Origin of the sequence: Nocardia huaxiensis (assembly GCF_013744875.1) — a bacterium.
GTDB classification, from domain to species: domain Bacteria; phylum Actinomycetota; class Actinomycetes; order Mycobacteriales; family Mycobacteriaceae; genus Nocardia; species Nocardia huaxiensis.
In genome coordinates, this window is sequence record NZ_CP059399.1 from 5,622,499 (window position 1) to 5,678,994 (window position 56,496).

A 56,496-nucleotide genomic window follows, 5' to 3' on the forward strand; every position below is an offset into this window, starting at 1 on the left:
CTCGTCACCGGGGTGGTAGAGGAACTCGACGGTCGCCGCGCCGCGGTAGCCGACCGCGACGGCCAGGCGCTCGGCCGAGGCCTTCAATTCGGCGGCCTGCTCGGGGCGCAGCACCGGCGAGGCTGACTCCTCGATGATCTTCTGATTGCGGCGCTGCACCGAGCAGTCGCGCACGCCCAGCGCCCACGCGGTGCCCTGACCGTCGGCGATCACCTGCACCTCGACGTGGCGGGCGCCGGTGACCAGACGCTCCAGGAACACCACGCCGCTGCCGAAGGCACGCGCGGCTTCCTGCCGGGTGCGCTCGTAGGCGTCGACCAGGTCGGCGTCATTGGTGACGACGCGAATACCGCGACCGCCACCACCCGCGGTGGCCTTCAGCATGAGCGGGTAACCGATCTTGGCGGCCATCTCCTTGGCCGCCTCCACGGTCTCCACCGGACCGCGGCTCCACGGCGCGACGGGAACGCCGACCTCCTCGGCGATCAGCTTGGCGCCGATCTTGTCACCGAGCTTGCGCATGGCGTCGGGGCTCGGGCCGATGAAGGTGACGCCGATCTGGTCGCAGAGTTCCGCGAAGGCCGGATCCTCGGCGACGAATCCCCAACCCACCCAGGCGGAGTCGGCGCCGGTGGCCACGAGCGCCCGCTCGAGCACCTTCAGATCCAGGTACGGGCGCGCCGCGGCGGGCCCGAGGTCGTACGCGATATCGGCCTCACGCACGAACGTGGCATTCCGGTCGACGTCGGTGTGCAACGCGACGGTTTCGATCGCCGACCCGGTCTCGGCGGCCAGATCTCGGACAGCATGGATGAGCCGCATGGCGGCCTCTCCCCGGTTCACGATGGCAATGCGGCGGAACACTACTCGCCAGCTCCTTCCATTTCACAGCACTGGCCCGGTCGGGCGAGGGTGTGCGACTACCGGTCCCGGGTAGTCTGCACCTCCTTAAGGAATAGGTTCACATCGCGGGAGGGTTACCGGCACGTATCCTTCGCGGCGGTTCGACTCGGAGGCCGGTCGCAAGGCAGAATTCGGCCGCCGGAAATCTATGTGGAACCGGGCAGACCCACCATGCTCCGCCGCAGTGCAGGAGGTGAATCCGAGTGACCGACATTCTCGACGAGCTGCATGCGCGCTGCGCCGAAGCCGCGGGCGAGGCGATCCTGTCCGGGGAACAGCATCCGCGTCTCACCCTCACCACGCGCGAGGTCGCAGACCTGCTCAACCACATCGATGAGCTGCGGCGGCGGTGTGAGGAGAACGATCTCGAGTATCGCGAACTCGAATTCCGCCACGGTGCGCTGCGGCAGGCCGTGGAGGATGCCGGGGCGGCATTCGGGCGAATTCGGGTCGCGCTCGAGCAGCGGACCGCGCATCCGGAGGCGAATGTCCGCCAGGCGCGCACGATTGCACGCGTTGCCGCGCAGCAGCTGGCGCTCGCGGGCGCGGAGACCGAGGATGCGGCCGGCTGACAATTGCGAATTGTCCGAATTCCCTTCGGTGTCCGATTTGTTCAAGACCGGGGGTCAGGTGTCCGCCTACGGTTCGGGCATGACTGTTGAACTGGATGTTGTCGGGATCGTGGTGTCCGATATGGCGGCGGCCGTCGCGTTCTATCGACGGCTCGGGCTCTCCTTCGACGAGGGAGCCGAGGGCCAGCCGCATGTGGAGGCCCGGCTCGGCGGCGGGATGCGGCTGGCGCTCGATACCGAAGCGACGATTCGGTCGTTCCATCCCGAATGGCAGGCCGTCGCCGGAGGCGGGCGAATCGGATTGGCCTGCCGGTGCGCCGGACCCGCCGCGGTCGACGCGCTGTTCGAGGAGCTCGTGGCCGCCGGATACCACGGGGAGTTGAAGCCGTTCGACGCGTTCTGGGGACAGCGGTACGCGACCGTGCACGATCCGGACGGGAACGGCGTCGACCTCTACGCGCCGCTGAGCTGAGGTCAGGTACCCAGGAGTTGCGTCAGGGACATGCCGGCGAGATCCCGGACATCCCTGGAGAGGTGGGCCTGGTCGGCGTAACCGGCACGGAACGCGGTGTCGGCGAACGGAACACCGGCGCGGGCCAGGGCCAGCGCACGTTGCATGCGCAGAATGCGGGCCAGGGTCTTCGGGCCGTAGCCGAACGCCGTCAGCGAAAGCCGGTGCAGGCGGCGCGGACCCAGCCCGAACTTCTCGGCGATGACGGAGACCGGGGTGCCGGAACGCAATTCGGAGACGATGGGCAGCAGCAGCGCGTCGGCCGGATCGGTGACGCCGGCACGCCACAGGGCGACCGCCTCCAATCCGGCGGCAGGACTCGGTGCGCGGGCGACGATCTCCGCGGCACGGCGGGCCTGCGCGGACGTCCACACAGCGGTCAGGTCGGCTCGGCTGTCACGCAATTCGTGCGCGGGGATACCGAGCAGGGCCGGTGCGGTGCCGGGATGGAAACGGATGCCCGCGATGCGGGCGGCGGGGCCGGCGGCCGGCCGATAGGCGCGCGTATCGGGGCCCGCCACCGCGAGCCGACCGTCGATCCACAGCAGATCCATGCAGCCGTCGGGCAGGACCGGGGCGTCGGTATCGGCCACGCCGTCGCGGGCCCACACGACCGCACCGGGCAGTTGCGCCGGACGTTCCCGATAGCCGTGCGGCGGATGGATTTCGGGCATATCCACTGGTGCAAGCTGCTGAAAAGCGTTGAAAGACGCCCCGTTCGGCACATCGTGCGCGAACGCAGCGTCTGCAACATTGCACGCGCTGCAATCTCGCACACCATGCCACGCGCTGGTCACGCTCATCAGTCCTTGCGAACCGTGTACTCCGGTGCGCCGGGCTTCCAGATGGTCACCTCCATGTACTTGCCGTCGATGATCTCCACAGCGGACGCACCGGTGATGTCCGCGCCGTAGAACGGGCGGAACTCCCGGCCGCGTAGATCGAACCCGGTTTCTTCGAAGAGCGCTTCGGCGAAACGCTGATGCAGGGCCACGTCCTGCACGTCGCGCACCTCGCCGAAGAGCTTGGCGTCACCCTCGCCCACCTGTGTGTCGACGGTGGCGGTGTGCAGGCAGAAGCGCGGATCACGGGCGAGATCCCGGAATTTGGTGGTGCCGGGCATACCGGCCAGCCACAGACCGCCCTCGAAGAAACGCGGTTCCATCGGGCTGATCCGCGGCGAGCCATCCGCGCGCAGCGTGGCCAGCATGCACAGATTGCCGGTGGCGGCGTGACGGCGGGCGAAGATCTTGGAGATGCGGGGAGCGGCTGCGGCGAACTCGTTCCAAGACGTCATGACCCGACGGTACGCCCGGCCTCCGACAGGAATGTCAGATCTTCGACGCCGACTGGTCGAAGGTGAAGACACCGTTCGGGTCGTAGCGGCGGGCCGCCTCGAGCAGGCGGGCGGCATTGCGGCCGTAATAGGCGTTCGCCCAGTCGGGTAGGTCGGCGTCGATGTAGTTGACGTAGGCGGTGTTTCCGACGAGCGCGCCGAGACCATCACGGATCGCGGTGACGGTCGCACGGGCTTCGGCGTTGCTGGAGCCCGCGTAGATCTGCGCGGTCGCCAGCGCCCCGCGATGCGGAAAAGCCGTGTCCGTCGCGCCGATTCGCGCCACCGCCCCGCACAGACTGTCGAGCAGGATGTCGACGCCGGATCGGCCGGTCAGTAGTTCGGTGAGCCGGGCCGGTTCGCCGAGGGGACCGCCCAGTACGCGGGAGGCGGCGGTGAACGAGTCCCGGCCGAGGATGCCACCGCCGTCGGTCCAGCTCGGACGGCATTGCTCCACGGCGACATTCGCGCAGCCGCCGAAATACAGCATGGCTTGCAAGTAGTCCATCGATGCCGTGTAGCGCACGGTCGGCTGGACCCCGGTCGCCGCTATCAGCCTGTCCAGCGCGGTATTCAGATCCGCCTCGCTGCCGACATAGCAGCCGTTGACGCGGCAGGTGGGCGGGCTACCGGCGGAAATGCCGAGGGCGGACCAGAACTCGTCGGGGGCCGTCGGGAGGTAGGACTGCCAGCCGCCGAGGACGTCGGTGAGGGTGCCGCCGGGAAAGAGCAGTTTGCACACGGCCAGTCGCGGCGCGGCCACGGTGCTGAAGGTGAACGAGGTGACCACACCGAAATTGCCGCCCCCTCCCCCGCGTAGCGCCCAGAACAGGTCGGGTTCGGAGTCCGCGCTCGCGACACGCGCCACGCCGTCGGCGGTGACTATCTGTACCGAAACCAGGTTGTCGCAGGTCAATCCGAACTTGCCGGTGAGGACGCCGTGCCCGCCGCCGAGCGTGAGCCCCGCGATGCCCACCGTCGGGCACGACCCGGCCGGTAGACATCGTCCGGCCTTCGCCAGTCCGGCATAGACGTCGATCAGGCGAGCGCCCGCGCCGATCACGGCTGTGCCATCCGGCTGCACCGCCACGGTGTTCATCGCCCCCACATCGACGATCACACCATTGTCCGGCGTCGAATATCCGGCGTAACTGTGACCACCGCTGCGGGCCGCCACCGAAATCTTCGCCGCGCCAGCCACTTCGATGCAGGCTTGCACATCGGGCACGTCTGCACACTGCGCAATCGCGACCGGCTGCCGCGCATCGAACAGCGGGTTGAACGCCAGTTTCGCTGTGCCGTACCCGGAATCGGAACCGAGGAACAACCGGCCCGCGAGCCGTCGGCGCAGCACCTCCCAATCCGGCTGCGGCCCCGCTGCTTCCGGCCCGCCGCGCGCCGGGCCGTCCGCGAGCATCGCGCACGCCACCCCCAACCCGGTCGCCGCCAGCATCTTTCGCCGACTCATCGCCATTGCCGCGTCCTCCCCCGAGGATGTGCCCGGCGCGATCACGCCCGGCACACACGTCACCTTCTATCGTGACTATCGCGGCCCGTGACTGTCACGTTGACGAAACGACTGCCCGGCAGAGAGTTTCGCGGCGCGGCTACAGCAGGCCGTCGGCCAGGCGCGTCCAGTCCGCGAGGACCTGCTTGCGGCGCAGCCGATCCCGGCCCACCATCTCGTCCAGGGTGGCCCCGCGCACCAGATTGATGGTCATCCAGAACGCATTCTCGAGGCGTTCACGCGGCACCTCGATCCGCGCACCGCAGGCATCGAGCAGCTCGACCGTCAATTCATGCTGCACCCGCAGCATCTCCCGGCGCAGCTCGCGATCATTGGCGATGCCGACATACAGCTCCACCGCCGCCTTGCCCAGCTTGCCGGAGAACGGCGCGGTCACGAACTCCACCAGCACCTCTCCCGGCGAGGCCGTGTCCGCGAGGCTGCGAGCCCGGCGCTGCAGCGCCTCCCGCTGCCGCTGCGTCAGATGCTCGATGGTCTGCGCGAACAACTCCTGCCGCGTGTGGAAGTGATGCAACTGCGCACCGCGTGTCACACCCGCCCGCGCGGTGATGTCGGCGATGGAGGCACTCGCGTACCCCACCTCGGCGAGGCTGTCGATCGCGGCATCCAGCAGCAGCGCCCGCGTGCGCAGACTCTTCTCCTGATGCTTGTTCGGGGGCAGGGCGGAAACCACGACGTCAGTGTAGCCGGATACCGAAATTGCGTGCTGTCTTGCACGCAATTGGATGCAGGTCGTAATGTGCTCGACAGCGGCCCCACCTGTCGGCCGCCCCGCACCCGCCATCCGCCGGAGAATGGAAGCCATGCCCGTCGATCGCCTGCTCCCCACCCCCGAGGCCCACGACCTGATCGAGCTCTCCCGCGAGATCGCCGACAAGGTCCTCGAACCGATCGCCGCCGATTACGAGAAGCAGGAACGGTATCCGGACGAGGCCTTCCGGGCGCTGGGCGCGGCCGGGCTGCTGAGCCTGCCGTACCCGGAGGAATTCGGCGGCGGCGCCCAGCCGTACGAGGTCTACCTGCAGGTGCTCGAGGAACTTGGGGCCCGCTGGGCGGCGGTGGCCGTGGCCGTGAGCGTGCACAGCCTGTCCTGCCATCCCCTGTTCGCCTACGGCACCGAGGAGCAGAAGCAGCGCTGGCTCCCGGACATGCTGTCCGGCAACCTCATCGGCGCCTACAGCCTGTCCGAGGCACACGCCGGCTCCGACGCCGCCGCCCTGCGCTGCCGCGCCGTCGCCTCCGCCGACGGCTACCGCCTCACCGGCACCAAAGCCTGGATCACCAACGGCGGCAAGGCCGACTACTACACGCTGTTCGCCCGCACCGGCGAGGGCTCCCGCGGCATCTCCTGCTTCCTCGTGCCCGCCGACCTGGAAGGTTTGTCCTTCGGCAAGCCCGAAGAAAAGATGGGCCTGCGCGCCGTCCCCACCACCACCGCCGCCTACGACAACGCCCTCCTCCCCGCCGACCGCCTCATCGGCGCCGAAGGCCAGGGCCTCCCCATCGCCTTCAGCGCCTTGGATTCCGGCCGCCTCGGCATCGCCGCCGTGGCCACCGGCATAGCCCAGCGCGCCCTCGACGACGCCGTCGCCTACGCCAAGGACCGAGAAGCCTTCGGCCGCCCCATCATCGACCACCAGGGCCTCGGCTTCGTCCTCGCCGACATGGCCGCCGCCGTCGACTCCGCCCGCGCCACCTACCTCGACGCCGCCCGCCGCCGCGACGCCGGCCTCCCCTACTCCCGCCAAGCCAGCGTCGCCAAACTCACCGCCACCGACGCCGCCATGAAGGTCACCACCGACGCCGTCCAGGTCCTCGGCGGCTACGGCTACACCCAGGACTTCCCCGTCGAGCGCTACATGCGCGAAGCCAAAATCACCCAGATCTTCGAGGGCACCAACCAGATCCAGCGCCTGGTGATCGCCCGCAGCGTGGCCAACGGCTGATCTCATAGACTGTCCAGGCGTTGTCCGAAAGGGAGGAACCGGACACGCCTGGACTGGAGGGTGGGCTGACCATTGACCGAGCACACGACTACGCCGGGGTTGCCGGTGCGGCGTGACGAATCCGTGGGGGCAGAGCGGGCGCGTGTTTCCGTTCGGATCATGTGGATCCTCGGCGCCCTCGCCTGGTTTTTCGCGGGGATTGCGGCGCTGGTCGCGGGTATGTTGTCGGCTCGCTTTCGCTGGTTGGGTGTGGTGCCCGTCTGGGGCTGGGCGGCCTGCTGGACTGTGGCGGTGGTGTTCCTTGCCCTCGGGCCGGCGGTGTGCCGGCAGCGCAAGCGGGTGTGGATCACGCTTGCCGCGCTCCTCGGGGTGGTGACGGCGCCGCTGTGGGCGCTGACCTTATTCGCGGTGATGTGGGATGACAACAGCAAGGTCGTTGCCACGACAGTGAGTCCCGATGGGCGGCTCGAAGCCGTCACCGAGGAGTTCTACAACGTCATCGATCCGTCCTGCCGAGTTCGGATTCGGGAGCGTGCCGGCCTGCTGAGTCGGCAGTTCATCGTCTGGAAGCGGATCGAAGCCAGTTGTCCCACGGACGTGTCCTTCCTGGACAACTCCACGATCAGCATCACCCCGGCGGGCAGCCGGAATCCGGTGACGATCGCCATCGACACGGCCCGGATGCAGGGTGCCGACTGATCTCGTCCCTACGACACCTGGGTGTCGGTCGGTTTGGGTAGCGTCTGGGCTGTGGAAACTGGGGCACGTATTCAAGAGCTGGCCGATCGGATCGTGGCGCTGCGGGAGGCCTACTACCAGGGCGAACCGCTCGTCGCCGATGCGGACTACGACGCGGTCGAGGATGAACTACGCGGGTTGATCGACGCGCATCCCGAGCTGGCGCCGGATCCCAATCCGTTGGAATCGGTTGGGGCGCCAGGGGTTCTGCACGCACCGGTGCGGCATTCGCGGCCCATGCTGTCGCTGGAGAAGTCGACGACGCCCGAGCAGGTGGCGGCGTTCTTCGACCGGTTTCCAGGGCAGTCGGTGGTGGTCATGCCCAAGCTGGACGGATTGTCGCTGGCGCTGGTTTTCGAAGACGGGCGGCTGGCTCGGGCGGTGACCCGCGGCGACGGCACCACCGGTGATGACGTGACCATGCTGGTGCGTGCACTGGTCGACGGGGTGCCGGCGCGGATCGACCTGCCGGGGCGGGTGGAGGTGCGGGGTGAGGCCGTCATGCTGCGGTCCACGTTCGCGGCCTACAACACCGCGCATCCGGACAAGCCGTTGATCAATCCGCGCAATGCGGCGGCGGGGACACTGCGGGCCAAGGATCCGGCGACGGTGGCCGAGCGGCGGTTGCAGTTCTTCGGATTCGACCTGGATGCGCCCGAGGGGGCGGCGGTCGACCTGGAAGAGGGGCTCGCGGCGCTGGGGATCGCGGGCGCGCAGATGCGGCACTGCGAGGACGCCACGCAGGCGCAGGCGGCGATCAGCGCAATCGAGCAGGGGCGCAACGCACTTGATTACGATCTCGACGGGGCGGTGCTGCGGCTCGCCGATCGCGGGGCGTACGCGGCGGCGGGGACTCGCTCGAATTCGCCGCGCGGGGCGCTGGCGTTCAAGTTCGCGGCCGAGGAGAAGACCACGCTGCTGCGCGAAGTCGTGTGGGATGTGGGCAAGACCGGCAAGATCGTGCCGGTGGCGTGGCTGGAGCCGGTGTTCGTGGGTGGCACCACGGTCACCAAGGCCACGCTGGCCAATCAAGAGGTGATCCGGGCTCGCGACATCAAGGTCGGCGACACCGTGCTGGTGCGGCGGGCGGGCGATGTGATCCCGTTCGTGGCGGGCGTGCTGGATGCGTCCAAACGCACGGGCGAAGAGCTGGAGATCGTCCCACCCACCGTGTGCCCGTCATGTGAGCAGCCGGTCACCGAGCAGGGCAATAGCCGGGAGTTGTTCTGCACCAATGTTTCCTGTCCGGCGCAGACGGTGCGCAGGCTGATCCACTGGGCCTCGCGGGCCGCAGCGGATATCGATGCGATCGGTCAGGTGTGGATCGAAAAGCTCGCTGAGGCGGGCGATTTGGAGAATCCGTCGGACTTCTACACGCTGACCAAGGAACGTCTGCTCGAATTCGACCGCGTCGGTGAGGTTTCGGCCACCCGCATGATCGAGTCGATCGATGCCAGCCGCCAGGTCGGGCTGCGCCGGGCGCTGATCGGGCTGGCGATTCCGATGGCCTCCGACGGCACCGCCGCCCGATTGGCTCGTGCCGGATTCGCGTCACTGGAAGAGGTCGCCGATGCGGGTGAGGAACGGCTGGTCGAGGTGGACGATATCGGGCCGAAAGTTGCCGCGTCCCTGGCCGCGCACCTCACCCGCCTGCGCCCGGAACTGGAACGGCTACGCGCGGCAGGGGTGTCCCTGGACGTCCGCGAAGAGGACCTGCCTCCGGTCGTGGCGGCGGGAGCACCCCTCGAAGGCAAGACAGTCGTGATCACCGGAGCCATCAGCGACCCGCGATCCGGCGAGAAGGTGGCCCGCCCGACCTTCCAGCGCCTGTGCGAAAAGGCCGGGGCCACAGCAGCTTCCTCGGTGTCGGCGAACACCGACATGCTCATCACCGGCGCGGGAGTCGGCGACAGCAAGCTGACCAAGGCCGAGAAGCTCGGCGTCGAGGTCGTCGACCAGGGTGAGATCTGGAAACTACTGATCGACGCCAACGTCGTCTGATCGACGCTGATCGGGCAGCGGTGTGGAACGCCGCTGCCCGCTGGTGTTCGCGAGATCACTGCTGCCCATACAGGTTTCAGCGCCGACTATGCGCCGATCCGGTCATGCCGCGGGCGGTAGCCCGGCAATCGCACGCTTGAGATCGGCCAGCGAAATCATCCGATCGGCGTCGTTCTCCGCGAGCCCCTCGTCGATCCAGCCACGAATGAGCGCGGACCGATCCATCCCCCGCTCGTCACAGATGGCCTGAATCGCTTCGCGCTGCCGACGGGTGAGCCGAATCGTGGTCACCACCAGGATGTCCTCCGGATCCTCCGGAACCGGCGGCAACTCCGGCACGGCCAGACTGTCGTCGATGACCAGTTCCCCGGCCTCGAAAGCATCCGCCAGGCCCAGGGTCTCGGCCAGGACCTTGGCGTCGTCGTATTCACTACGTCCCGTCATCACCGGCTCTCCCATTCCTCGAAATCAGCGATGTCCTGCGATTCGGTCATCGGTTTGGCCCCGATGATCTGCCAGTCCAAGGCGCCCAGCTCGCGCAACGCGACGATGATCGGCTTCCCGTCCCGCGTGCGTGCCCACACCTGCAAAACCCGCAACCCGGTCTTGCTGGTGCTCATGCGCGGCCACCGATACCGGCTCTCCAACGCCTCCACGACCTCATCGGCGGTCAAACCGACCTCGGCCAAGCGTGCCGAGAGCCACGGCAACCATTCATACGGCACACACTCGAGAATACAGCGGTAATACGCGAAGGTCGACGGCTAATGCCTGACGACGGCGATTTCCGCCCCGTTGTTGCTTGTGTCCTTGGAACGCTTGCGCGCGTCGATTCCGGCCATCGCGCGCCGCCCGAGTTCATGGCACGGCTTCTCGATCACGCGGTAGGTGACGGTCGCGACCACCAGCGCACAGATCACCCAGGTGCCCAAGGTGAGCCAGGCTGCGGGAATACCGGCGACGGACGTACTCCACCGGGGCATCGCTTCGAGTATCAGCCAGTGCACGAGGTAGAGGGAGAAGCTGATCCGGCCCAAGAACAGCAGGGGACGTGGGAAGGAACGGCCGCGCAACAGCAGAAAGGCGGCGACGAAGAGGTAGGCGGGAATGATGGTGGTGGGCTGCTTGACCCACGTCACCCAGACACCGCTGTCCGGGTCGAAGAACGGTGGGAGGAAGACGCTGGTCGCGAAGATGGCGCAGAGGGCGAGTCCGAACACCGCCCATCCCTGCCTCGGGGTGATCTCGCCCGATGTCATTCGAAAAAGGACGGTGCCGACGAACATCGTGGCGAAATACACGAAGGTCAGTACCGATGGTCCCGGCTGGTTGAGAACCAATGGGGCAGTGACGAATACGAGCAGCATCGCGGCGATACCCAGGCGCCGGTCACCTGCCAGACGCGCGAACACCACCGCGACCAGGACAGTCACGACCAGGACGCCGCCACGCGTGAGGAGGTTCGCCCCCGCCCCGGTGACCAGCGAGGGCGGCAGGGACATCCCCGGGCCGATCAGTGCGATCGCGAGAACAGCCAGTGGCACCGATCGACGATTGAGCCGGCCGATCAGCAGCAGCGACAGGAACAGGTAGAACCCCAACTCATAGGACAGCGACCATGCGGGCAGGACTATCTGGATGTCCGGGTGCCCGATGAAGAGCTGCGCCATGGTGAGGTTCGTCAGGAAATTGGGCACCGGGGCGGCCAGGAAAATCGGCTTCAGGTCGTACCGGCCAACCCAGTGCAGGATCATCGCCGCGATCAGGCAGACCCAGTACAGCGGGTACAGCCGGAAGAACCGGCCCACCCAGAACGCACCGAGGGACCGCCCACGCTCCAGCGACGCCGGAATGATGAACCCACTGACGAGGAAGAAGACGACGACACCGAACTGCCCCACCCCGAAATGTGCTTGCGAGAACCGAAAGTATTCCGGCCAGAGCCGCTCCGACGCGTGCTGAAACACAACCGCCAACGCGGCCAGTCCACGAAGCGCATCCAAGAACTCGTACCGGTCGCCCCCACCGCGCGGCGCTCGTTCAACTGGTGTGGCAACGGGTCTGTCGACGGTCATCGGCCGACACCCTCGAAGCGCTCGGAAAGAAATATCGGCCAGCAATTCGGGTGAAACACCCGAGATTAGTAGCACGCTGTGTACCACCCCGCAAACGGCCGGTGCCCGAACTCCTCCCGGGTCTGCTGCGAAATCAGTGTGCGCCGGGACCGGACCTCGCATCCGTTGCAGCCCATGCGTTTTCAGGTACAGAGCAACAGTAGCGGCCCTGTCCTCACGGACCGGGCCGCTACCAAGTGGACCTGACGGACCAGCATACGAACCGCGCGGTCCCGGTCGGCGGACCGGACATCATGATCCGCGCGGTGGATACCTGACGGTGATGGCCGCTGTCCTAAGCCGCCTACTTGGCGGTTTTGGCGGCCGTGGGACGTGGCGGGAGCTTACGACCGAGAATTTTCTCGGCTTCGCGACGACGCTCGGCAATCTGCTCGGGAGTGAGCTTCACCCGAGTGACGCGGCTGGACCCCTGCGTCAACGCACTCATCGCTCGCCTCCTCGCACGATTGCTTTGATACGCCACATGTTACGCGTGCCGTCCCACCCGACACCAACAACGAACAGGACCCGCGCGTCGATCACCAGGACTTCTTTCTCCGCGGGCTCCTCGGCGAGGTCGACAGAAAGCCGTGGTGGATGATGTCCTCATCGATCAGCGCATATGCCGAGTCCGCATCGTAGATGTCGTACTCCGAAGCCTCGACTTCCCTCGTGACCCGAACCGCGCTTTCGAGCGGATACTTCGCCAGTCCCGATCTGATCAGGCGAATGCGTCGCTCGATTGCCGGTGTCATCGCGATCTCGCCCCATAACGCCTTGTTGATGGCATCATGCGAGTTGTAGGTGTACGAGCGAATGACATCCGCTTCACTGTCGGTGAGCCGGTCGGCCCGCTGCCCCGCCAGGGCCGTCTCCGCCAGCGGAATCGCGTCGAAGCCGTACTCGTCACCCTCATCCACCACGCCCTGGATCCTGGTCCACATCCCAGCTGGACACGCGGAGATCGCTGACAAGCTCCACCTGACACTCGCTGCCGCAACGTATTCGCGAACGATCGGGCCCGCCGCCACGCGATGCCTCTGAAATCGGAGAAAGCTCTTTCAGTACAACTGAAATACAGGCTCAGCGTTTCCGCTGAGCCTATTTCTGAGTGGGGCGTAGGGGACTCGAATCGGCGCTACCAGCGTTGCAGGACGGTTTTGGCCTGCTGGGTCAGGTAGGTCTGGAGGAAGGGGCCGAAGCTGATTCGGGCTACGCCGGCTTCGGCCAACTGGGCGCGGTCACTGATTTCGGGGATGCCGATGGCGTTGATGGGGAGGGGGAGTTCGGAGGTGAGGCGGCGGAGGGTGGCGTCGTCGTGGCGGCCTACGGGGTAGAGGACGTCGGCGCCGGCTTGGGCGGATAGGTGGAGGCGGGTGATGGCGCGGTCGGTGCGGTCGGCGGGGTTGCCGTCCTCGCGGAGGAAGAGGTCGGTGCGGGCGTTGATCACTACGTGGATGCCGGAAGTGTCCGCGGCGCGGCGGACTTCGGCGATGAAGTCGGCGTGCTCCTGGGGGTCGCGGAGGCGGCCGCCTTCACTGTGGACGGTGTCCTCGAGGTTGAGGCCGATTGCGCCCGCTTCGAGGAGGGCGTCGATGAGGTCGGCGGGTTTGGCGGCGTAGCCGGATTCCAGATCGACGGAGACCGGGATGTCCACGGCCGCGGTGATTTCGCGGACTCGGGAGAGGGATTCGAGGAGGGTCATGCCCTCTTTGTCGGGCTTGCCGAGGGAGGTGGCCAGGGGGTGGCTGCCTACGGTGATGGCGGCGAAACCTGCCTCCCGCACCACGTTTGCCGACCAGGCGTCCCACACGGTCGGCAGGACCACCGGGTCGCCGGGACGGTGCAGAGCCAGGAACGCGGTGGCCTTGTCGGTGAGGGAAGTCATTGCGGGCCTTTCGGATCGAGGGATCTCGGCAACAGGAGGAAAGGTCTACGAGCACGAATGCTCACGCGGTGAAACCCGTACGCCAGCTCGGATATTTCGGCTGCCAACCCAGGCCACGAGCCAGTGTGTTGGCGGCACCGCGCTCCCACGCCGCACGACCGGGAACCGGCGCGGGCGCCGGAGCGCCGACCGCGGCGGCGAGGACCGGCACCCATTCCCGGCCGGGCGCGGGCTCGTCATCGACGATATTGACTGTGCCGCTGGGCCATTCGAGGGCGGCCACGGTCGAACCGGCCACATCCTCGGCGTCGAAGATGTTCAGCCGCACCGCATCCGCGCCCGATGCCCGCAGGCTCGCCACGCCCTCGGCGGTGCGTGAGGTCCCGGTTACCTGATGACCCGCGCGCACCAGCTGATCCACCAGCGGCCGCCCGATTGCACCGGTGGCTCCTGCCACGAACACTCGCATCCCGACCTCCCGACACTCTCCCACTCTCAGGCAACGCACTCCCGAGCTCCGGCTGTCCCGACGGTAGTGCACGAATTGCCCGATGGAACGGTCCAATTCGGCACCGACCCGGTGGACCACTCCATTAGAAGTTCGTTGGTGTGTGCGCAGCCGGACCGCTGACCATAGGCCGCATGAGCAAGAAGTACCTCGCCGCGGCATTGCTGGCGGCAGCGGCGGCCGTGACCGTGCTGCCCGCGACCGCGCAGGCCAGCCCGTCCATCGCGTGTGCCTACGACCGCCCCTGCATCAAAGACCTGTACATGACGGATGCGGGACTGTATGTCGGGTGGGATGGGCAGGACAGCTACGACCACTACAACTTCCGGTGGAGCCGGCCGGGGCGGGCGGAGTCGCAGCATGAGATCCGGGGCGGCAGCGCCGGTGGAACGACCATCAAGAATGCTTGGTCGGGGACCACGTACACGGTGAAGGTGCAGGGGTGCGATACCGACTTCTTCGGGTCCTCGACCTGCACGACGTGGGAGGAGCGCTGGATCACCACGCCGTGACACACCGATCGGGGAGTCGAGGGCACCGGGTGTGAACAGGTGATACTGCTTCGGTGACGGGGTCCGGCAATGACATCGGCGACGATCAGGTTCCGGCGTGGGCGCGGCGCACGGCCGGGGAATCCCGGTGGGCGGCAACGGCTGCCGTCGTGGGGATCATGGTGCTGCAGTACTACCTGCCCGAGCGATTCACGTTCGGCCCGCGCTGGCTGGTGCCGGGTATCGGGTTCGTGCTGCTGGTGGTGTTGATCGCGGTCAGCCCGGTTCGCCTCGACCGGGAAGAGGTGTGGCTGCGGCGGTTCAGTCTGTGCCTGGACGCGCTGCTCGGGTTCGCCATGGTGTGGTCGGTGTGGCATCTGGTGGTGGGGCTGGTCGACGGGTCGGTGGCCAATGAACCGGCCGCGCTGCTCACCACCGGGGCCGGCGTGTGGCTGACCAATGTGCTGGTGTTCGGGCTCTGGTATTGGGGATTGGATCGGGGCGGGCCGGCCGCGCGGGCGCACAATCGGCAGGAGTACCCCGATTTCCTGTTCGTGCAGATGCAGAACCAGGCGCTGACCGATCCGGAGTGGGAGCCGCAGTTCCCGGATTACCTGTATCTGTCGTTCACCAATGCGACGGCGTTCAGCCCGACCGATGTGATGCCCATGTCGCGGTGGGCCAAGGCGCTGATGATGGCGCAGTCCGCCATCGCCTTGGTCACCATGAGCCTCGTCATCGCCCGGGCCATCAACGTCCTGAAGTGAAAACCCTTGCTTCGCTCAGCGATTCATGAAGGAGTCGAAGACCACCAGCACTACCGCCACCGCCAGGGCGCCGACCGCGAACTCGGTCGAGGACGCGATGGTGGCAAGGATGACGGCAGCGAGTAGCAACGCCGCCACCGGAATCCACACGAACCAGTCGGGGCGGCCGAAATACCCTCTGCGCGGCGGGGTCCCGCCACCGCGTCCGGCCTCGCGATACGGACCTTGCTCCCGTCGAACGGGACGACTACCTGCTCTGTCCACCGGCGCAGATTACAGCTCGCCCGCAGTCCGTGTGCGACCAGGGAGCGAAATCCCAGCTCACCCTGGGCAACTCAACCGAACGTCCGATAGGTCGGGCCGGTTACTTCAGATTGAGAGCCTTCATTTCACTGACCAGCCAGCGCCCGTCCGGCTGTTCCTCCAGGGTCATGACCGTGGGCACGGTGCTCTTGTTCGGCACGGGCGTCGAACTGTTGGTCAGCTGCTGCGTCATCACCACCACGACGTGGGCGGTGCGACCGTCCAGAGACTCCAGACCACAACGCTTTTCGACGAGACTGCTGCGGTTCTGCACGCTCACCATGACCTCCTTCAGCGAGGTCGCGGTGCCGGAGAAGTCCTTGTGGAACGTGCCCGTGGACGCGGCGAGCACATCGCTGATGTACTTGTCCATCGTGGTGACGTCGTAAGTCGCCATCAGAGTGGCGAAGTCGCAGGCGGCGAGCACCGCCGCATCCCGACGCCCAATGGCCGCGGCCGCATCCGACTGCTGGTCGCGCAGACCGGTGATCGTGGCTTGCCGATCCGTGCTGACAGAACGCTCCTGCGTGTAGAGAACACCGAAGGTGACCGCCAGCACCAACCCCACCACCCCGAGCGCCGCGCCGGCACCGGCGAGCGTGCGAATCAGCCTCCAGCGTTTCCTCGGCAGCTGCATCAGCTCCGGCGTGGGCTGCTGATTCCACGAAGCGCCGGGCGGCATCGCGCCCTGCGGCGGCAGCGCCTGCCACGCACCGGATGGCTGCTGAAGACCGGGCGGCGGCACACCTACCGATGGCGGCACACCCACTGATGGTTGCCCGGCCTGCGGTGGCTGCGGGATGTACTCGGCTCCCGAATTCTGCTGCGGCTGCGGATCATTGCCGGGCGCGGACATGGCTGTTCCCCCTCTGGTCGGTTGCGCCCGAATCTACTGGACGCGTCAACCGACCTTCGAGCCGCCGGGTCCCCGAGAATTACGCGGGACGGCGAGCAGGCATGGCGCAGCAGCCGGGGACGCAGGTGTCGCCGTTGAGCGTGCAGCCGAGTGCGGGCATGGCGCTCAACTTGGCCGGTGCGGCGGCCGACAGGTACTCCTCGACCAAGTCGGCGACCATGCGGGCGAAGCGCGGGTCGGGGCCGGGCGTGGCGGCCCGGGCGAAGGCCATGTTCAGTTCCGCCGCACGCTCTTTCGCCTCATTGTCCAGATCCCAGATGACCTCGAGGTGATCGGAGACGAAGCCGACGGGGCAGACCACGACCGCGTCGACGCCGCGCGCCGAGAGCGCGTCGAGGTGATCGACGATGTCGGGTTCCAGCCACGGGATGTGCGGCGGGCCGGAGCGGGACTGCCACACCACGTCATAGTCGTCGAAACCTGTTGCGGCGGCACACAATCGAGCGGCCTCACGGACCTGGCGGCTGTAGAGTTCACGCTCTTGCGGTGGGCCGGAGGCGAGGTCGGCCGAAGTCGGGATGGAGTGCGCGGTGAAAACCAGGCGCGCTCCACCGCGACGATCCTCGGGGAGTTCGGCCACGGCAGCGCGAATGGCATCGGCGAACGCGTCGATGAACAGCGGATGATCGTAGTACTGACGGATTTTCACCAGATCCGGAGCATCGGCGACCGCCGCGCGCGCCCGGGTGATGTCCTCGTCGTACTGCTTGCACCCGGAGTAGCCGCCCCACGCGGAGGTGGGAAACACCAGGGCGGAACGGATTCCGGCCGCACGCATCCCCGCGACGGTCTCCTCGACCATCGGATGCCAGTTCCGATTTCCGAAATACACCGGCAGATCGATTCCGCGCGAAGCGAATTCGGCCTCGATCGCCTTGATGATGTCGAGGTTCAGCGCATTGATGGGTGAGACCCCGCCGAAGTGCAGATAATGCTGCGCGACTTCGGCGAGGCGCTCGGGGGGCACGCCCCGGCCGCGAGTGACGTTCTCCAGGAACGGCATCACGTCCTCGGGGCGTTCGGGTCCACCGAAGGACAGTAGGAGCAGCGCGTCGGCGCTGCGGGCCTGATCGGTGCCCCGATCCACGGTGCGTGCCTCCTCGTGTCGAACGATCAGTTGCTGCCGAAGCTGCTGTCCGGGAACCACGTGTTGTGGCTGGCGCCGCCGTCCACGTAGATGATCGACCCGGTGGTGCCGGGCAGCCAATCCGACAGCAGGGTCACGATGGACTTGGCGACCACCGTCGGGTCGTCCACATCCCAGCCGATCGGCGAAGCGCCGTCCCAGTACTCGTTGAGCATGTTCAGCTGCTTGGCGTCATCGGTGGCGGTGCCCGCGATGGCCTTGGCGGCGAGGGTCTTGATCGGGCCGGCCGCGATCAGATTCGAGCGAATCTTCTTGGCGGTGCCCATTTCCCGCGCCACATAGCGGTTCACCGACTCGAGTGCGGCCTTGGCCACACCCATCCAGTTGTAGTACGGCATGGCGGTGCGCGGATCGAAGTCCATGCCCACGATGGAGCCGCCCTCGTTCATGACCGGCAGCACGGCGCGGGCCAGCGAGGCATACGACCAGGCCGAGATCTCGAACGCCTTGGCGGCGTCCGGGCCGGGCGCGTCCAGGAAGTTCACCGCGTCCGGGCCCATGAGGGTCTTGGGCGCGAAGGCGATCGAGTGCAGCACGCCGTCCACACCCTCGGGCGCGAGCTCCCGGACCTTCTCGGCCAGTTCGGCGAGGTTCTCCTCGCTGGTGATGTCCAGGCCGATGGCCGGCGGGACCTCCTGCGGCAGGCGCTTGGCGATCCGGTCGATCAGCCGCAGCCGCTCCGGAATACCGGTGATGATCACCTTCGCGCCCTGCTCCTGCGCGACCGCGGCCGCGTGGAAGGCAATGGAGGAATCGGTGATGATGCCGGTGATGAGGACAGTCTTGCCTGCGAGCAATCCACCCATGGGTTGGTCGGTTCTCCTGTTCGAAGGGGGGAAGCCAACTCTCGGGACTCTCAGGGGCTGCGCCCCCGAACCGCCGAGTCGGCCCGGATAGTTCGGGAAGCCTAGTGGCCCATGCCCATTCCGCCGTCGACCGGAATGATCGCGCCGGAGACGTAGCGGGAGTCCTCGGAAGCCAGGAAGCTGATCACCGCGGCGACATCCTCGGGCTCGCCCATGCGGCCGGCCGGGATGAACTTGAGCGCCTGCTCCCGCATTTCGGGGGTCATCTCGTCGCGGGTCATATCGGTGTCGATGAGACCGGGGGCGACGACATTGGCGGTGATATTGCGCGAACCGATCTCACGCGTGATGGAGCGCGCCATGCCGACCAGGCCGGCCTTGGCGGAACAGTAGTTGACCTGTCCCGGCGCACCGATGGAGGCCACGACCGAACCCAGGAAGACGATGCGGCCCCACTTCGCCCGCAGCATGGCCCGATTCGCGCGCTTGGCGACGCGGAAGGCGCCGGTCAGGTTGGCGTCGACGACCTTGGTGAACGATTCCTCGCTCATGCGCATGAGCAGCGTGTTGTCCACGATGCCGGCATTGGCGATCAGCACCTCGACCGGACCCTGGTGCGCCTCGACCTCACTGAACGCGCGATCCACCGACTCCGTATCGGTCACATCGCATTTCACGCCGAAGAGACCTTCCGGCACGCCCGAGCCGCGGTGGGTCACGGCAACCTTGTGCCCGTCGGCGGCCAACCGCTGGGCAACCGCGAGGCCGATACCGCGATTGCCGCCCGTGACCAGCACCGAGCGGGATGTGAAGTTCGACATGCGGATCAACCTACCTGGTCGTCCGAGCTCGCCACTACTCGACTACCCACGTTCGGGCCAATGATTTTCGGTATCACAAACGCAGACGGCGCTCCGAAATCGGAACGCCGTCTGCGATCATGCTCGGCCCTGCCACAGGGCAATTCGCCGCTAGGGCAGACGCTGGCGATACAGCAGGCCGCTGACCACACCTCCGGTGCTGACCAGCAGGCCGAGCAGCAGCCACGGACGGCTGGCGTCACCCATGGTGGTCTCGAAACCGATCTGCTGTTCGAGAGTGTCGTACACCGAGGACAATTCGGTCAGGCTGGAGGCGCTGTAGAACTGTCCGCCCGACAGCCGCGCGACCTCGCGCAGGGCATCGTCGTCCACGCCCACCTCGACGCGGCGACTGCCCTTGCCGTCCTCGCCGGGAATCTCGACCGTGCCGTGCGGGGTGCCGAAGGAGATCGTGGAGATCGGCACCCCCTTCTCCTTGGCCATCCGCGCGGCGACGTATTCGTGCCGGGGATTGTCGAAATCCTCGAAGACCGGAACGGTCTGCTTACCGTCGGACATCAGGATGATGCGTGCCGGCGGCGGCGTCTCGGCACCACCGAGCACCGAGGCGATGGTGTCTATCGCGCTGAGACCGGCGAAGATCCCCTCGCCCGTCGCGGTGCGCTGCGCCAGTTTCATATTGTCGATGGCCGCCTTGACCGCTTCGCGATTCGTGGTCGGCTGCACCTGAATCGCGGCCGTGCCGGCGAAGGTCACCAGGCCCAGATTGATGCCCGGGGTCAGACCGTCGGCGAATTCCTTGGCCGCCTTCTGCGCGACCTCGAGCCGGCTCGGCTCGACATCGGTGGCCTCCATGGACAGCGACACGTCGATGACCATCATGACGGTGGCCCGGTTGCGCGGCACCTTCTTGGCCGCGGTCGGACCGGCCGCCGCGATGGTCAGGAAGACCATGCCGACCAGCAGCAGGGCGATGGGCACATGCCGCCACGGCCGCGGCTGATTCGGGGCGACCTTCTCCAGCAGCTCCATATTGCTGAAGCGCAGCAGATGCTTCTGCCGCCGCCGCTGCATCAGCACGTAGCCCAGCGCGGCCAGCGCGAGCACGGCGAGGAAGCCCAGCCACAGCACGGACGTGAAGTGCGAAATGCTGAAGGGAACGTTCGAAATGCTCACTGTCGCGGCACCTGTCCGGCATTCGGGGCGCCGAAGGTGTGGCGCCTGGTGGACACGAATCGGACGACATCGGCGATCCAGTCGCGGTCGGTGCGCAGCGTCATCACCGGCGCGCCGCAACTGCGCAGGCCCTGCTCGACCCGCTGCCGGTGCCGCTGCGCCGCGAGCGCGAAATCCGCACGCAGCGTGGGGGTTACGCTGAATTCGCGGGTGCGGCCGGTTTCCGGATCGTGCAGCACCACATCGCCGACATCGGGCAGTTCCAGATCGCGCGGGTCCAGCACCTCCACACCGAGCAGATCGTGGCGGCCGGAAATGGCGCGTAGCGAACGCTGCCAGTCGACCTCGCCCAGGAAGTCGGAAATCACCACGGCCAGACCGCGTTTGCGCTGCGGACGGCGCAGTGCCTCGATCGCGCCGCGCAGATCACCGCGCACCCCGTCACGCGCGTGCGGAGTGGTGGCGATCTTGCGCAGCATGGACTGCGCGTGCACGCGGCCGGCGCGGGCCGGAATGCGAATCAGCTGTTCACCATTGGCGACCACCGCACCGATCCGGTTGCCGCCGCCGCTGGTCAAATGGGTGACCGCGGCCGCGGCGGCGATCGCCAGATCGCGCTTCTCGCACAGGGCGGTGCCGAAATCGAGACTGGCCGACAGGTCGATCACCAGCCAGGTCTCCAGCTCGCGGTCGGCGATCATCTGCCGCACATGCGGATGGGTGGTGCGGGCGGTCACCGACCAATCCATCTGGCGCACATCGTCACCCGGCTGATACAGCCGGGCGTCGCCGGGTTCGGAACCCGGGCCGGGGATCAGGCCCAGATGATCACCGTGCAGGACGCCGTCGAGGCGGCGGCGCACGGTGAGTTCCAGGGTCTTGAGCGCGGCCGTCAGCCGGGCGTCGGTCAGCTCCCCCGACCGGAAGGACGGTGGAGCGTGGGAGACATCGCGGGACATCGTCACGGGCGCAACCGATTCCGAGTCCGGCCTCACTTGGCCTGCGACTGGCCGGGCACGCCGGGCAGCTGGCCGTTCGGAGGCTGCGGGATCGTCTGCTGCGGCGGCTGCGGAATACCCTGCTGCGGCACACCGTGCGGACCCATGGCCGGGGTGGCGGCGGGCGCGGGCATCGGGGCCGGTGCGGCGGGCGCGCCCGGGGCGACGGCCTGCGGGGCGACCTGCGGCAGGCCGACGGTCTGCAGCACTCGGCGGATCACCTCGTCCGGGGTGATCTCGTCGGCCAGCGCGTCATAGGACAGCACCAGGCGGTGGCGCAGCACATCCGGGATGACCTCGACCACGTCCTGCGGGACCACGTAGTCGCGGCCGCGGATCAGGGCCACGGCGCGGGCGGCGGCGATGATGCCGAGGCTGGCGCGCGGCGAAGCGCCGTAGGAGATCCAGCCGGCCACATCGTCCAGGCCGAAGTCGCGGGGCTTGCGGGTCGCGGCGATCACGCGCACCACATAGTCGACGAGCGCGTGGTGCACGAAGGTATTGGCGGCGACCTTCTGCAGGCGCACCAGCTCCTCGGGATCGAGAATGCGCTTGGCCTCCGGCGGGGTCACGCCCATCCGGTAGATGATCTCGCGCTCTTCCTCGACCGACGGGTAGTCGACGACGACCTTGAACAGGAAGCGGTCGCGCTGCGCCTCGGGCAGCGGGTACACGCCCTCGGATTCGATCGGGTTCTGAGTCGCCATGACCAGGAACGGATTCGGCATCGGGTAGGTCTTGCCGCCGATGGACACGTGCCGTTCGGCCATCACCTCGAGCAGTGCCGACTGCACCTTGGCGGGCGCGCGGTTGATCTCGTCGGCGAGCACGAAGTTCGCCACCACCGGGCCGAGTTCGGTGTCGAACTCCTCGCGGCCCTGCCGGTAGATGCGGGTGCCGACGAGGTCGGTGGGCACCAGGTCGGGAGTGAACTGCACGCGAGAGAAGCTGCCGCCCACCACTTTTGCGAACGTCTCCACGGCGAGGGTCTTGGCGATACCCGGGACACCCTCCAGCAGCACGTGACCCCGCGCGAGCACACCGACCAGAAGCCGTTCGACCAGCCGATCCTGGCCGACGATCACCCGTTTGACTTCGTAGATCGCCTTTTCCAGGGTCTGGACATCGCGCTCGAGGGTGCTGCTCGCCGGAGCCGGCGCATCCTTCGCCGTGCTCACCCCGGTCACACCGTCAGTCGAAGTCACCAAAATCCCCGCTTTCGCCTCGGTCTCTGTGCGTTCCGCCCCAACTATTCCAGGTATCCGCGGCATTTGCCGCACCCGGGCGGGGTCAGTAGTCCAGCTTGTCACCATTCTTGCCAACGTGCGGGCGTGGAACCTGAGCGATTCCTGGGAGTGTCGACGGGGAATAACGACGAGCGGTCCACATGTTAGGTTGGTTGACATATCCACCAGATTGGGGATCAGAGGAGAATGCCGTGCAGTTCGGGATCTTTTCCGTCGGCGATGTGACCACCGACCCGACCACCGGGCGCACGCCCAGCGAGGCGGAGCGCATCCAGGCGATGGTCGCCATCGCATTGAAGGCCGAGGAAGTCGGGCTCGACGTATTCGCCACCGGTGAGCACCACAATCCGCCGTTCGTGCCGTCCTCGCCCACCACCATGCTCGGATTCATCGCCGCGCAGACCGAACGGCTGGTGCTGTCGACGGCCACCACGCTCATCACCACCAATGATCCGGTGAAGATCGCCGAGGACTTCGCCATGCTCCAGCACCTGGCCGGCGGGCGCGTTGATCTCATGATGGGGCGCGGCAATACCGGGCCGGTGTACCCGTGGTTCGGCAAGGATATTCGCGATGGGATTCCACTGGCTGTGGAGAACTATCACCTGCTGCGGCGGCTGTGGCGCGAACAGCGGGTGGACTGGCAGGGCAAATTCCGCACTCCCCTCCAGGGATTCACCGCCACGCCCGCACCGCTGGACGGGACGCCGCCATTCGTGTGGCACGGGTCCATTCGCTCGCCGGAGATCGCCGAGCAGGCCGCGTACTACGGAGACGGGTTCTTCCACAACAACATCTTCTGGAACAAGGAACACACGCAGCAGATGATCGCGCTGTACCGGCAGCGATTCGAACACTACGGGCACGGGGCCGCCGAACAGGCCATCGTCGGGCTCGGCGGGCAGGTGTTCATGGCCGAAACCGAGGCCGCGGCGAAGAAGTTCTTCCGGCCGTACTTCGACAACGCACCGGTGTACGGGCACGGGCCGTCGCTGGAGGACTTCACCGAGATGACGCCCCTGACTGTAGGGACACCGGAGATGGTTATCGACCGGACGCTCGGATTCGCCGATTTCGCCGGGGACTATCAACGGCAGCTGTTCCTGATGGATCATGCCGGGCTGCCCCTGGACGTGGTGCTCGAGCAGATCGAGATGCTGGGCCGCGAGGTGGTTCCGGTGCTGCGCAAGGAATTCGAGTCGCGGCGGCCCGCCGGAGTGCCCAGCGATCCGCCCACCCACGCGTCGCTGGTGGCCGCCGGGCCCGACGCACCCCACCACCTGGTCGAACCGGCTCGTGACCGGATCCAGGCCGAGACGAAAGCGTGAAACGATGACTCGTCGAATCGTGGTTCTGACCGCCGGGCTCTCGCAGCCGTCGTCGACCCGGCTGCTCGCCGATCAGCTCGCCGCCGCGGTGTCGTCCGCGGTCGGCGGGCGGGGCGAGGCGGCCGAGGTCGAGGTCGTCGAATTGCGGGACCTGGCACAGGATCTGGCCGCCACCATGGCCACCGGGGGACTGCCCACGCCGACACTGGCCGCCGTGCGTGATCGGGTATCGGCCGCCGACGGGGTCATCGCGGTCACGCCGGTGTTCACCGCCAGCTACAGCGGGCTGTTCAAGATGTTCATCGACGCCTTGGACACCGACGCGCTCAATGGCATGCCGGTCCTGATCGCCGCCACCGCGGGCACGGCCCGGCACTCGCTGGTGCTCGACCACACCATGCGCCCGCTGTTCAGCTACCTGCGCGCCGTGGTCGTCCCCACCGGGGTGTTCGCCGCCACCGAGGACTTCGGCTCCACCGGCCTCACCGACCGAATCCATCGCGCCGCAACCGAATTCGCGGCGCTCGTGGTGGCCGAACCGGCTGCCGTCGGCGGATTCCTCGGCGACCCGGCCCCGCGCCGGCGCAGCTCCGGCAGCACCCTGAGCGCACCCACGCCGTTCGCGCAGCTGCTGTCCGGACACACCGGAGACCCATCCGGAAACTGAACTCCGTTCCGCCCGTTGCGGTGTCGCCCACGAGTGAGATGCACCGCGCCGGGCGGGCCTACTTTCCCAACGCCTTCGCCAGCTGGGCCTTCGTCATCTTCGAACGCCCCTCGATATTGCGTTGCCGCGCTTCGTTGTACAGCTGATCGCGGGTGGGCCCCTTCGGCCCCTTGCGCCCCGACCGCTGCCCGCCACGCTGCTGCGGCGACTTGTCCTGCACCGAACTGCGGCTGGCGGTCTTGCTCTGCCCCGCCTGCGCCCGATTCTTGTTCACGGTGCGCGCCGCGATCTCCTTGGCGCGCTTCTCCCCGGCCCCGCGATCCTCGGCCGAATCCTTGATGTGCTCGTACTGCCGTTCCTGTTTATCGGTCCACTCCTTGGGCATGACACACCTCCTGATCGTCGTGCCCACTCGCCATACCCGGCCGCGATCCGAGCAAACGAGCGCCGGCCGGGCAACCGGGCCAGGACGCTGCCGCACCGCCTATAACGCGCGTTATACTCGGCGCAGGCGCGCTCTATGACGACCGTTATAAGCAGCAGGTAGCACCCCATCGCCCGACTGCCCGAGGAGAACCTTGAAGTCCACCGACACCCTCACGCATCCCTTCGATCTCGCCACGGATCTGACCGGCGGCGACGAAGGCCGCTTCACCGGACAGACAGCGGCGGCGTACACGAACATGGTCGGGCCGTTCGGCGGCATCACCGCGGCAACCCTGCTGCGGGCGGTCATCGACGATCCGCGCCGCATCGGCGAACCACTGTCGATCACGGTCAACTACGCCGGACCCATCGCCGACGGCCCGTTCACCATCGACGCCATCCCGGCGCGAACCAACCGCAGCACCCAGCACTGGACGCTGACCCTCACCCAGCACGACGCCATCGCCACCACCGCGACCGTGGTCACCGGCCTGCGCCGGCCGACCTGGTCGGACACCGAGATCGCCCCACCGGCGGCCCCGCCCGCCGACGAGGTCCCCATCACTCCCCTGCCCGAATACCCCGCGTGGATGCGCAATTACGAGATGCGCTTCGTCGAGGGCGGCGAAATCCTCAGCGCCACACCACAACCGCACACCACCTCCACCACAACCCTCTGGGTCCGCGACACCCCCGCCCGCCCCCTCGACCACACCGCCCTGACCGCCCTCAGCGACGTCTTCTTCCCCCGAATCATGTTGCGCCTCGGCCGTTTCGTCGCCGCCAGCACCGTCTCCCTCACCACCTACTTCCACACCGACCTCTCCCCCACCTCCGACCGCCCCATCCTGGCCACCGCCCGCGCCCAGCACTTCGGCAACGGATACTTCGATCAGTCGGCGCAACTGTGGTCCGAAGACGGCAAGCCACTCGCCACCAGCCATCAGCTGGTGTACTTCAAGGACTGACAGCCACATACCCAGCACCACAACAGAATTCGACCACCACCGAACACGAGCCGGTCGACGCCCACAGTCGTGCGCTCTAGGATTGTCACCACAACGACAAGGGGGCAGTCCAGTGAGTTCCGCCGATCCACGCTGTGGCACTTGACAAGTAAGGTGCTGCTGGCCGAGTGGGCGGCGACGCGGGCGGTGGTCGTCAAAGCTCTCAATGAGATCTGGCTACCGGGCCGCGAGCGCCGGGCCGATGTCCACATCCTCTTCGACAACGGGAGGCGGGTGGTCCTCGAGGTGCAGGGACTCCACGACGAGCTGCAACCGCATCCGTTCCAGCTGAGCGAACTCGCCCTCGAACAGACCGGCATCCTCACCCCCGGGACCACACGGGCCCGGATATCCGCGTGCTCGCCGGGGCCGCGCGGCGGCGAGCCTCATATTCGCAGCGATCGCGTCCGATCACGGCAGGCCGAAACCGGCCCGTCCGACGGTCCGGACCAACTGTCGCTGTTCGAGTAGCCGGACCGAACTCGCACACACGGGCCACAGGGGCGGGTTGGCCGGGGTCAGGACTGCGGGACGGGGGTCCAGCGTTGCTGGATGAAACCGATCGCGGCGGGGTCGAGTACGTAGGTTTCGAGGTAGCCGCAGGTGGTGCACACGAACTGCCACAGGCCGGTGGTGTTGTGGCCCTGCACCATTCCGCGGAAACCGGGGCCGGTGTGCGGCATGAGGACGGCGTGCGGGTGCTCGCCCAGGCGTAGGCCGTTCTGGGCCGCGTAGACGGTGGAGGCGGAGCATTTCGGGCAGTGGCCATGGCGCATTGCGCGATCCTCGCACCATTTCGGGATTCGGACAGACTGTGCGGCCGGATTCGGGTGGACCCGGCCGCACGCTCGGCGGTCTCAGGCCCCCATCATGTCGTCCATGTCGGCGAGTGGGCGTGCCGCCCTGCGTAGTTCGTCGACGGCTTCGGCGAACGCGTAGGTTTCGCCCGCCGCCAGACCACGCACCGTCCGCAGGGGAACCAGCTGGTCGCCTGCACCGTCGTCGTGGCTGAGCCAGACGGCTTCGAAGTTCAGTGCGGGCACTCGGAGCAAGCGCATTTCGCAGGCTCGTTCGTCGCGTTCGGCCAGCGGCACCGCGATATTCGACGCCTGCGACACGGATTCGAGATACGGTGCGGCAGCCGACATCTGGCGCACCGCCGGATCCTCACCCTCGGCCACATCGAAGTAGGCGGTGAGTCTGCCCGCCTGGGACTCGTAGACGCGCAGGCCCTCCGGAGCCGGCTCGGCCTCGCCGGACAGCAAACCGTCCAAGCCCAGGCCGTAGAGGCGTTGCGCGAAACCGACGTCGACCGCACCGGCATCCGCGCGCCCGTCGTATTGCGGCCCGGGCGCTTGTTTCACCCGCAGGATCTCGCGGAGCTCCCAGATGCGCCGCAGTGTCGGTTCCTCGACGAGGATCGGAATCCATGGCATTTCGTAGTACTCCTTCGTGAAGAAGGTATGGGTCCAGCTTCCAGAGCCTTGATAGTTGCTCGTGAAATCGTCGAGCGTCAGATGCTGCTTGCCGTAGATCGGGTCGTCGATGTCGACGTACCGCATGGCCCCGAACTGATCGAGGCCGTGGAAGTACCCGTAGCCGTAGATGACCATGAAATGGCCGCCACCGCCGTTCCATCCGATCCGCGCGCCGATCGGCCGGCCCGCGTCGATCTCCTGCTTGATCCGGTCGAAAGTGATTGTCCCGGTGTAGCTGTCGAAGTTGTCGGTCCGAGTGAGCGCCCGATCCAGATACCACGGCACATTGCATTCGCTCGGCACCGGCGAACCACAGCAATCGGTCCGCGACAACTCACCGCACGCCACCTTGCACTGTTTCCAATGACTGAACCACCAGTAGTAGTGCGACACACTCGTCGCGGTGGCCGCCCAGCACCAGTTGGTCTGCGTCTGTGCTTCCATTGTGAACGCGAGCTGCTTGGTCGTGAACAGCTTCCCGAAGATCGACGACTCCCACCGCAGCGTCGTGTACGGCTTGCTCGCCGTCTTGACCACCTCTACGAGGTCCATTCCAATCCCTCCCTGCAGAACTGCCTGACAAATCACCCCCGGCACAGACAGCCTCGCACCGGCAAACCGGCAGGGAACGAGTACACCGCTACTCGACTCGGACGGCGCGATCCGCGCACAGCCTCTAGCATTCCGACCATGCGGCGCAGCAGCTGGTTACGAGTCCTCCTGTGCCTGTGCGTGCTCGGCAGCACCAGCGCCTGCATCGGCGCGGTCGACCGAGCCGACTTCGAGAACGAGATACGCACCCGCGGCGGCGGATTGGTGAGCGCACTGCCCCAGGCCGCCATCACCGCATTGGCTCAGCGCATCGGCGCCACCGACCTGGAAGCCAACGTCATCATCCTCACCGCACCGAACTCCACCCGGTTCCGGCTGGTTCTCGACGACCAGCCCGCCCAGGTCACCAGGTTCCTGAGCGACAACACCGATCTCACCGCCCGCGAACCCACCATCCGGCTCCGCGTCCAGCCGCCCGACCGATCACGCCGGCTCGACGACTACTCCTTCACCCTCGGCGACCTCAGTTCCGCACGCCCCGTACGCGTTTCCGCCTTCGACGACCTCGACACCGAGAACTTCACCGTCAGCGAGGTCCCCGGGCTCGCGCGCATCGAGGACATCGCCGACACCGCCCTCGCCCGCAGCGAACTACCCGACGGCCACGTAACCGTCATCGTGGTGAGCCGCTTCGACCGCGACATCCGCATCGTCGCCAATATCGTCTCCCCCCGCTCGGAAGTGGTCGCCGAATTCGACCGCACCGGCGCCTTCCTCCGAGCCCAGCAGGTCTGACCCGTGCTCCGAGTCTTGGTGACAGCCCTCAGCGCCGGCCTCAGCGCCGCTCTGTTCTCCACTGTCGTCCCGGTCGCCATCTGGCCGGGGGAAGCGAAGCTCACCGCACCGCTGTTCTGCGAGTCCGGCACCGAACCGATGGTCGTGTCCGACACCTTCCACGACTCGGAAGGCACCTCGACCAACTACACGCTCTATTGCGTCGGCGAGCACGGCAGTCTCACCAACGAGGGTTTCGCACTCCCCATGCTGGTGCTTTTCATCGCGCACGTCCTCATTCTGACCGCCTTGATCCTGCTGGCCGGCTGGATCGGACAGCGGCGGCGGCCGGTCGACGCGACCGTTCCGGACACGCACGGCCCGAAGGAGTTCGACCCACTCTGAGCCAGCGTGATCGCGTTGCGCCCTCAGGAGGCGTTCTCACACGGCTGTGCCCAGTCCGCATGGTGGACGGGGCAGCCGCGACGAGCGCCGTGGCAGACGTCGCACGGTTCGTCGCCGGTGCTGCCGGTGCCGTCGCATTCCTGGCAATCCTGGAGGGCGCGTGCGCATTTCGCGCATGTCGCCGCGGCGGGGGCGGGAGCGGCGGGGACGCTCTCGATGGTCTGCGCGGGTGCTGTGCGGTTGGCGCGGGCCGCCTGTAATGCGGCGCGGGCCGATTCGAGGGTGATGCGCTCGGGGTCGATGCCTTCCCGGTCGAAGGCCGCCGCGGCGGCCGGTAGGTAGCGGTAGCGCAGGGGCAGGCGCAGGCGGGCGGCCGCCATGCGGGTGACGCGGAGCAGGGCGATATAGGAGTCGAAGCGCAATTGTTCGCCTGCGCTCCAGGACAGGCGTAGTTCCTCGCGCAGGCGGGGTTCCAGGGATCCGACGGTGAACATGCGGAGGGCGACCGTCAGGAGTGGGTCCACGAGGCGCAGGGCCGGGCGAATGCGTTCGGGGAAGAACTTGCTCTTCCAGGCGCCGGGACGGGCCAGGGCGACGGTGTATTGGGACAGTTTGGAATTCACCAGTTCGCGGCCCAGGACGTTGGCGTAGTAGACCTCGAATTCCGCGTAGGTGCCGGGCTGGGCGCGATCGTCCACGCCCATCATGGAGAACCACTCCTTCGATTCCTCGAAGATCTGTTCCTTCTCCGCGCGGGTCAGCGGTTTCGGGAACAGGCCCATGTCGCTGGCGCGGTAGATCTGTTCGAAGAAGGTGACGTGGGCCCAGTAGAAGGTTTCGGCATTGATGGCGTGATAGGTGCGGCCGTTGGGCATGTCGCCCTTCACGGACTTGTGGAAGTTGCGGACCTGGATGCCGTATTTGCGGGCGTCCTCGGGTGCGGCGAACAGGATGCCGCCGATGGACTTCGAAGAGTTCTTCGCGCGCTGGGTGAGGATCTTCAGATCGTGTGAGGACACCACCACGGAATGGTCGGAGACACCCTGGCCCAGTTGCGGCCACATGTTCTCGATAATGGCGGCACGCTGGCCGTTGGCGGCGAGCACGAACAGGTCACCCATGTACTTCCACAGCAGCGAGTTCGGCGGAACCGGATGTTGCGCACGGTCTTTAGGGCGCAGGCTGTCGTCGCCGCTGCGGTCGGGGATGCGGGTGCCGGCGTAGAAGACATTGCGGCCCACCGGCTCATCGCGGTCGATGACGTCGTCGAGGAGGTCGGTCATGACGGATCCTTCGGGTTCGATTCGCCCTCCAGCAGAGAGCTGAATGTTGGAACATTGTTGTGTAAATGTCTCCTCATGGCGACGGCACGACGGCCCACATTCGGCGCGATGCCCCAGCGAATCTCGTTGTCCGAGAGTCGATCAACCGCCGCGACGGGTGCAGCAGGATCGCGGCGGCGCACGATCGCGGCGAATCCGCGCGAGGATCCGAGCGAGTTCTCGAAGGTCGGCAGCACATAGCCCGCGGGCACCCGCCACTCGAAATCCCGTAGCAGCGCGTGGAATACGGTGAGGATCTCCATGCGGGCGAAATACATGCCGATGCACTTGTGTGCCCCGCCGCCGAAGGGCATCCACGCGGCCGGCGGCCCCTCGGCGCGGAACCGATCCGGATCGAAGCGCTGCGCCCGCGGCCACACGCGGGAGCTGGTCTGATGCTCCCACATGTTCACGATCACGTGCGTTCCCTTCGGGATTCGGTATCCCCCGAGTTCGGTGTCGGTGAGAGCGGTGCGCGCCGCGATCGGCACCGGCGGGCGCAGTCGCAGCGTCTCCTGCACGATGCGCCCCAGCTCGCCCAGCCCACCCAGCTGCTCGATGCTCAATTCCGTTGCCGCCGCGAGTGATTCGGCGCGCGCCCGCTCCTGCCACCCGGGCTGCGACCCGAGGTAGTACGCCATGTTCGTCATGGTGATGGTCGAGGTGTCGTGCGCGGCGAACAGGAAGAAGATCATGTGGTGGATGATCTCGCCGTCGGTGAAGGGATCGCCGTCGTGCGAGGTCGAATGACACAGGTGCGACATGAGATCGTCGGAGCGCTCGGCGCGTTTGCGCGGAATGCGTTCGGCCAGGAAGCGGTACAGCGACCAGCGCGCCCGCTGCGCCCGCACCACATTGATGTGCACGACCTGGTCGAACCAGCGGCCGACCCGATCCACCTCCGCGTCGGTGAACTCCTCGCCGAGGAAGACCTCGAGCGCGACGCGCATGGCGATCCGTTTGAACAGCACCCGCAGATCCACCCGGGCACCCACCGGGCAGGCGGCCACCTGCGCGCGGATGCTCGGGCCCACCCGGTCCGCGTACTCGGCCAGCCGGGCCGGTGTCATCACCTGCTGGATGAGCAGGCGGTCATTGCGATGCTCCCCGAATTCACGCTGTAGCAATGCCTTTCGGAACATCAACAGCAGCAGCAAGCGCCACGCGGGGGCAGCGGAGAACACCGCCTGCCGATTCATGGTGACCAGCCTGGCCAGTTCGTCCTCGGAGGCCAGCACGAACTTCGTCAGGGGTACGCGCACCAGCGGACCATGGCGCTCACGGGCGGGGGCGAACGCATCGCCCGGGGATTTCCCCCGCACCGCGCGCCAGCCGATGGCCACCAGGTCGATCGGCGTGACCGCGGGCACCGATTCTCCCGCGAATGCGGAACGCCCCGCCCGGATTCCGAGGGTCATCACCCTCTCCTTTCCCGGTCGTCGTCGACCGCGAAGGGCACGTCCCGAAAAGCCTTGATACGTCGGGACAAATTTGTTTCTATGGTACAAGCGGGTGTGCGGGATGGGCAACAGAATGATCCGGTCCATCCAATGCCCGGTCGCGGAAGGTTCGCCACCGATGACGTTCGTGATCACCCAATCCTGTTGCGGCGACGCGAGTTGCGTCAGCGTGTGCCCGGTGAACTGCATCCACCCGACGCCGGAGGAACAGCGGTTCGCCACCGCGGAGATGCTCTACATCGATCCCGGCAGTTGCATCGACTGTGGTTTGTGCCTACCCGAATGTCCGGTCGGCGCAATCGTTCCCGATCACGAGCTGGACGCACGGTCGGCGGGCTACCTGCGCATCAATGCCGACCACTACCGCGATCACGATGTGTCACACGGCCTGTCCGCGCCGGCGCAGGCTCCCGTTCTGCCCGCCCGCGCGCGCTACCGGGTTGCCCTGGTGGGCGCCGGACCGTCCGCCTTCTATGTCGCGGCCGAACTGCTGAAACATACTGGGGTGCGGATCGATATGTTCGACCGCCTGCCGACGCCGTACGGCCTCGTGCGGACCGGGGTGGCTCCCGATCATGGCGCGACCAGACGGTTCGAGGCGGTGTTCGCAGCGGTCGCCGGCCGCTCGAACTTCCGCTATCTGCTGAATATCACTGTGGGCGAGCATATTTCGCATACCGAGCTGCGGCGTTGCTACGACGCCGTCGTGTACGCCGTCGGTGCGCCCGCCGCCCGACGACCGGGGATCCCCGGTGAGGACTTGCCCGGGTCACTGTCCGCGAGTGATTTCGCGGGCTGGTACAACGGCCATCCGGCGCAGGCGGGCCTGACACCGGCGCTGTCCGGACCGCGAGCGGTGATCGTGGGCAATGGCAATGTGGCACTGGATGTGGCCCGCGTCCTGCTCACCGAACCCGAGAATCTAGCCGCCACCGATATCGCCGATCACGCCCTCCAGGCACTGCGGGACAGCCGGATCGAAGAGGTGGTGATCCTCGGCCGACGCGGGATTACGCAGGCCGCCTTCACTATCGGCGAGTTCCTCGGAGTCGGCGCACTGCCCGGGGTGGATGTGGTCATCGACCCTGTGGAGCTCCTCCTCGACGAGGCGGCACGCGCTGCCGAAGCAGCGGGGACGCTCGACAGCACGATCACGACGAGACTGCGGGTGGCACGCGAAGCCGCCGCCCGGGCACCGACATCCGGGAACAAGCGGCTGGTCTTCCGCTTCCTGACAGCACCGCACGCCCTGCACGGCGAGCACTCCGTCACGGGAATCGGCGTGGTGCGCAATGACTACGCGACGATCAACGGCCGCCAGACCGTCATCCCGACGCATGATCACACCACCCTCGACGCCACCCTGGTCGTGTACGCCATCGGGCAGCGCGGGGTCCCGCTGCCCGGCCTGCCGTTCGATCCGACGCTCGGCAGCGTGCCCAATGCAGCCGGGCGGGTACTGACTCATCCACGCGGGCACCGGATTCCGGGTGTCTACGTGGTGGGCTGGTGCAAACGCGGCGCGACCGGCGGCATCGGCCTCAATCGTCGTTGCGCCGCCGAAACCGCTGCCGCCGTCCTCGCCGATCTCGACAGCGGCCTGCTCCCCCGCCCCCGGCGATCCCCCGACGAACTACTGGATCTGGCGGCCCGTCGCGGCGCGGACCCGATCGACGGACGCGGTTGGCGCAGGATCGACACTCTGGAACGTTCGGCGGGCGCACGGGCTGGACGACCGCGCCGCAAACTCACCGATCTCGACACCCTGCGCGCGGTGGCGCACAACCGCGCCGAGGCTCTACCGCACCCACTCAGGAGTAATTCCATGACCTCCTCCACCTCCGCCGGTCAACGGCCGGACAATTCGGCGCACAATGCTTCTCGACCCGCATCCGCCGAATCGCTCACGCTGTCGGAGATCCTCGAACGCCAGCGCGCCGCTTTCCTGCGAGACGGCCTCCCGGACGCGGAACAGCGCCGCGATCGACTGGATCGCCTCGCGGCCATGCTCGCCGAGAATGTCGACGAGATCGCCGACGCCCTGCAGGAGGACTACGGCTCCCGCCCGCGGGTGTGGACGGTCGCGGGCGAGGTGGGATTCTGTGTCGCCCAAGCTGTTTACGCGAAAACCCAGCTGTCCCGCTGGATGCGCCCGCACCCCACCGCCCTGTCCCGGCTGCCGGGGATGGTGCAGGAAGTGCGCACCGATCCGCGCGGCGTGGTGGGCGTGATCGGGCCGTGGAACTTTCCCGTCATGCTCACCATGTCGCCCGCGGTGGACGCGCTGGCGGCGGGCAATCGGGTGATGATCCGGCCGTCCTCGGTCACCGCCCGGGTCACCGGGGTGCTGACACGCATTGCGCCACGGTACTTTCCGGTGGAGGAGCTGGCCGTCATCTCACCCCGGCACGGTCGGGGCGCCGATTTCTCGAAGCTCCCGTTCGACAGCCTGTTCTTCACCGGCTCACCGGAGGTCGGCGCGTCGGTCGCGGCGGATGCGGCCGTCAATCTGGTGCCGGTCACCCTGGAGTTGGGCGGAAAGAATCCGGTGGTGGTCGACCGGTCCGCGGACCCGCGCGCCGCCGCTCGGGCTGTCGCCCGGTCCCGGCTGGGACACAGCGGGCAGATCTGCCTCTCACCGGATTACGTGTTCGTGCCCGAGGAATCCGCGGACGCCTTCATCGACGAAGTGCTCGGCACCTGGCGGGCGGATCTCGCCGCCGGTGTCGTGGACAATCCGGAGTACACCTCGATCATCAACTACGCCAACTACATTCGCGTGCTCGGCTTGATCGAGGACGCGGTCGGCAAGGGCGCGGTCGCCCGCGAGGTAGTGCCCGCGGGCGAGAAGCTGCCGGATCCGCTGACCCGCAAGATCGCACCCACCCTGCTCACCGGCGTCACCGGCACGATGGCGGTGGACAGCGAGGAGGTGTTCGGGCCGGTGCTGACCGTGCACTGCTACGACGATCTGACACAGCCGATTTCGCATATCACGGCACACGATCCGCCCTTGACGCTCTACTGGTACGGTCCGCGCGGCGAGCGCTTCGACCGCGTGGTGAACGGAACCCGCAGCGGCTCGGTGAACATCGGCGATCTCATGCCCAATCTGGCATTCAATGTGCCCTTCGGCGGGGTCGGCCGCAGCGGGATCGGCAACTATCACGGCCACGCCGGATACCTCACCTTCTCCCATCAGCGCACCATCGCGCGCACACCGGTCCAGGCCATGACCGCGACCCTGCTGTCCCCCGGCTACACCGGGAATCTCGAACGCGCGGTACGGCTCAGCGCCATGCTCCTGACCCGCTACGGGCGCGGACTGGCCGCGCGCCGGCTGGGCTGAACCACTACCGGACCAGCGGCGCCAGATACCGTTCGGCGAACTGCCGGGCGGATTCCGGATCCATGATGTCGACCCGCGAAGAAGGCAACTGCACCAGCGAGCCGGCCACCCGCACCAGCACCTCCGACGCCAGTTCCAGCTCGTCCTGCTCCATGGTCGACCCCGCATGCCGCAGCGTCCCCGCGATCAGGGCCACCGCCTCGTCGAACAGCCGCCGATCGCCTCCCGCCGCCAAATCCACCAGCGTGCCCAGTATTTCGACCTCGGTCGTGAACCACCGTCGCAGCAGCGGATTCTCGGTGAACTGCCGCGACGCCTCCGCGAACGCCTCCACCACCGCCGCCTGCGGCCCGTGCCCCCGCGTCACCCCCGCCAGCCGCTGCCCCACCTCCGCGAACACCTCACGCGCCACCCCCAGCAGCAACTCCTCCTTGCTCCGGAATCGCCGATACAGTGTGCTCCGGCTCACCCCCGCCCGCCGCGCCACCTCGTCCACATTCGCCCGCCGCACACCGACTTCCGCGAACTCCGCCGCGGCCGCATCGAGAATGTCCCGCTCCTGCTGCTCCGGGCTCGCGCTGCTGCGCAACTGCCGACGAACAGGACTCGCCACGCCGGTCCCCCAATCATCCGAAACATCCGGACGACATTGTCTCATGCGATCTTTCACACCGGCTGCCGCGTCGCACCCGCTTCAGGTGACTGAGGCCGTCCGGGCGGCGCGACCCGCGCGGGCGGCCAAATCGGTGAAGGCAGCGTGCAACTGCGGAGGGCCGATGACCTCGATCTCGGTGTCGAAACGAGCCAGCGTCGCGGCCAGTGCCGCCCAAGACCACGAACCGATCAGGACTCTGGTCCGGGTGGGGCCGCACGGCTCGGCGATGCCGTCACCGACGAAGGGGGCCACCCGTTGCACGGGGAGATCGAGGATCGCCTCCCCGCTGCAAGGCCAAACATCCCCGCTGTCAGAGCCTTTGAACCGCGCGGAAAGAAATGCGGCGATGTCGCCACCCGGCAGTTCACGAGCCGCGAAACGCGGCCCGTTCGGGATTCGAAGGGTCATCCGATCGGTGCGGTAAACCCGCCAATCCCCGTGCTCGGCAACCCATCCGATGAGATACCAGCGTCCGTTCCGGACCACCAGATGGTGCGGCTGCACGCACCGCGGCTGCCCGGAGCGGTCCTGAGCCTGCCCCGTCTCCGGCGAGTAATCGAACCGCACTTCCTCCTGGGAACGGACCGCCTCACTCAGCGCCAACAGAACACGGGTGTCGACCCGCGGAGCGGCCCCGGGCGCGACCGCGGTGATCTCGACCGCGTCGACGCGCTGCCGCAAGCGTGCAGGCAATACCTGACGCACAGTCGCCAGCGCCCGCTCCGCGGCCTCTTCCATGCCCGCACCCATGGCCGTCACGCCACGCAATGCCACCACCAGCGCCACCGCCTGCTCATCATCGAACAGCAACGGCGGCAGCTCGCTCCCCGCCTCCAACCGATAACCCCCGTCGGGCCCCTTGACCGCCCGAACCGGATACCCCAGCTCACGCAGCCGATCAATGTCCCGCCGCACCGTGCGCTCACTGACCTCCAGCCGCCGAGCGAGCACCCCACCCGGCCAGTCCCGCCGCACCTGCAGCAACGACAGCAAGGCAAGCAGCCGCCGGGAGGTCACCGTCGAGGAAGCAATCGGCATACCCGCCAGATTGCCACCAGTACCGGACAATCCCTGACCGCTACCCCTGACATGGTGGCTCTCGTCGCCGGAATTCCGCCGACACGACATCACCCCGAAGGACGAACCACCATGTCGCTCGACACCGTCGCCCACCTCAACTTCCACGGCCAAGCCCGCGCAGCCCTGGAGTTCTACCGATCCGTCTTCGGCGGCCACACCACCGCCATCACCTACGCCGACTTCGGCATGCCCGCCGAATCCCCCGACGCCACCAAGGTCGTCTTCGGCCAGGTCACCGCCGACAACGGCTTCCGCATCATGGCCTACGACGTCCCCGGCCCCGAGGCCCCGGCAACCAGCCCGGCCCCCACCACCCGCCGCGAGCACGGCACCACCATCACCACAGACCGCTTCTTCCTCTCCGTCCGAGGCGACACCGTCGAGGAAGTCGCCGCCCGCTGGGAACGCCTCGCAGCGGGCGCAACAATCATCGAGCCCTACGGCCCAACCCAGTGGGCACCCGCCTTCGGAATGCTCACCGACCGCTTCGGCATCACCTGGATCCTCGACGTAGCAACCGAACACACCCCCGCCTGAGTCACGTCACCCGCGGGTCGGCGCGCCGCCCCCTACCCGTGCGTCTGCGCTCCGGCCCGCCTTCACGCCCGGACATCGCCGATCTGCGCAATGGCGATTCCTCCGCAGATACCGAGGCCCCCAATGGCTGCCAGGAGCGTGAGTGGTTGCCCCCGGAGCCCCCATGCGAGAAGCCCGGCGAAGAGAACTTCGGTGAGCAGGATCAGAGACGTGCTGGTGGCACCGAGCCGCGTGATCACCATCATCGTGAGTAGGTGGGGCGCAACCGATGACGCCACAACGAGAACGACGAGGATTGCGAGAGAGGAGATTTCGTGTCCAGCGATCTCGCCGGGATCGTTGCTGAACCGGGCCGGCAGGACTCCCGCTCGGACGAATCCTGCGACGATCACCGCGCCCACGACCATGCCCCACGCTCCCAAGGTCAAAGCGCTCGGCCGGTTCGGCGTTGCGGGCGCAGCGAAGAACACGACCACACCGAGCATCGAAGCGACGGCCCAGCCGATTCCGGTCCAGTGGATGGGATCACCATGAAAGGGGTTGACCACCATAATGGTTCCGCCCACCGCCAAGATCAGTCCGCCGATCGTCGTCGCCGCCGGACGACGCCGGTGTCGCACCCATTCCCAGGCGACAACCACCGCGCAGGCAAGGAATTGGATCGCGACGGCGACACCGATCTCCAGCGTCTGCAGAGCAAGTATCAGCCCGACCTGAGCCACCGCCACGGCCCCGACTCCATAGGCAACGACGTCGAGGATGTGGTGCCGACGGATCCGCGGGCGGCCGCGATCGGCGATCGTGCTCGCGACCAGGAGCACCAGCGCAGCACCACCGGTCCGTGCCAGCGCGATGCCTCCGGTCGACCAACCGGCCGCTTGCAGAGCTGCGATCAGCGGGCCCACTAGAGCGAACAGCAGCGCGACGAGCAAAGCCAGACATAAGGCCGCGCGTGGGGCGAGCACGCGCGCGACCGGCAGTCGCGTAATCGACATATATTGTCCCCCCGGATAATTCGACGATCAGATCGTCTCACGGGGTGTGACATCGAGGGGATTGTCGCCTCGCAACCGCTGAAGCCGAGAACTCAGGAGACTATGCGGACTGCGTAGGGCATGATGCCGTCTTCTCGGACCGAGGAGACTCGGACTACGTCGCCGGATTGGGGGGCTTCGACCATTTTGCCGCCGCCTACGTAGAGGGCTACGTGTTGGGAGCCGCCGCCGCCCCAGAAGAGCATGTCGCCGCGTTCTCGTTCGGAGACGGGGACTCGGGTGCCCATGGTGTATTGGTAGCCGCTGTAGTGCGGGAGGGAGACGCCTATTCCGGCGAAGGCGTAGATCATCAGGCCGGAGCAGTCGAAGCCTACTTTGCCGTAGTCGCCGTAGCTGTCGGCTACGCCGCCGTCGCGGATGCCGAGGGTGGCGCCGTCCTCGTCGCCACCGCCCCAGGCGTAGTCGACGCCGAGTTGGGACATGGCTCGGTCTACCACTATTTCGATCAGTTCGGAGCGGGAACCGTTGGCGCGGTTGGGTTGCTGGCCGTAGCGGGGGGCGCGGCCGGAGTTGCTGAGGTCGGTGTGGGGGTAGTGGGTGAGGGCGGCTTCGGCGGCTCGGTCGTTGGAGGCGCGGTCGGTGGAGACTCGGGAGGCGGCGTCCACGGCGGCGGCGCGAGCAGCGGCTTCGTCGGCTCGGCGCTGGGCGTCCCAGGCTTCGTAGGCGTCGCGCTGGCCCTGCAGGCCGGCTACCGTGGCGCGGGCGGCGTCCAGCCGTTGCTGGGCCGAATCTCGTTGTGAGACAAGGGATACGCGGACGGTGTTCTGCTGGTCGAATTCGGCTTGGGCAGCGGCGACGGCGTTCTGGGCCTCGGTTTTCTTGTGTTCGGCGTCGGCAGCGGCGGCATCGGCGGCCTGCTGGGCGGCCTTGGCGGCGGAGGTGCGGTTGGCCTGGTCGATCTGGGCGCGGCGGAGGGCGTCGACCACGTCCTTCTGGTTCTTGGAGGCGATGGTCAGCCATTGGGCGCGGGACAGGGCGGTGTCGGCGTCGGGGGCGGCCAGGTAGGTGAGCAGGGAGGTGGAGGCGGGGCGCATGTACGCCTGGGCGGCGTACTCGTTGAATTCCTTGTGCGCCTGGGCAACCTGGACACCGGAGGCGTCGAGATCGCGGCCGCACTGGATGACTGCGGCGGCCGCGGCGTCGGCGGCGGCGCGGGCGTTCTGCAGATCGACGAGGGCCTTGTTGACGAGTTCGCGGCGGGTGGCGACGGCGTCGTCGAGTTGACGGAGCTGCTGTTCGGCGGCGGCCACCTGGTTGATGAGGGCGCCGACCTCACCGACGGTGGCGTCGACTTGCGCACCGGCGTCGGCGATTTCGCTGTCACTCGGATTGGGAGGCGGGGGTGCCGCGTGGCCGGTGGTCATGCCGAGCGCCAGCACGCTCAGCGTGACGAGCAACTCCACAGCGATTCGAACCGACCGTCCGCGTCGTTTCGCCGGTTGTCGCATCGCACCTCCCCGCATCTTCCCCAGCTGTGCCTTGCGAAACCGTACGACACTTCAAGGAAAGGTTGAGGGTGCCACGCCAGAATGACCCGACATCAATTCAGACGTTGCCGAGTATTTGCAGGACAAGCGCGGGGCGCTACCGCTACTCGCGGCAGCGCGCTCAGGCGACGGGAGTGCGCGGACGCTCGGGAGCCGGCGCGGCGGCCGCCCGCCGCGACTTCACCAGGTAGAGCCCGGCGATCACCGCGACCAATCCGGCCAGCAACACCAGCGTGATGGCCGTCCAGGACAGACCCTCCGGCTGCTCGAGCCGATCGACGAAGATCTGCACCGCCTCGGTGGTGTGATCGGGGTTGCGGTACTTCGCCGGATCCTCGGCCCACTCCAGCTTGGCGCGGGTGAACTGATCGCTCGCGGTGCCGATCCAGTCGTCGCTGAAGACCGCGACCGTGCCGCCCTCGACCTTGAACACCTCGTTGGCCACATCGCGCAGATTGGCCTCGATACCCGGATTGCCCTGGATCACCACGAGATTCAGGTCGATGCCGTGCTCGCGGGCATCGGCGACGATCGCGGCCAGCTTCTCCTGATCGCGCCCCTTGGGGGCGGCGACACCATCCGAGGCCAGATCGGCGATGATTGCCTTCAGGTCGGTGTTCGGCGGTAGCTCCGTCGCCAGGGGCGTGAATACCGAGGTGTGCGAGACGGTCACGAACGCAGAGTACGGGACTGCTTGTCACATCACCTCACCACGGCGCGCGGTTCGTGTCGCAGAACGCGTTCAGACCCCTCCCGATGCGCTCACAGGACAAGCGTACTGTTAGGGTTGGAAAACGGACGAGGCCTCGCGCCTCGACGAGTCACCGGCACAGCCCCGCCGGTGGCCATCCCATTCACAGACGAGTGGAGCTGAACAGTGACGAGTATCGATACTTTCGGCGCCAAGGGCACCCTGCAGGTCGGCGAGAACTCCTACGAGATCTTCCGCCTGTCGGCCGTGCCCGGCACCGAGAAGCTGCCCTACGCCCTGAAGGTGCTGGCGGAGAACCTGCTTCGCACCGAGGACGGCGCGAACATCACCGCCGACCAGATCCGCGCCCTGGCCAACTGGGACCCGAACGCCCAGCCGGACACCGAAATCCAGTTCACGCCCGCCCGCGTGATCATGCAGGACTTCACCGGCGTGCCCTGCATCGTCGACCTCGCCACCATGCGTGAGGCCGTCACCACCCTCGGCGGCGACCCGAACAAGGTCAACCCGCTCTCCCCCGCCGACATGGTCATCGACCACTCGGTCATCCTCGACGTCTTCGGCCGCGCCGACGCCCTCGAGCGCAACGTCGACCTCGAGTACGAGCGCAACGGCGAGCGCTACCAGTTCCTGCGCTGGGGCCAGGGCGCCTTCGACGACTTCAAGGTCGTCCCGCCGGGCGTCGGCATCGTCCACCAGGTCAACATCGAATACCTGGCCCCCACCGTCATGGTCCGCAACGGCCAGGCCTACCCCGACACCTGTGTCGGCACCGACTCGCACACCACCATGGTCAACGGCCTGGGCGTGCTGGGCTGGGGCGTCGGCGGCATCGAGGCCGAGGCCGCCATGCTGGGCCAGCCGGTCTCCATGCTGATCCCGCGCGTCGTCGGCTTCAAGCTGACCGGTGAGATCAAGCCCGGCGTCACCGCCACCGACGTGGTGCTCACCGTCACCGACATGCTGCGCAAGCACGGTGTGGTCGGCAAGTTCGTCGAGTTCTACGGCAAGGGTGTGGCCGAGGTTCCGCTGGCCAACCGCGCCACCCTGGGCAACATGTCGCCCGAATTCGGTTCCACCGCGGCGATCTTCCCGATCGACGAGGAGACCATCAACTACCTGCGCCTCACCGGCCGCAGCGACGAGCAGCTCGCGCTCGTCGAGGCGTACGCCAAGGAGCAGGGCCTGTGGCACAACGCCGACAACGAGCCGCAGTACTCGGAGTACCTGGAGCTGGACCTGGGCACCGTGGTGCCGTCCATCGCCGGCCCGAAGCGCCCGCAGGACCGAATCCTGCTGTCGGAGAGCAAGAGCGCCTTCCGCAAGGACATCACCAGCTACACCAGCGACCCGGCCCCGCACACCCAGCTGGACGAGGCCATCGCCGAGTCCTTCCCGGCCAGCGATCCGGCCGAACTGGACTTCGCCGACGATTCCGCGGCCATCCCGACCGCCGCCAACGGCAGCAACGGCCGTCCGTCCAAGCCGGTCAAGGTCTCCGACCCGGAGCGCGGTGACTTCGTGCTCGATCACGGCGCCGTCGTGGTCGCGGGCATCACCTCCTGCACCAACACCTCCAACCCGTCGGTCATGCTGGGCGCGGCCCTGCTGGCCCGCAACGCGGTCGAGAAGGGCCTGTCCTCCAAGCCGTGGGTGAAGACCAACATGGCCCCGGGCTCGCAGGTCGTCGCCGACTACTACGAGAAGGCCGGCCTGTGGCCGTACCTCGAGAAGCTCGGCTTCTACGTGGGTGGCTTCGGCTGCACCACCTGCATCGGCAACACCGGTCCGCTGCCGGAGGAGATCTCCAAGGCGATCAACGACAACGACCTCTCGGTCACCGCCGTGCTGTCGGGTAACCGCAACTTCGAGGGTCGTATCTCCCCCGACGTGAAGATGAACTACCTGGCCTCCCCGCCGCTGGTCATCGCGTACGCGCTCGCGGGCACCATGGACTTCGACTTCGAGACCGACGCCCTGGGTCAGGACAAGGACGGCAACGACGTCTTCCTGAAGGACATCTGGCCGTCCGCGCAGGAGATCGACGACACCATCAAGTCGGCCATCTCGCGCGACATGTTCACCAAGTCCTACGCCACCGTCTTCGACGGCGACCAGCGTTGGCAGGGTCTGAACACCCCCGAGGGCGACACCTTCGCGTGGGACAAGAACTCGACCTACGTCCGCAAGGCGCCGTACTTCGACGGCATGCAGATGGAGCCGGCTCCGGTTCAGGACATCAAGGGCGCTCGCGTGCTGGCGCTGCTGGGCGACTCGGTCACCACCGACCACATCTCCCCGGCCGGTCCGATCAAGCCGGGCACCCCGGCCGCGCAGTACCTCGACTCGCACGGCGTCGAGCGCAAGGACTACAACTCCCTGGGCTCGCGTCGCGGTAACCACGAGGTCATGATCCGCGGCACCTTCGCCAACATCCGGCTGCGCAACCAGCTCCTCGATGACGTCTCCGGTGGTTACACCCGCGACTTCACCCAGGACGGTGGCCCGCAGGCGTTCATCTACGACGCCTCGCAGAACTACCAGGCCGCGGGCATCCCGCTGGTCGTGCTGGGCGGCAAGGAGTACGGCTCGGGTTCCTCGCGTGACTGGGCCGCCAAGGGCACCAGCCTGCTGGGCGTCAAAGCCGTCATCGTCGAGTCGTTCGAGCGCATCCACCGCTCCAACCTCATCGGCATGGGCGTTGTGCCGCTGCAGTTCCCGGCCGGCGAGTCCGCCGCGTCGCTGGGCCTGGACGGCACCGAGGTCTTCGACATCGAGGGCATCACCAAGCTGAACGAGGGTGTGACTCCGAAGACTCTGAAGGTGACCGCCACCAAGGAGAACGGCGAGAAGGTCGAGTTCGACGCGGTCGTCCGCATCGACACGCCCGGTGAGGCCGACTACTACCGCAACGGTGGCATCCTGCAGTTCGTGCTGCGCAACATGATCCGCGGCTAAGAACTGTCACCACTCGGATGTGAAGGGCTGTTTCACACCGAGTCGTGGTGGTGGGCATCGGTTTTCGCCGGTGCCCGCCACGCGATCCGCCCGGATCGCTTCGCTCGTCGCTCGTGCGGGATCCACGTATCCATCCCAGGATCGATACGTGGATCCCGCACAACACGTTTCGGAGGAGCCCAGTGCCCAAGGTCAGTGACGACCACCTCGCCGCCCGGCGCAGCCAGATTCTGGACGGAGCCCGCCGGTGCTTCGCCGAATTCGGCTACGAGGGCGCGACAGTGCGTCGTCTGGAAGAGGCGACCGGCCTCTCGCGGGGCGCGATCTTCCACCACTTCCGCGACAAGGACGCGCTGTTCCTGGCTCTCGCCCAGGAAGACGCGGGCCGCATGGCCGAAGTCGCGGCCAACCAGGGTCTGATCCAGGTCATGCGCGACATGCTCGCGCACCCCGAGGACTTCGACTGGCTCGGAACCCGTCTCGAGATCGCCCGCCGCCTGCGCAACGATCCCGAATTCCGCGCCAACTGGGAAGAACGCTCCGTCGAACTCACCGCCGCCACGGTGGCCCGCCTGGAACGCCGCAAGGCCGCGGGCGCGCTGCGTGACGACGTCCCCACCGAGGTCCTGCTCGGATACCTCGACCTCATCCTCGACGGCCTCATCGCCCGCATCGCCTCCGGGCATGCCAATGACAATCTCGAAGCGGTGCTGGACCTGGTGGAAGCCTCGGTGCGGCGCAAGGATTGAGCGCGACAATCGGGTATGGCCCTATTCGCGCTGGGGGCCGGAGTCCTGCTCTGGCTCCTTCCGACCTTCGCCTCGATCTGGCTCGAGGATCCGTCCGGCTCGGATTTCGACATCATTCTCGTGGTGCGCTGGGCCGCGGCGATGCTACTGCTGTCTTTCGTGCTCTTCGTCGAGCGACGGCCGCTGTCCTCGCTCGGCCTTCGGATCCCGCAGCGGCGTGACGTCGCGGTGGTCGTACCGATCACCGCGGCCGCGCTGATCACCGGCATCCTGCTGTATTCGCTCGTCGGCGGTGGCGGCGATACGCAGACCTCGTCGATCATCGACTCGCTCAGTGTGATTGCGGCGATCCACCTCATCGTCAACGCGGCGGTCGTCGAAGAACTGTTCTTCCGTGGGCTGCTCATGGAACGCGTCATCGAGCTCACCGGCCGGCCCTGGCTCGCCGCGCTCGCCTCGTTCGTGGTCTTCACCGGCAGCCACATTCCGGGATCCGGCTGGGCGACCGCGCTCACCATGACCGCGGCCGGGGCGGCGCTGTTCGCCGGAATCTATTGGTGGCGGCGCAATCTCGTGCTGTGTATCGAAGCGCACGCCCTGTCGAACCTGCCCATTCTCGGGGTCGCCCTCGGCTGACCGTCCGGTCACGTACCGTCGAACGGTATGGCGATACTGGTACTCGGGCCGGTGTTGCGGCATGTGGACGCGACATCGGCGACGGTCTGGGTGGAGACCGACACCTCCTGCGAAGTGGAGGTGCTCGGCTGCCGGGCCCGCACCTTCCAGGTGGGGGAACTGCACTTCGCGCTGGTCGTGGTCGACGGGCTGGAAACGGGGGCGTCGATCCCCTACGAGGTGCGACTCGACGGCGAAAAAGTGTGGCCGGACGCCGAATCGGAGTTTCCGCCCTGCCGGATACGCACCCAGGGCGTGCAGCGGCTCATCTTCGGATCGTGCCGGGCGGCCAAGGCCACGCCCGGCGTGCTGGAGGCCGACCGGGTCGGGCCCGACGCATTGGACGCCTACGCGCTGCGCATGAGCAAGCTGCCCGAGGGTGAATGGCCGGATTCGCTACTACTGCTCGGCGATCAGGTGTACGCGGATCAGCCGACACCGCACCTACGAGAATGGCTGGCGCAGCGACGATCCGGCGAGGAGCCCGAGGACGAGGTGGTGTCGTTCCGGGAGTACGCGGAGCTGTATCACGAATCCTGGTCGGATCCGGAGATCCGCTGGCTCATGTCGACCGTGCCGACCTCCATGATCTTCGACGACCACGATGTGCGCGACGACTGGAACACCTCGCGCACCTGGCGGGCACAGATGGCGCGGAAGCCGTGGTGGCGCAGCCGAATTCGGGCCGGGCTCGCCTCGTACTGGGTGTACCAGCATCTCGGGAACCTGGATCCGGCCGAGCTGGAACGCAATTCGCTGTACCGGGAGGTCGTCAAGGCCGAGCGCGACGTCCAGGATCTCCTGGAAGACTTCGCCGAGCAGGCCGATCACGAAGTCGATGGGCGCAAACCCACGCGCTGGAGCTATCGCCGCGATTTCGGCCGAATTCGCTTGCTGGTCATCGACACTCGCAGTGGCCGGATTCTGGACGGCGAGCGTCTCATGGTCGGCCGGCACGAATTCGACTGGATCGAGGAGAACGCCGCCGGCGAGTGCGATCATCTGCTGATCGGCTCCTCACTCCCGTGGCTCATGCCGCACGCGGTCAGCCACCTGCAGTCGCTCAACGAGCGGGCCGCGTCCCTGCCCGGATGGCGCGGGCGAATGGGTGAAAGGCTCAGGCAGCGCGCCGATCTGGAGCACTGGCCGGCCTTCCGCGCATCCTTCGAGCGGCTCGCGCAGCTGATCCACCGTGTCGCCACCGGACCGTCCGCACCGGCCACCGTGTGCGTGCTGTCCGGCGATGTGCACCACAGTTACGCCGCCCGTGCGACGTACGCGCGGCCCACGACATCCCGTGTCCTGCAGCTGGTGTGCTCACCCGTGCACAATGATCCGCCCAAGGTGTTCCGGCTGTTGTTCAAGGCGGCCTGGTCCACGCCCCTGGCCTCGGCGTTGCGCCGGCTGGCCGACAGACGCGGTATCGCACCCGATCCGGTCGGCTGGCATCGCGTGAGCGGGCCGCACTTCGGCAACTCCATCGCGACCCTCGATTTCGACGGGCGCGCATGCCGTTTCCGGCTGGAGACGGCGCTGCCGGAGCGCGGCCTGATCCAGGTCACCGAGCTCGATCTCACGAAAGCCTAGACGCCGCTCAAAGATTTCCCGCCGCCCTCCAGGTCGGTCAGCAGCACGCGCACCAGCCGGTCCAGCTGCTTGCGGTCCTGGGCGGACAGCGCGGAGAGCAGCTGGGTCTCATTCTCGGTGTGCTCGGTGACCACCACGTCGATCAGCTGCAACCCGCGATCGGTGAGACCGACCTTCACCGCCCGCCGGTCCCCCGCGTCCGCGACCCGGCGCACCAGTCCCGCCGATTCGAGCCGGTCCAGCCGCCCGGTCATGCCGGCGCGCGAGAGCATGAGCGTATCGGCCATGACCGAGGGGTTCAGCTCGTACGGCTCGCCCGAACGACGAAGTGAGGCAAGCACATCGAACTCGCCGCGCTGTAGTCCGTGGGCGGCAAACACCGCTTCGATGCGCTTGCCCGCCACCATCGACAGCCGTCCCAGCCGGCCGATGATGGCCATGGCCTCCAGGTCCAGATCCGGTCGTTCCCGGCGCCACTGTGCGGCGATGGCGTCCACCGCGTCCGTGTTCGTCTCACCCATGGACAGCATCTTATTCGATGGCTTATAGTTCGGTAGCGAATTATCAAGCAACAAACAGTTCGGAGCCCATCATGAACACCCCTTCCCGGCCCGTCGCCATCCGCCAGCCGCACGAGGCCGAGACCCTGGGCACCGACGCCGTCACCGTCCGGCTGCTCATCGATTCGAATGAGGCGGGCGGTGCGGCCAGCACCCTCGAGGTGAGCATGAAGCAGGGTGCGGACGGCGCCGCGCCACACTTCCACACCAAGTCCGACGAGCTGTTCTACGTCGCCGAGGGCGAATTGCAGGTGCTGGCCGGGGATCGGATCGTCACCGTGGGCGCGGGTGGATCGATCATCGTCCCGAAGCTCATGCCGCACGCGTTCGGCGCGACTCCGGACAGCTCGGCGCGCATCATGATCGCGCTCATGCCGGGCGTGGAGCGGTTCGAATACTTCCGGCTGCTGGATCGCATCGGCCGGGGCGAGGCCACGCTCGCCGATCTCGCGGCCTCCCAGGAGGAGTTCGATAATCACTTCGTGGACGCCCCGCAGTGGTGGCAGGAGCGGACGGCGAACCGCCGCTGAGGGATTCGACACTGGTCAGGCCATCGCCACACTGCCTATATTGTCTGAGACAGAATGCGATATGGCGAATGAGGACCGATGAGCACTCCCCCAACCAGCGCCGATTCCACCCTCACCATCGAACTGGCGGGATCCAGCGTCATGACCCGGATCCTGTACGCGGCCCTGCGGCCCACGGTCGCGCCGGTGCTCGGCGCGCTCGCGACGGCGGCCATGAGATTGCCGTTCCGGTCGCGAAATGTGTTCGCGGTCAGCAGTTTCACCGATGCTCCCGCCGCGATTCTGCTGCCGCCGCGCGGCACCCGGCGAAAGCTGGTGAAGTTCAAGGACTTCCGCGCCGAATGGGTGTGGCCCGAGGACATCGCGAGTCCACTCGGCGCGCCGGATTCGGCGATCCTCTACTTTCACGGCGGTGTCTACGCCGCGGGCGGACTCAACTCGCATCGGCGTCTCGTCGCGAAAATCGCTCGAGCGAGCGGGATTCCGGTCTTCAATGTGGACTACCGGATGATGCCCGCGCATCTCACCGACACGATCGAGGATGCCGTGGCCGCCTACCGGCATCTGCTGGATCGCGGCATCCCCGCCCACCGCATCATCGTTTCCGGTGATTCGGCGGGCGGCGGTCTGGCCTTCCTGCTCGCCCTGCACGCGCGCGACCTCGGCCTGCCGATGCCCGGCGGACTCTCGGTCATCGCGCCCTGGTCGAATATGGACAACACCGCCAAGGAGAAGCATCCCAACGCGTCGCTGGATCAGGCGCTGCCCGGCCATATCTGGCGGGTATTCGTCGAGTGGGGTATCGCCGTGGACGGCATGGTGGATCCGGCCTGGTCGGCGGTGAATCACGACTTCCACGGGCTGCCGCCCGCCCTCATTCAAGTCGGCTCGACCGAGAGCCTGCGGCCCGATTCCGAGGAGCTCGCGCAGCGCTGCGCCGACGCCGGGATCCCCTGCCGGTTGCAGCTGTGGGATCGGGCACTGCACGTCTTCCAGGCCGGGTCGGATCTGCTGCCCGACGCACGGCTGGCCATCCGCGACATGGGTGCGTTCAACCGCGCGATCCTGGCACGTTCCGCCGCGCGCTGAACGGCTCGGCGCCTGTTCAGGGGGCATGCGCCGCCGGTGCGCCAACCTTGCGCAATATGCGCGTGAATGCCCCCGGCGGCAATAGCCAAGCAATCGCCGAATGTGCCGGAGACCACGGTGAATATCGGAATACCGGCCGGTAGGGAATGGTTGGCGCAGACATGGTTTTCTCTGTCCCGATCACCGTCCGCGGCTACGAGCTCGATATAAACGGCCACCTGAACCAGGCCGTCTACCACCAGTACGCCGAGCACGCCCGCTGGGAGCTCATGCGCGCGGCCGGCGTCCCGGGCGAGAAGATGATCGCCTCCGGCATCGGCCCGGTGGTGCTGGAGTCCAACATCAAGTACTTCCGCGAGTTGCATCTCGGTGACGAAGTAACGGTGAGCTGCACGTTCGAGTGGACGGGCCGGAAGGTGTTCACCATGCACCAGGAGATCGTCAAACTGGACGGCACCGTATCTGCGCAGGTGACAGTGGTCGCCGGCGTCATGGATCTGAAGGCCCGCAAGCTCGTTTCCGATCCGCGCGAGCGCTTCCTCGCCCTCGCCGAGTCTCCCGAGGTGCTCGGTCTGTAACCGATCCGGTAACGGAGCGAAAAACTTTCGGCCGTAGCGTATTACGCCGTCCCGGCAGCGTTTGCCGGGACGGCTGAAATCTTTCGATGCGAGCCGAACACGTAGCGCCAGGGGATATGATTCAGATCACGCTCGGCCCCGCAGCAAATCCCGAGCAGATCGGAGTTCAGCAATGACCGGCGCCCTCCATCCCTCCGCGTCCGCGACCGTGGGTTCCACCGCGCCACCGCTATCCGGCTATCTCGTGGCCGCCACCGACCGGCATATCAGCGTGCGCGTCGCCGACGGCACCTGGACCTTCCGCCGGGCCGACGTCCTCTCCCTCACCGACTGGGAATCTGCGGCGGCGCAAGGTATCTGCGAGGAGCGGCCGGTGCTGGTGCGAGTGCGCAGTGGCACGGTCGCCGATTTCACCCAGCGCAGGCGTGTCGAACTCGTCGATCGCCCCCTGACCCTCCCGCAGGACCACACCCCCGCCCGCGGTGACGACGAACTGCAGCGGCTCACCGAAATCTGGGCGCGCACGCTGGAACTCACCACCCGGCCCGGCGTCGGCGGCGCCACCATGACGTGCTGTCAGACCCGCTCGCACAATGGCAGCGACGACGGCGCGGCCTGCGACAGCCTGGACTGACGGATTCGCGGATGAACTCCCGCACAACGGGTTCGGTGCTCATCGTCACCGAGGCCGACGACCTGCACGGCGACGCTCTCGCTGTCACGCTGCGCAAGCTGTACGCGCTCAGCGCGATTCGGCTCGACATGCGCGACTTTCCGCGGGAGAACGGCACTTTCCGCCTCGCCCGCGAAGGCACCAGCCGCAGCCTGTCCCATGTGCTCGGCCTCGACGACGTCACCTCGGTGTGGTGGCGCAGACCGCAGCCCTGCGACGTGCCCAGCAGCCTGCACGCCGAGGACGACGCCTATCGGCGCGCCGAATGCGATGGCTTCCTGCAGGGCCTGCTGTGGTCCATGCCCGCGCTGTGGGTGAACGATCCCGGCGCCGACCGCACCGCGAATCGCAAGATCGTGCAATTGGAAACGGCCTATCGCGCCGGTTTCGCCGTCCCGGAAACGCTCATCACCAACGATGCCGAGGAGGCGCACGCCTTCATCGACTCCCGGCCCGGCCCGGTCATCTACAAGCGCACCGGCACCGGGCGCGGCGCCTTCACCGAGACCCGCGTGGTGACGGCGGCCGATCGCGGGCGCATGCCGACGATCCGCAACTCCCCCACCACGTTTCAGGACTACATCCACGCCGAATGCGATCTGCGGGTGGTGTGGGTGGACGGCATCGAGTGGGTGGTGCGCATCGACTCGCAAGCCGGTGTGGGACGGGTGGATTCACGCCTGGACACCTCGGTCGCGTTCACCGCGGACCGCCTGCCCGCCTCGGTCAGCAAGTCGCTGACCACGCTGATGGGCGCGCTGGGACTGGCTTTCGGCGTGATCGACCTGCGCGTGGGCCTGGACGGCGAGTTCTGGTTCCTGGAAGTGAACCCGCAGGGCCAGTTCGCCTACCTCGAAATCAAAACGGGCCTGCCGATTTTCGAGAGCCTGGCCAACCTGCTCGTACTCGGCGACGGCACCGTCACCCGCTAGGCGGGCGCGCGAAACCCCCGATTGTCCAGCAGCTTTCGCCATGCCTGCCGCATAACGTCTTCCGCCACTCCACGGTTGCAGGGTGTAGCCCCGGAACCCGAGCAACCCCTGGGGGTTCGGGGGCACCAATCCCTGCGCGTGCTGTGAGTGCGGAAAACGCTACTTGGCAGCGGCTTTCGCCGACTTTCGCCGGTTCGCACCACCCCGGCTGCGGAGTTGCACATGCGACTCCACCAGCACGTTGTGGATGAATCCATACGATCTCCCGGTCTCCCGGGCCAAAGACCGGATGCTGGCTCCGGCCTCGTACTGCTTCTTGAGCTGGGATTGCAGGCGGTCTCGCGACTTTCCGGTGACGCGCGTGCCCTTCCCCAATACGGCTTTACCCTGTGCGGGTCTGTCACTCATGACTTCCTCCGAGTCGCCGTGGGCGCCTCATTCCAGGCTAAACACTCGGAGGCATGTGATCAATGAATCATTGTGATTAGCATCACGCGAGTTGGATCAGCTCCAGGTATTCCTGCGACCAGTGGTCCTCGGTGCCGTCCGGAAGCATGATGACGCGCTCGGGGTTGAGGGCCTCGGCCGCACCGGGATCGTGGGTCACGAGTACCACCGCGCCCGCGTAACTGCGCAGCGCGTCGAGCACCTGTTCACGGGAGACGGGGTCGAGGTTGTTCGTAGGTTCGTCCAGCAGAAGGACATTCGCGGCGGAGGAGACCAGACCGGCCAACGCGAGACGGGTCTTCTCACCGCCGGAGAGGGTGCCGGCGGGCTGTTCCAGCTGCGGGCCGGAGAACATGAACGCACCGAGCAGTCCGCGCAGATCCTGTTCTCCCGCATCGGGAGCCGCGTGCCGGATGTTCTCCCACACCGTCGCCTGATCGTCGAGCGTGTCGTGCTCCTGCGCGAAATAGCCCACCTTCAAACCATGTCCGGGTTCGATGGCGCCCGCGGAGAGCTGTTCGACGCCGGCGAGCAGACGCAGCAGCGTGGTCTTGCCCGCGCCGTTGAGGCCGAGCACCACGACGCGGCTGCCGCGATCGATGGCCAGATCCACGCCCGCGAAGATCTCCAGCGAGCCGTACATCTTGGTGAGGTTCTTGGCCATGAGCGGCGTCTTGCCGCAGGCCGCGGGCTCGGGGAACTTGATGCGCGCCACCTTGTCGGCCACGCGGATGTCGTCGGCCTCGGCCAGCATGCGCTCGGCGCGCTTCATCATGTTCTGTGCGGCAACGGCTTTGGTGGCCTTCGCGCCGAGCTTGGCGGCCTGCTGCTTGAGCGCCGACGCCTTCTTCTCGGCATTGGCGCGTTCGCGGCGGCGGCGCTGCTCGTCGGTGGCGCGCGCGTCGAGGTACTTCTTCCAGCCCATGTTGTAGATGTCGGCCTCGCCGCGCACGGCGTCGAGGAACCACACCTTGTTCACCACATCGCCGAGCAGTTCCACATCGTGGGAGATGACGATGAGCCCGCCCTCGTGGTTCTGCAGGAAGCCGCGCAGCCAGTTGATGGAGTCGGCGTCGAGGTGGTTGGTCGGCTCGTCGAGCAGCAGCGTGGTGTCGGACTTGCCGCCGCTGCCGTCGGAGGCGGCGAAAAGGATGCGCGCCAACTCGATTCGACGACGCTGACCACCCGAAAGCGTGCGCAGCTGCTGCCCCAGCACCCGATCGGGCAGCCCGAGGCTGTTGCAGATCCGCGCGGCCTCACTCTCGGCCACATACCCGCCCAGCGCCGAGAACCGATCCTCCAGCCGCCCATACGCGCGAACGGCTTTCTCCCGCTCGGCATCATCGGCGACCTCGGCCATGATGGCCTGCTGCTTCTCCATGTCGCGCAGCAGCTTGTCCAGCCCGCGCGCCGACAGCACCCGGTCCCGCCCGAGCACATCGAGGTTGCCTTCCCGCGGATCCTGCGGCAAATACCCCAATTCCCCCGACCGGATGACCTTGCCCGCGTAAGGTTCTCCCTCACCGGCAAGAATCCGCAACGTCGTGGTCTTCCCCGCACCGTTGCGCCCGACCAGCCCGATCCGATCACCGGCCTGCACACGCAGCGCCGACCCGGGCGCCGTCAGCAGGGTGCGGACTCCGGCCCGGACCTCCAGGTCGGTCGCGGTGATCACAAGCGTCTCCTCATTGCAGCAGTGGGTACCGATGGTCAACCGATAGATTGTGTGCCCGCTCGGCGCACAAGAACCACCGATTTTATCTCAGCCCCGGAAAGCCCAAAGGTCCGGATACTCGATCCTCGTAGCGCCGCACAGCGTCCCCGATTTCGGGGTACCAGGACAGGAGTTCGCCGCGGATGCCGTCGGTGCCGAGGAGGCTGAGGGTCCCGACTGTGGTGCCCGCCTTGCGGGCCAGGGGGATCAGCGCGGGCGGGAGGGTCATCTGACGGAAGACGTTGGAGAGGCTGATCGCCGCGATGTCGGTCACCTGGTCGCGGAGCCAGTCGGTGGACATGTGGAAGTCGTCGCGCAAGACGACCTGGATGAAGGGCGTGGCTATGCGGAGGAGTTCTTCGGCGTCGAAAGCTGTTCCGGGGTGGACGAATCCGTGGGCGCGGAGGGCGTCTTCCAGGTCGGCCGGGGTGCCGTTCAACAGGGCCTCGGCGATGTCGGCAACCGTGGCGCGGAAGTCCGGCGGGTAGCCGCCCACTGCGCCGAAGTCGACGACGCCGAGGCGGCCGTCGGGCAGCAGGAGGAAGTTGCCGGGGTGCACGTCGCTGTAGAGGATGCCGCCGCGGTCGGCGACGGTCTCGAGGAACCGGAAGACGGTCAGTCCCGCGCGGCCGCGTTCCTCGGCGGTGCCGGTCGCGACGACGCGGGTCAGGGCGGCGCCATCGAGCCAGTCGCTGATCAGGACTTCATCGGCGACCATCACGACATCGGGGACCAGGAATTCCGGGTCGTCGCGCAGCAGATCGGCGCAGCGCTGCTGGTTCGCGGCTTCCAGCCGGTAGTCGAGTTCGCCGTCGACCACGGCGCACACCATCTCGATGACCGCGCACACATCCGCGCCCGGCATGACCGCGCCGATCAATCCGGACATACTGCGCAGCTGCCGGAGGTCCGAGGCCACCGCCTCCCGAGCACCCGGGTACATGATCTTGACCGCAACGTCGCGGCCGTCGTGCCACACCGCCCGGTGCACCTGCCCCAGCGAGGCCGCCGCGGCGGCCCGATCGGTGAACTCCCGGAACTGGTTTCGCCACGACGGCCCGAGATTGCGCGCCATCACCTGCTCGACGAGTGCCGGCATCATGGGTGGCGCGGAATCCTGCAGTCTGCTCAGGGTCTCGCCCGCGATCTCCCCGAACGCCGCGGGCGCGAGCGGGACCGCGGAGCGGAAGACGGCCGCCATCTGACCGAGCTTGGCCAGACAGCCCTTGAGATCACCCAGCACTTCTACGAGGTGCTCGGCGGTGCGCAGCTGGATATCGCGGTCGATCTCGGCCGCCGGCTTGCCCAGCAATCGTTTGCCGTAGCCTGCCGCCCGGCGCCCGGCATACGCGACCGGCACCGCGGCCAACCGCAGATCGCGACTCAACCGGCTCGTCTGCGGCACGGCCTCTTGCACCCGGGCACGTCCGGGAAAGGGGATCACGCGCCCCGGCGCTTCGCTGCCCAACCAGCCTTTCACCCGCATCACCCACCCTCCGCCTGTTGTCGCAGTCTGTCACACCGTCCGATTCCATGATCATCGAGAGTGTTCGCCGTCGGTCACAGCGGACCAGGCGGGCCGGACCTTCCACCGATCTCGTTGTCAACCAACGGAATTCGGGATCGCCAGCTGGTTCTCCAACCGGTAGATGCGCAGATCCGCCGGAACGCCCCGCAGCGAGGCTGGGTGATAGCTGCTGAGGCGGCATCCGAGCTCGCCCAGGGTCGCGGCACGCAGCGTGTCCAAGGTGGCACCCGAGATCATGGTGTTGCCGTTGCCGCCGCTCTCCATCACGCGCGCGGCCACATTGACGTCGATTCCGAGCCAGTCGCCGCCGATAGCGCGCGGGCTGCCGGTGTGCAGGCCGATCCGCATCCGCGGGCGGTAACCCGCGAGGTCGATCGAGCCGAGATTGCGGGCGCCCGCCACCGCCGCGCGCACCCCGCCGTCGCCGGACGGGAACACGGCCATGATCCCGTCGCCCATGCGCTTCACCACCCGGCCGCCGCACTCCGCGATGGGCGGTTCGATGGCTGCGGCAACCCGGCGAAGCAGCAGCAGGGTGATCTCGTCACCGACGGTGAGTGACCAGTGCGAGAAGGCGACCAGGTCGGTGAACATGATGGTCACCTCCCGCGCTGCGTCATGATTGCGGCCCACACGCTGCGTGAGCGCCTGCCAGACCTGCAGCGCGCCCAGACCCAATTCCTTTGCGGCGCTGGGTGAATCACCACTCAACCGATCCGCCACGCGGGCCACCGCGCGCACGCCGCCCGGACCGGACACCGACAGCGGATCCCCGAAGGCAGGATCGCCCGGCAGATTCTCCCGCGCCCTGCGGATGGCGTTGACGAGGTCACGGCGACGGCCATCCGGCATCAGCGCCGACAGTTGGCCCGGACGCCTGCCCCGCCAGAATTCGGATCGATCTTCGACTGCCACCCTCGACACCTCCGCAGCGGAGTGAGCGGCCACGTCATTGAGTCCGCAGATTTCGAAGTGCTGTGCTCCCGCGATGCTACCGAGCGGCCGCAGACAACAGCCAGCAAACTTTCCGCTCGAGCGACGCACGTCACAGCGTTGTAGAGATACAGCTATCCCGCCTCGATCAGCCCCACGCGCCGATCCATACTGTGTGGATCGGCGCGTGGGCGGGCCATCGCCGCGGCTACAGCGGGGTCTTGCTGCGCCCGCGCGCGAGCGCGCCGAGCACCGCGGTCGCGAGGGCGCCGACGACTCCGCCGCCCGCCACCTGGCCGATGATCTGCCCCAGGTCGAGACCGCTACCGGTCAACGCCTGGATGATCGCACCGGTGATGCCACCGCCGACGGCGCCCACCGCGGTATTTCCCGCTGTCCCGAAGCCGGTCTTCGCGCCGGCGAGGTTTCCGCCGAGCAGACCGCCCAGCAATCCGAGCAACCACTCCATGACACTCTCCTGACTCTCGATTGGTGTTGGAACTCCGTGTGACGCGACTACGGGTCGCTCTTG

The 56,496-nt window shown here is 67.3% G+C and carries 60 protein-coding genes (2 of these 60 cut by a window edge); 24 read left to right on the plus strand and 36 right to left on the minus strand.

The window, feature by feature from the left end:
- A protein-coding gene (locus tag H0264_RS25305) for an ATP-binding protein (protein ID WP_181579849.1) crosses the window boundary here: on the minus strand, positions 1 to 864 show its beginning. It extends 4,623 nt beyond the left edge of the window; 864 of the gene's 5,487 nt are visible here — the first part of the coding sequence; the start codon lies at positions 862 to 864; the stop codon falls past the left edge of the window.
- 242 nt (positions 865 to 1,106) lie between these two features.
- Between H0264_RS25305 and H0264_RS25310 the strand changes: the two genes are divergently transcribed.
- Both H0264_RS25310 and H0264_RS25315 read left to right on the plus strand, forming a co-directional pair.
- Positions 1,107 to 1,475 carry a hypothetical protein gene (locus H0264_RS25310; protein ID WP_181579850.1) on the plus strand — a complete coding sequence of 123 codons (369 nt, stop codon included), beginning with the start codon at positions 1,107 to 1,109 and terminating at the stop codon, positions 1,473 to 1,475.
- 79 nt (positions 1,476 to 1,554) lie between these two features.
- Complete coding sequence (locus H0264_RS25315; RefSeq protein ID WP_181579851.1) at positions 1,555 to 1,947, plus strand: VOC family protein; 393 nt, start codon at positions 1,555 to 1,557, stop codon at positions 1,945 to 1,947.
- 2 nt (positions 1,948 to 1,949) lie between these two features.
- On the opposite strand, the gene H0264_RS25320 is transcribed toward H0264_RS25315, so the two are convergent.
- The 4 genes from H0264_RS25320 to H0264_RS25335 form a co-directional block, all read right to left on the minus strand.
- On the minus strand, positions 1,950 to 2,660 hold the full coding sequence (locus tag H0264_RS25320) for a helix-turn-helix transcriptional regulator (protein ID WP_181585824.1): 711 nt from the start codon (positions 2,658 to 2,660) through the stop codon (positions 1,950 to 1,952).
- Between the two features lie 128 nt (positions 2,661 to 2,788).
- Positions 2,789 to 3,283 carry a pyridoxamine 5'-phosphate oxidase family protein gene (locus H0264_RS25325; RefSeq protein ID WP_181579852.1) on the minus strand — a complete coding sequence of 165 codons (495 nt, stop codon included), beginning with the start codon at positions 3,281 to 3,283 and terminating at the stop codon, positions 2,789 to 2,791.
- A 34-nt stretch (positions 3,284 to 3,317) separates the two neighbouring features.
- Positions 3,318 to 4,796, minus strand: coding sequence for an FAD-binding oxidoreductase (locus H0264_RS25330; protein WP_181579853.1), 1,479 nt, complete (start codon positions 4,794 to 4,796; stop codon positions 3,318 to 3,320).
- A gap of 133 nt (positions 4,797 to 4,929) precedes the next feature.
- Positions 4,930 to 5,523 (minus strand): TetR/AcrR family transcriptional regulator, encoded by a 594-nt coding sequence (locus tag H0264_RS25335; protein WP_181579854.1) that lies wholly within the window; start codon positions 5,521 to 5,523, stop codon positions 4,930 to 4,932.
- Between the two features lie 130 nt (positions 5,524 to 5,653).
- Here H0264_RS25335 and H0264_RS25340 point away from each other — a divergent pair, with 130 nt between their 5' ends.
- From H0264_RS25340 to ligA, 3 genes are all read left to right on the plus strand, one after another.
- Positions 5,654 to 6,796 (plus strand): acyl-CoA dehydrogenase family protein, encoded by a 1,143-nt coding sequence (locus H0264_RS25340; protein WP_181579855.1) that lies wholly within the window; start codon positions 5,654 to 5,656, stop codon positions 6,794 to 6,796.
- 72 nt (positions 6,797 to 6,868) lie between these two features.
- Positions 6,869 to 7,495, plus strand: coding sequence for a hypothetical protein (locus tag H0264_RS25345; RefSeq protein WP_181579856.1), 627 nt, complete (start codon positions 6,869 to 6,871; stop codon positions 7,493 to 7,495).
- 51 nt (positions 7,496 to 7,546) lie between these two features.
- Complete coding sequence (gene ligA / locus H0264_RS25350; protein ID WP_181579857.1) at positions 7,547 to 9,535, plus strand: NAD-dependent DNA ligase LigA; 1,989 nt, start codon at positions 7,547 to 7,549, stop codon at positions 9,533 to 9,535.
- Positions 9,536 to 9,637: 102 nt separating this feature from the next.
- On the opposite strand, the gene H0264_RS25355 is transcribed toward ligA, so the two are convergent.
- The 6 genes from H0264_RS25355 to H0264_RS25380 form a co-directional block, all read right to left on the minus strand.
- A complete protein-coding gene (locus tag H0264_RS25355) occupies positions 9,638 to 9,979 on the minus strand; it encodes a hypothetical protein (protein WP_181579858.1) in 342 nt (113 codons plus the stop codon).
- Positions 9,979 to 10,260 carry a hypothetical protein gene (locus H0264_RS25360; RefSeq protein ID WP_181579859.1) on the minus strand — a complete coding sequence of 94 codons (282 nt, stop codon included), beginning with the start codon at positions 10,258 to 10,260 and terminating at the stop codon, positions 9,979 to 9,981. The genes H0264_RS25355 and H0264_RS25360 overlap by 1 nt, the downstream gene beginning before the upstream one ends.
- Before the next feature lie 39 nt (positions 10,261 to 10,299).
- A complete protein-coding gene (locus tag H0264_RS25365; RefSeq protein WP_181579860.1) occupies positions 10,300 to 11,610 on the minus strand; it encodes an acyltransferase family protein in 1,311 nt (436 codons plus the stop codon).
- Positions 11,611 to 12,188: 578 nt separating this feature from the next.
- On the minus strand, positions 12,189 to 12,572 hold the full coding sequence (locus tag H0264_RS25370; RefSeq protein WP_181579861.1) for an ADP-ribosyltransferase: 384 nt from the start codon (positions 12,570 to 12,572) through the stop codon (positions 12,189 to 12,191).
- A gap of 215 nt (positions 12,573 to 12,787) precedes the next feature.
- On the minus strand, positions 12,788 to 13,537 hold the full coding sequence (locus tag H0264_RS25375; RefSeq protein ID WP_181579862.1) for an isocitrate lyase/PEP mutase family protein: 750 nt from the start codon (positions 13,535 to 13,537) through the stop codon (positions 12,788 to 12,790).
- A gap of 61 nt (positions 13,538 to 13,598) precedes the next feature.
- The gene (locus H0264_RS25380) at positions 13,599 to 14,006 is read right to left on the minus strand and encodes an NAD(P)H-binding protein (protein ID WP_181579863.1); all 408 of its coding nucleotides are present in this window, start codon (positions 14,004 to 14,006) and stop codon (positions 13,599 to 13,601) included.
- A gap of 173 nt (positions 14,007 to 14,179) precedes the next feature.
- Here H0264_RS25380 and H0264_RS25385 point away from each other — a divergent pair, with 173 nt between their 5' ends.
- Entirely contained in the window at positions 14,180 to 14,557 is a 378-nt protein-coding gene (locus tag H0264_RS25385; protein WP_181579864.1) for a fibronectin type III domain-containing protein, read from the plus strand.
- A gap of 53 nt (positions 14,558 to 14,610) precedes the next feature.
- On the plus strand, positions 14,611 to 15,303 hold the full coding sequence (locus H0264_RS25390) for a hypothetical protein (RefSeq protein WP_231085313.1): 693 nt from the start codon (positions 14,611 to 14,613) through the stop codon (positions 15,301 to 15,303).
- Between the two features lie 15 nt (positions 15,304 to 15,318).
- Here H0264_RS25390 and H0264_RS25395 read toward each other — a convergent pair whose 3' ends face one another.
- From H0264_RS25395 to H0264_RS25430, 8 genes are all read right to left on the minus strand, one after another.
- On the minus strand, positions 15,319 to 15,567 hold the full coding sequence (locus H0264_RS25395) for a hypothetical protein (protein ID WP_181579865.1): 249 nt from the start codon (positions 15,565 to 15,567) through the stop codon (positions 15,319 to 15,321).
- Between the two features lie 100 nt (positions 15,568 to 15,667).
- Entirely contained in the window at positions 15,668 to 16,462 is a 795-nt protein-coding gene (locus H0264_RS25400; RefSeq protein WP_181579866.1) for a hypothetical protein, read from the minus strand.
- A gap of 79 nt (positions 16,463 to 16,541) precedes the next feature.
- A complete protein-coding gene (locus H0264_RS25405; RefSeq protein WP_181579867.1) occupies positions 16,542 to 17,609 on the minus strand; it encodes a ferrochelatase in 1,068 nt (355 codons plus the stop codon).
- A gap of 26 nt (positions 17,610 to 17,635) precedes the next feature.
- Positions 17,636 to 18,475: an NADH-dependent enoyl-ACP reductase InhA gene (gene inhA, locus H0264_RS25410; protein WP_181579868.1), complete on the minus strand. Its 840-nt coding sequence runs from the start codon at positions 18,473 to 18,475 to the stop codon at positions 17,636 to 17,638.
- A 101-nt stretch (positions 18,476 to 18,576) separates the two neighbouring features.
- On the minus strand, positions 18,577 to 19,296 hold the full coding sequence (gene fabG1 / locus H0264_RS25415; protein WP_181579869.1) for a 3-oxoacyl-ACP reductase FabG1: 720 nt from the start codon (positions 19,294 to 19,296) through the stop codon (positions 18,577 to 18,579).
- 150 nt (positions 19,297 to 19,446) lie between these two features.
- Positions 19,447 to 20,472 (minus strand): VWA domain-containing protein, encoded by a 1,026-nt coding sequence (locus H0264_RS25420; protein ID WP_231085310.1) that lies wholly within the window; start codon positions 20,470 to 20,472, stop codon positions 19,447 to 19,449.
- On the minus strand, positions 20,469 to 21,431 hold the full coding sequence (locus H0264_RS25425) for a DUF58 domain-containing protein (protein ID WP_181585827.1): 963 nt from the start codon (positions 21,429 to 21,431) through the stop codon (positions 20,469 to 20,471). Before H0264_RS25425 ends, H0264_RS25420 begins: the two co-directional genes overlap by 4 nt.
- Before the next feature lie 32 nt (positions 21,432 to 21,463).
- Positions 21,464 to 22,681: an AAA family ATPase gene (locus tag H0264_RS25430; RefSeq protein WP_181585828.1), complete on the minus strand. Its 1,218-nt coding sequence runs from the start codon at positions 22,679 to 22,681 to the stop codon at positions 21,464 to 21,466.
- A gap of 227 nt (positions 22,682 to 22,908) precedes the next feature.
- On the opposite strand from H0264_RS25430, the gene H0264_RS25435 reads away from it, so the two are divergent.
- Positions 22,909 to 24,045, plus strand: a complete 1,137-nt coding sequence (locus tag H0264_RS25435) for an LLM class flavin-dependent oxidoreductase (RefSeq protein WP_181579870.1) — start codon at positions 22,909 to 22,911, stop codon at positions 24,043 to 24,045.
- Positions 24,046 to 24,049: 4 nt separating this feature from the next.
- Entirely contained in the window at positions 24,050 to 24,712 is a 663-nt protein-coding gene (locus H0264_RS25440; RefSeq protein ID WP_181579871.1) for an FMN reductase, read from the plus strand.
- A gap of 58 nt (positions 24,713 to 24,770) precedes the next feature.
- Here the strand turns inward: H0264_RS25440 and H0264_RS25445 are convergent, their stop codons facing one another.
- The gene (locus H0264_RS25445; RefSeq protein ID WP_181579872.1) at positions 24,771 to 25,097 is read right to left on the minus strand and encodes a plasmid stabilization protein; all 327 of its coding nucleotides are present in this window, start codon (positions 25,095 to 25,097) and stop codon (positions 24,771 to 24,773) included.
- 193 nt (positions 25,098 to 25,290) lie between these two features.
- Between H0264_RS25445 and H0264_RS25450 the strand changes: the two genes are divergently transcribed.
- Positions 25,291 to 26,106 carry an acyl-CoA thioesterase gene (locus H0264_RS25450; protein ID WP_231085308.1) on the plus strand — a complete coding sequence of 272 codons (816 nt, stop codon included), beginning with the start codon at positions 25,291 to 25,293 and terminating at the stop codon, positions 26,104 to 26,106.
- Between the two features lie 141 nt (positions 26,107 to 26,247).
- Positions 26,248 to 26,616 carry a hypothetical protein gene (locus H0264_RS25455; protein ID WP_181579873.1) on the plus strand — a complete coding sequence of 123 codons (369 nt, stop codon included), beginning with the start codon at positions 26,248 to 26,250 and terminating at the stop codon, positions 26,614 to 26,616.
- A gap of 47 nt (positions 26,617 to 26,663) precedes the next feature.
- Here the strand turns inward: H0264_RS25455 and H0264_RS25460 are convergent, their stop codons facing one another.
- Positions 26,664 to 26,921 carry a hypothetical protein gene (locus tag H0264_RS25460; RefSeq protein ID WP_181579874.1) on the minus strand — a complete coding sequence of 86 codons (258 nt, stop codon included), beginning with the start codon at positions 26,919 to 26,921 and terminating at the stop codon, positions 26,664 to 26,666.
- Positions 26,922 to 27,002: 81 nt separating this feature from the next.
- On the minus strand, positions 27,003 to 28,175 hold the full coding sequence (locus tag H0264_RS25465; RefSeq protein ID WP_181579875.1) for a papain-like cysteine protease family protein: 1,173 nt from the start codon (positions 28,173 to 28,175) through the stop codon (positions 27,003 to 27,005).
- Between the two features lie 138 nt (positions 28,176 to 28,313).
- On the opposite strand from H0264_RS25465, the gene H0264_RS25470 reads away from it, so the two are divergent.
- Positions 28,314 to 28,970 (plus strand): hypothetical protein, encoded by a 657-nt coding sequence (locus tag H0264_RS25470; RefSeq protein ID WP_181579876.1) that lies wholly within the window; start codon positions 28,314 to 28,316, stop codon positions 28,968 to 28,970.
- 3 nt (positions 28,971 to 28,973) lie between these two features.
- Complete coding sequence (locus tag H0264_RS25475) at positions 28,974 to 29,354, plus strand: hypothetical protein (RefSeq protein WP_181579877.1); 381 nt, start codon at positions 28,974 to 28,976, stop codon at positions 29,352 to 29,354.
- Positions 29,355 to 29,377: 23 nt separating this feature from the next.
- Here H0264_RS25475 and H0264_RS25480 read toward each other — a convergent pair whose 3' ends face one another.
- Together H0264_RS25480 and H0264_RS25485 are read right to left on the minus strand one after the other, a co-directional pair.
- Positions 29,378 to 30,637, minus strand: coding sequence for an oxygenase MpaB family protein (locus H0264_RS25480; RefSeq protein ID WP_181579878.1), 1,260 nt, complete (start codon positions 30,635 to 30,637; stop codon positions 29,378 to 29,380).
- Positions 30,634 to 32,094: a cytochrome P450 gene (locus H0264_RS25485; protein ID WP_181579879.1), complete on the minus strand. Its 1,461-nt coding sequence runs from the start codon at positions 32,092 to 32,094 to the stop codon at positions 30,634 to 30,636. Before H0264_RS25485 ends, H0264_RS25480 begins: the two co-directional genes overlap by 4 nt.
- Before the next feature lie 160 nt (positions 32,095 to 32,254).
- On the opposite strand from H0264_RS25485, the gene H0264_RS39225 reads away from it, so the two are divergent.
- Positions 32,255 to 35,485 carry an aldehyde dehydrogenase family protein gene (locus tag H0264_RS39225; RefSeq protein ID WP_181579880.1) on the plus strand — a complete coding sequence of 1,077 codons (3,231 nt, stop codon included), beginning with the start codon at positions 32,255 to 32,257 and terminating at the stop codon, positions 35,483 to 35,485.
- 4 nt (positions 35,486 to 35,489) lie between these two features.
- Here H0264_RS39225 and H0264_RS25495 read toward each other — a convergent pair whose 3' ends face one another.
- Entirely contained in the window at positions 35,490 to 36,098 is a 609-nt protein-coding gene (locus tag H0264_RS25495; protein WP_181579881.1) for a TetR/AcrR family transcriptional regulator, read from the minus strand.
- An 81-nt stretch (positions 36,099 to 36,179) separates the two neighbouring features.
- Positions 36,180 to 37,178: a helix-turn-helix transcriptional regulator gene (locus H0264_RS25500; protein ID WP_181579882.1), complete on the minus strand. Its 999-nt coding sequence runs from the start codon at positions 37,176 to 37,178 to the stop codon at positions 36,180 to 36,182.
- 111 nt (positions 37,179 to 37,289) lie between these two features.
- Between H0264_RS25500 and H0264_RS25505 the strand changes: the two genes are divergently transcribed.
- Positions 37,290 to 37,757 (plus strand): VOC family protein, encoded by a 468-nt coding sequence (locus H0264_RS25505; RefSeq protein WP_181579883.1) that lies wholly within the window; start codon positions 37,290 to 37,292, stop codon positions 37,755 to 37,757.
- Between the two features lie 62 nt (positions 37,758 to 37,819).
- Here H0264_RS25505 and H0264_RS25510 read toward each other — a convergent pair whose 3' ends face one another.
- From H0264_RS25510 to H0264_RS25520, 3 genes are all read right to left on the minus strand, one after another.
- Complete coding sequence (locus tag H0264_RS25510) at positions 37,820 to 38,752, minus strand: EamA family transporter (protein ID WP_181579884.1); 933 nt, start codon at positions 38,750 to 38,752, stop codon at positions 37,820 to 37,822.
- Between the two features lie 92 nt (positions 38,753 to 38,844).
- Positions 38,845 to 40,215 carry an NlpC/P60 family protein gene (locus H0264_RS25515; RefSeq protein WP_338040093.1) on the minus strand — a complete coding sequence of 457 codons (1,371 nt, stop codon included), beginning with the start codon at positions 40,213 to 40,215 and terminating at the stop codon, positions 38,845 to 38,847.
- Positions 40,216 to 40,420: 205 nt separating this feature from the next.
- On the minus strand, positions 40,421 to 40,972 hold the full coding sequence (locus H0264_RS25520; RefSeq protein WP_181579886.1) for an Rv1476 family membrane protein: 552 nt from the start codon (positions 40,970 to 40,972) through the stop codon (positions 40,421 to 40,423).
- Between the two features lie 204 nt (positions 40,973 to 41,176).
- Here H0264_RS25520 and acnA point away from each other — a divergent pair, with 204 nt between their 5' ends.
- The 4 genes from acnA to H0264_RS25540 all read left to right on the plus strand — a co-directional run bounded on the left by acnA (position 41,177) and on the right by H0264_RS25540 (position 46,980).
- Positions 41,177 to 43,969 (plus strand): aconitate hydratase AcnA, encoded by a 2,793-nt coding sequence (gene acnA / locus H0264_RS25525; RefSeq protein WP_181579887.1) that lies wholly within the window; start codon positions 41,177 to 41,179, stop codon positions 43,967 to 43,969.
- A gap of 182 nt (positions 43,970 to 44,151) precedes the next feature.
- Positions 44,152 to 44,718, plus strand: coding sequence for a TetR/AcrR family transcriptional regulator (locus tag H0264_RS25530; RefSeq protein ID WP_181579888.1), 567 nt, complete (start codon positions 44,152 to 44,154; stop codon positions 44,716 to 44,718).
- A 15-nt stretch (positions 44,719 to 44,733) separates the two neighbouring features.
- A complete protein-coding gene (locus H0264_RS25535) occupies positions 44,734 to 45,354 on the plus strand; it encodes a CPBP family intramembrane glutamic endopeptidase (protein ID WP_181579889.1) in 621 nt (206 codons plus the stop codon).
- A 27-nt stretch (positions 45,355 to 45,381) separates the two neighbouring features.
- A complete protein-coding gene (locus H0264_RS25540; RefSeq protein ID WP_181579890.1) occupies positions 45,382 to 46,980 on the plus strand; it encodes an alkaline phosphatase D family protein in 1,599 nt (532 codons plus the stop codon).
- Here the strand turns inward: H0264_RS25540 and H0264_RS25545 are convergent.
- A complete protein-coding gene (locus tag H0264_RS25545; RefSeq protein ID WP_181579891.1) occupies positions 46,977 to 47,501 on the minus strand; it encodes a MarR family winged helix-turn-helix transcriptional regulator in 525 nt (174 codons plus the stop codon). The two genes, H0264_RS25540 and H0264_RS25545, sit on opposite strands and share 4 nt — an antisense overlap.
- 71 nt (positions 47,502 to 47,572) lie before the next feature.
- Between H0264_RS25545 and H0264_RS25550 the strand changes: the two genes are divergently transcribed.
- From H0264_RS25550 to H0264_RS25570, 5 genes are all read left to right on the plus strand, one after another.
- On the plus strand, positions 47,573 to 48,070 hold the full coding sequence (locus H0264_RS25550; RefSeq protein WP_181579892.1) for a cupin domain-containing protein: 498 nt from the start codon (positions 47,573 to 47,575) through the stop codon (positions 48,068 to 48,070).
- A gap of 78 nt (positions 48,071 to 48,148) precedes the next feature.
- Positions 48,149 to 49,159 (plus strand): alpha/beta hydrolase, encoded by a 1,011-nt coding sequence (locus H0264_RS25555; RefSeq protein ID WP_181579893.1) that lies wholly within the window; start codon positions 48,149 to 48,151, stop codon positions 49,157 to 49,159.
- 161 nt (positions 49,160 to 49,320) lie between these two features.
- On the plus strand, positions 49,321 to 49,737 hold the full coding sequence (locus H0264_RS25560; protein ID WP_181579894.1) for an acyl-CoA thioesterase: 417 nt from the start codon (positions 49,321 to 49,323) through the stop codon (positions 49,735 to 49,737).
- Between the two features lie 172 nt (positions 49,738 to 49,909).
- A complete protein-coding gene (locus tag H0264_RS25565) occupies positions 49,910 to 50,371 on the plus strand; it encodes a hypothetical protein (protein WP_181579895.1) in 462 nt (153 codons plus the stop codon).
- Between the two features lie 11 nt (positions 50,372 to 50,382).
- Positions 50,383 to 51,342, plus strand: a complete 960-nt coding sequence (locus H0264_RS25570; RefSeq protein WP_181579896.1) for an MvdC/MvdD family ATP grasp protein — start codon at positions 50,383 to 50,385, stop codon at positions 51,340 to 51,342.
- 159 nt (positions 51,343 to 51,501) lie between these two features.
- On the opposite strand, the gene H0264_RS25575 is transcribed toward H0264_RS25570, so the two are convergent.
- The 6 genes from H0264_RS25575 to H0264_RS25600 all read right to left on the minus strand — a co-directional run.
- Complete coding sequence (locus H0264_RS25575) at positions 51,502 to 51,750, minus strand: helix-turn-helix domain-containing protein (protein ID WP_181579897.1); 249 nt, start codon at positions 51,748 to 51,750, stop codon at positions 51,502 to 51,504.
- Between the two features lie 82 nt (positions 51,751 to 51,832).
- Complete coding sequence (locus H0264_RS25580; protein ID WP_181585830.1) at positions 51,833 to 53,464, minus strand: ABC-F family ATP-binding cassette domain-containing protein; 1,632 nt, start codon at positions 53,462 to 53,464, stop codon at positions 51,833 to 51,835.
- An 82-nt stretch (positions 53,465 to 53,546) separates the two neighbouring features.
- Positions 53,547 to 54,989: an ABC1 kinase family protein gene (locus H0264_RS25585; RefSeq protein ID WP_244976287.1), complete on the minus strand. Its 1,443-nt coding sequence runs from the start codon at positions 54,987 to 54,989 to the stop codon at positions 53,547 to 53,549.
- Positions 54,990 to 55,106: 117 nt separating this feature from the next.
- A complete protein-coding gene (locus tag H0264_RS25590; protein ID WP_338040094.1) occupies positions 55,107 to 55,946 on the minus strand; it encodes an adenylate/guanylate cyclase domain-containing protein in 840 nt (279 codons plus the stop codon).
- 226 nt (positions 55,947 to 56,172) lie between these two features.
- A complete protein-coding gene (locus tag H0264_RS25595) occupies positions 56,173 to 56,433 on the minus strand; it encodes a hypothetical protein (RefSeq protein WP_181579899.1) in 261 nt (86 codons plus the stop codon).
- A gap of 47 nt (positions 56,434 to 56,480) precedes the next feature.
- Positions 56,481 to 56,496 carry the final stretch of an LGFP repeat-containing protein gene (locus H0264_RS25600; RefSeq protein WP_231087358.1) on the minus strand. 1,247 nt of this gene lie beyond the right edge of the window, so the window shows 16 of its 1,263 coding nt (coding positions 1,248–1,263); its start codon lies off the right edge, out of view; the stop codon is at positions 56,481 to 56,483.

Bases quoted from the DNA above. Each gene is read 5' to 3' on its own strand.
- H0264_RS25470 (WP_181579876.1), top strand. From the start codon at position 28,314: ATGCGGCGCAGCAGCTGGTTACGAGTCCTCCTGTGCCTGTGCGTGCTC.
- fabG1 (WP_181579869.1), bottom strand. From the start codon at position 19,296: ATGTCGAACTTCACATCCCGCTCGGTGCTGGTCACGGGCGGCAATCGC.
- H0264_RS25340 (WP_181579855.1), top strand. From the start codon at position 5,654: ATGCCCGTCGATCGCCTGCTCCCCACCCCCGAGGCCCACGACCTGATC.
- H0264_RS25315 (WP_181579851.1), top strand. From the start codon at position 1,555: ATGACTGTTGAACTGGATGTTGTCGGGATCGTGGTGTCCGATATGGCG.
- H0264_RS25330 (WP_181579853.1), bottom strand. From the start codon at position 4,796: ATGGCGATGAGTCGGCGAAAGATGCTGGCGGCGACCGGGTTGGGGGTG.
- H0264_RS25445 (WP_181579872.1), bottom strand. From the start codon at position 25,097: ATGCCCAAGGAGTGGACCGATAAACAGGAACGGCAGTACGAGCACATC.
- H0264_RS39225 (WP_181579880.1), top strand. From the start codon at position 32,255: ATGACGTTCGTGATCACCCAATCCTGTTGCGGCGACGCGAGTTGCGTC.
- H0264_RS25565 (WP_181579895.1), top strand. From the start codon at position 49,910: ATGACCGGCGCCCTCCATCCCTCCGCGTCCGCGACCGTGGGTTCCACC.
- H0264_RS25595 (WP_181579899.1), bottom strand. From the start codon at position 56,433: ATGGAGTGGTTGCTCGGATTGCTGGGCGGTCTGCTCGGCGGAAACCTC.
- H0264_RS25385 (WP_181579864.1), top strand. From the start codon at position 14,180: ATGAGCAAGAAGTACCTCGCCGCGGCATTGCTGGCGGCAGCGGCGGCC.
- H0264_RS25355 (WP_181579858.1), bottom strand. From the start codon at position 9,979: ATGACGGGACGTAGTGAATACGACGACGCCAAGGTCCTGGCCGAGACC.
- H0264_RS25365 (WP_181579860.1), bottom strand. From the start codon at position 11,610: ATGACCGTCGACAGACCCGTTGCCACACCAGTTGAACGAGCGCCGCGC.
- H0264_RS25545 (WP_181579891.1), bottom strand. From the start codon at position 47,501: ATGGGTGAGACGAACACGGACGCGGTGGACGCCATCGCCGCACAGTGG.
- H0264_RS25485 (WP_181579879.1), bottom strand. From the start codon at position 32,094: ATGACCCTCGGAATCCGGGCGGGGCGTTCCGCATTCGCGGGAGAATCG.
- H0264_RS25460 (WP_181579874.1), bottom strand. From the start codon at position 26,921: ATGCGCCATGGCCACTGCCCGAAATGCTCCGCCTCCACCGTCTACGCG.
- inhA (WP_181579868.1), bottom strand. From the start codon at position 18,475: ATGGGTGGATTGCTCGCAGGCAAGACTGTCCTCATCACCGGCATCATC.
- H0264_RS25560 (WP_181579894.1), top strand. From the start codon at position 49,321: ATGGTTTTCTCTGTCCCGATCACCGTCCGCGGCTACGAGCTCGATATA.
- H0264_RS25540 (WP_181579890.1), top strand. From the start codon at position 45,382: ATGGCGATACTGGTACTCGGGCCGGTGTTGCGGCATGTGGACGCGACA.
- H0264_RS25320 (WP_181585824.1), bottom strand. From the start codon at position 2,660: ATGCCCGAAATCCATCCGCCGCACGGCTATCGGGAACGTCCGGCGCAA.
- H0264_RS25375 (WP_181579862.1), bottom strand. From the start codon at position 13,537: ATGACTTCCCTCACCGACAAGGCCACCGCGTTCCTGGCTCTGCACCGT.
- H0264_RS25585 (WP_244976287.1), bottom strand. From the start codon at position 54,989: ATGCGGGTGAAAGGCTGGTTGGGCAGCGAAGCGCCGGGGCGCGTGATC.
- H0264_RS25555 (WP_181579893.1), top strand. From the start codon at position 48,149: ATGAGCACTCCCCCAACCAGCGCCGATTCCACCCTCACCATCGAACTG.
- H0264_RS25570 (WP_181579896.1), top strand. From the start codon at position 50,383: ATGAACTCCCGCACAACGGGTTCGGTGCTCATCGTCACCGAGGCCGAC.
- H0264_RS25535 (WP_181579889.1), top strand. From the start codon at position 44,734: ATGGCCCTATTCGCGCTGGGGGCCGGAGTCCTGCTCTGGCTCCTTCCG.
- H0264_RS25505 (WP_181579883.1), top strand. From the start codon at position 37,290: ATGTCGCTCGACACCGTCGCCCACCTCAACTTCCACGGCCAAGCCCGC.
- H0264_RS25550 (WP_181579892.1), top strand. From the start codon at position 47,573: ATGAACACCCCTTCCCGGCCCGTCGCCATCCGCCAGCCGCACGAGGCC.
- H0264_RS25425 (WP_181585827.1), bottom strand. From the start codon at position 21,431: ATGTCCCGCGATGTCTCCCACGCTCCACCGTCCTTCCGGTCGGGGGAG.
- H0264_RS25510 (WP_181579884.1), bottom strand. From the start codon at position 38,752: ATGTCGATTACGCGACTGCCGGTCGCGCGCGTGCTCGCCCCACGCGCG.
- H0264_RS25500 (WP_181579882.1), bottom strand. From the start codon at position 37,178: ATGCCGATTGCTTCCTCGACGGTGACCTCCCGGCGGCTGCTTGCCTTG.
- H0264_RS25480 (WP_181579878.1), bottom strand. From the start codon at position 30,637: ATGACCGACCTCCTCGACGACGTCATCGACCGCGATGAGCCGGTGGGC.
- H0264_RS25380 (WP_181579863.1), bottom strand. From the start codon at position 14,006: ATGCGAGTGTTCGTGGCAGGAGCCACCGGTGCAATCGGGCGGCCGCTG.
- H0264_RS25400 (WP_181579866.1), bottom strand. From the start codon at position 16,462: ATGTCCGCGCCCGGCAATGATCCGCAGCCGCAGCAGAATTCGGGAGCC.
- H0264_RS25575 (WP_181579897.1), bottom strand. From the start codon at position 51,750: ATGAGTGACAGACCCGCACAGGGTAAAGCCGTATTGGGGAAGGGCACG.
- H0264_RS25465 (WP_181579875.1), bottom strand. From the start codon at position 28,175: ATGGACCTCGTAGAGGTGGTCAAGACGGCGAGCAAGCCGTACACGACG.
- H0264_RS25440 (WP_181579871.1), top strand. From the start codon at position 24,050: ATGACTCGTCGAATCGTGGTTCTGACCGCCGGGCTCTCGCAGCCGTCG.
- H0264_RS25325 (WP_181579852.1), bottom strand. From the start codon at position 3,283: ATGACGTCTTGGAACGAGTTCGCCGCAGCCGCTCCCCGCATCTCCAAG.